The organism is Bacillus sp. 0909A, from assembly GCF_036765115.1.
GTDB lineage: Bacteria > Bacillota > Bacilli > Bacillales > Bacillaceae > Bacillus > Bacillus mojavensis.
The window spans coordinates 346,030-403,700 of sequence record NZ_JBAIZU010000001.1; the positions used below are offsets into that span (position 1 = coordinate 346,030).

At 42.8% G+C, this 57,671-nt stretch carries 56 protein-coding genes and 1 pseudogene (2 of these 57 only partly in view); 43 read left to right on the top strand and 14 right to left on the bottom strand.

Going from position 1 to position 57,671, the window contains the following annotated elements; all coding sequences use genetic code 11:
* From cymR to V6D42_RS01850, 21 genes are all read left to right on the top strand, one after another.
* On the top strand, positions 1–13 hold the 3' portion of the coding sequence (cymR, locus tag V6D42_RS01750) for a cysteine metabolism transcriptional regulator CymR (protein ID WP_003225879.1). 404 nt of this gene lie to the left of the window's left edge; the window shows 13 of its 417 coding nt (coding positions 405–417); the start codon falls outside the window, past its left edge; the stop codon is at positions 11–13.
* Positions 14–32: 19 nt separating this feature from the next.
* Positions 33–1,175 (top strand): cysteine desulfurase family protein, encoded by a 1,143-nt coding sequence (locus V6D42_RS01755; RefSeq protein WP_333512197.1) that lies wholly within the window; start codon positions 33–35, stop codon positions 1,173–1,175.
* Between the two features lie 28 nt (positions 1,176–1,203).
* Positions 1,204–2,319 carry a tRNA 2-thiouridine(34) synthase MnmA gene (mnmA, locus tag V6D42_RS01760; protein WP_010335113.1) on the top strand — a complete coding sequence of 372 codons (1,116 nt, stop codon included), beginning with the start codon at positions 1,204–1,206 and terminating at the stop codon, positions 2,317–2,319.
* An 83-nt stretch (positions 2,320–2,402) separates the two neighbouring features.
* Positions 2,403–3,023 (top strand): tetratricopeptide repeat protein, encoded by a 621-nt coding sequence (locus V6D42_RS01765; RefSeq protein ID WP_442893190.1) that lies wholly within the window; start codon positions 2,403–2,405, stop codon positions 3,021–3,023.
* Between the two features lie 24 nt (positions 3,024–3,047).
* Positions 3,048–5,444 (top strand): SF1B family DNA helicase RecD2, encoded by a 2,397-nt coding sequence (gene recD2 / locus V6D42_RS01770; RefSeq protein ID WP_333512199.1) that lies wholly within the window; start codon positions 3,048–3,050, stop codon positions 5,442–5,444.
* 118 nt (positions 5,445–5,562) lie between these two features.
* A complete protein-coding gene (locus tag V6D42_RS01775) occupies positions 5,563–6,027 on the top strand; it encodes a PRC-barrel domain-containing protein (protein ID WP_442893189.1) in 465 nt (154 codons plus the stop codon).
* A 10-nt stretch (positions 6,028–6,037) separates the two neighbouring features.
* The gene (locus V6D42_RS01780) at positions 6,038–6,229 is read left to right on the top strand and encodes a hypothetical protein (protein WP_010335110.1); all 192 of its coding nucleotides are present in this window, start codon (positions 6,038–6,040) and stop codon (positions 6,227–6,229) included.
* 21 nt (positions 6,230–6,250) lie between these two features.
* The gene (locus V6D42_RS01785) at positions 6,251–6,382 is read left to right on the top strand and encodes a YrzQ family protein (RefSeq protein ID WP_308398696.1); all 132 of its coding nucleotides are present in this window, start codon (positions 6,251–6,253) and stop codon (positions 6,380–6,382) included.
* Positions 6,383–6,496: 114 nt separating this feature from the next.
* A complete protein-coding gene (locus V6D42_RS01790; protein WP_326329151.1) occupies positions 6,497–7,558 on the top strand; it encodes an AI-2E family transporter in 1,062 nt (353 codons plus the stop codon).
* Between the two features lie 333 nt (positions 7,559–7,891).
* On the top strand, positions 7,892–10,528 hold the full coding sequence (alaS, locus tag V6D42_RS01795; RefSeq protein WP_333512201.1) for an alanine--tRNA ligase: 2,637 nt from the start codon (positions 7,892–7,894) through the stop codon (positions 10,526–10,528).
* Positions 10,529–10,612: 84 nt separating this feature from the next.
* Complete coding sequence (locus V6D42_RS01800; RefSeq protein WP_003225903.1) at positions 10,613–10,879, top strand: IreB family regulatory phosphoprotein; 267 nt, start codon at positions 10,613–10,615, stop codon at positions 10,877–10,879.
* Positions 10,880–10,886: 7 nt separating this feature from the next.
* Positions 10,887–11,303: a Holliday junction resolvase RuvX gene (gene ruvX, locus V6D42_RS01805; RefSeq protein WP_010335106.1), complete on the top strand. Its 417-nt coding sequence runs from the start codon at positions 10,887–10,889 to the stop codon at positions 11,301–11,303.
* Positions 11,304–11,320: 17 nt separating this feature from the next.
* Positions 11,321–11,602, top strand: a complete 282-nt coding sequence (locus V6D42_RS01810) for a DUF1292 domain-containing protein (protein ID WP_333512202.1) — start codon at positions 11,321–11,323, stop codon at positions 11,600–11,602.
* Positions 11,603–11,731: 129 nt separating this feature from the next.
* Positions 11,732–12,814: an endolytic transglycosylase MltG gene (mltG, locus tag V6D42_RS01815; RefSeq protein WP_010335104.1), complete on the top strand. Its 1,083-nt coding sequence runs from the start codon at positions 11,732–11,734 to the stop codon at positions 12,812–12,814.
* A 151-nt stretch (positions 12,815–12,965) separates the two neighbouring features.
* Positions 12,966–13,619 (top strand): O-methyltransferase, encoded by a 654-nt coding sequence (locus V6D42_RS01820; RefSeq protein ID WP_333512203.1) that lies wholly within the window; start codon positions 12,966–12,968, stop codon positions 13,617–13,619.
* Between the two features lie 5 nt (positions 13,620–13,624).
* On the top strand, positions 13,625–14,554 hold the full coding sequence (locus tag V6D42_RS01825) for a peptidase U32 family protein (RefSeq protein ID WP_333512204.1): 930 nt from the start codon (positions 13,625–13,627) through the stop codon (positions 14,552–14,554).
* Between the two features lie 18 nt (positions 14,555–14,572).
* Entirely contained in the window at positions 14,573–15,841 is a 1,269-nt protein-coding gene (locus V6D42_RS01830) for a peptidase U32 family protein (RefSeq protein ID WP_095714641.1), read from the top strand.
* A gap of 6 nt (positions 15,842–15,847) precedes the next feature.
* Positions 15,848–16,483 (top strand): uridine kinase, encoded by a 636-nt coding sequence (gene udk / locus V6D42_RS01835; protein WP_010335100.1) that lies wholly within the window; start codon positions 15,848–15,850, stop codon positions 16,481–16,483.
* 248 nt (positions 16,484–16,731) lie between these two features.
* Complete coding sequence (gene greA / locus V6D42_RS01840) at positions 16,732–17,205, top strand: transcription elongation factor GreA (protein WP_010335099.1); 474 nt, start codon at positions 16,732–16,734, stop codon at positions 17,203–17,205.
* A 53-nt stretch (positions 17,206–17,258) separates the two neighbouring features.
* Positions 17,259–19,013, top strand: a complete 1,755-nt coding sequence (locus tag V6D42_RS01845; RefSeq protein WP_333512205.1) for a peptidoglycan D,D-transpeptidase FtsI family protein — start codon at positions 17,259–17,261, stop codon at positions 19,011–19,013.
* Between the two features lie 64 nt (positions 19,014–19,077).
* A complete protein-coding gene (locus V6D42_RS01850; protein ID WP_333512206.1) occupies positions 19,078–19,788 on the top strand; it encodes a YrrS family protein in 711 nt (236 codons plus the stop codon).
* Positions 19,789–19,822: 34 nt separating this feature from the next.
* Here V6D42_RS01850 and V6D42_RS01855 read toward each other — a convergent pair whose 3' ends face one another.
* The gene (locus tag V6D42_RS01855) at positions 19,823–20,026 is read right to left on the bottom strand and encodes a YrzA family protein (protein WP_326130782.1); all 204 of its coding nucleotides are present in this window, start codon (positions 20,024–20,026) and stop codon (positions 19,823–19,825) included.
* Between the two features lie 192 nt (positions 20,027–20,218).
* On the opposite strand from V6D42_RS01855, the gene V6D42_RS01860 reads away from it, so the two are divergent.
* The 5 genes from V6D42_RS01860 (at position 20,219) to V6D42_RS01880 (ending at position 24,018) form a co-directional block, all read left to right on the top strand.
* Positions 20,219–20,860 (top strand): class I SAM-dependent methyltransferase, encoded by a 642-nt coding sequence (locus tag V6D42_RS01860; RefSeq protein ID WP_333512207.1) that lies wholly within the window; start codon positions 20,219–20,221, stop codon positions 20,858–20,860.
* A gap of 20 nt (positions 20,861–20,880) precedes the next feature.
* Positions 20,881–21,576: a 5'-methylthioadenosine/S-adenosylhomocysteine nucleosidase gene (gene mtnN, locus V6D42_RS01865; protein ID WP_333512208.1), complete on the top strand. Its 696-nt coding sequence runs from the start codon at positions 20,881–20,883 to the stop codon at positions 21,574–21,576.
* Positions 21,577–21,638: 62 nt separating this feature from the next.
* Positions 21,639–22,562 (top strand): O-acetylserine dependent cystathionine beta-synthase, encoded by a 924-nt coding sequence (locus tag V6D42_RS01870; RefSeq protein ID WP_333512209.1) that lies wholly within the window; start codon positions 21,639–21,641, stop codon positions 22,560–22,562.
* 1 nt (position 22,563) lies between these two features.
* Entirely contained in the window at positions 22,564–23,703 is a 1,140-nt protein-coding gene (locus V6D42_RS01875) for a bifunctional cystathionine gamma-lyase/homocysteine desulfhydrase (RefSeq protein WP_010335092.1), read from the top strand.
* A gap of 84 nt (positions 23,704–23,787) precedes the next feature.
* The gene (locus V6D42_RS01880; RefSeq protein ID WP_010335091.1) at positions 23,788–24,018 is read left to right on the top strand and encodes a YrhC family protein; all 231 of its coding nucleotides are present in this window, start codon (positions 23,788–23,790) and stop codon (positions 24,016–24,018) included.
* A 31-nt stretch (positions 24,019–24,049) separates the two neighbouring features.
* Here the strand turns inward: V6D42_RS01880 and V6D42_RS01885 are convergent, their stop codons facing one another.
* Positions 24,050–24,532, bottom strand: coding sequence for a DUF1641 domain-containing protein (locus V6D42_RS01885; protein WP_010335090.1), 483 nt, complete (start codon positions 24,530–24,532; stop codon positions 24,050–24,052).
* Between the two features lie 19 nt (positions 24,533–24,551).
* On the bottom strand, positions 24,552–27,494 hold the full coding sequence (fdhF, locus tag V6D42_RS01890; protein WP_333512210.1) for a formate dehydrogenase subunit alpha: 2,943 nt from the start codon (positions 27,492–27,494) through the stop codon (positions 24,552–24,554).
* A 317-nt stretch (positions 27,495–27,811) separates the two neighbouring features.
* Between fdhF and V6D42_RS01895 the strand changes: the two genes are divergently transcribed.
* From V6D42_RS01895 to cypB, 7 genes are all read left to right on the top strand, one after another.
* The gene (locus tag V6D42_RS01895) at positions 27,812–28,180 is read left to right on the top strand and encodes a DUF2294 domain-containing protein (protein ID WP_010335088.1); all 369 of its coding nucleotides are present in this window, start codon (positions 27,812–27,814) and stop codon (positions 28,178–28,180) included.
* Positions 28,181–28,443: 263 nt separating this feature from the next.
* A complete protein-coding gene (locus tag V6D42_RS01900; RefSeq protein ID WP_010335087.1) occupies positions 28,444–29,244 on the top strand; it encodes a formate/nitrite transporter family protein in 801 nt (266 codons plus the stop codon).
* Positions 29,245–29,639: 395 nt separating this feature from the next.
* Positions 29,640–29,789 carry a YrzI family small protein gene (locus V6D42_RS01905; RefSeq protein WP_333512211.1) on the top strand — a complete coding sequence of 50 codons (150 nt, stop codon included), beginning with the start codon at positions 29,640–29,642 and terminating at the stop codon, positions 29,787–29,789.
* Positions 29,790–29,955: 166 nt separating this feature from the next.
* Positions 29,956–30,114: a hypothetical protein gene (locus tag V6D42_RS01910; RefSeq protein WP_333512212.1), complete on the top strand. Its 159-nt coding sequence runs from the start codon at positions 29,956–29,958 to the stop codon at positions 30,112–30,114.
* Between the two features lie 178 nt (positions 30,115–30,292).
* Positions 30,293–30,850, top strand: a complete 558-nt coding sequence (locus tag V6D42_RS01915; protein ID WP_333512213.1) for a class I SAM-dependent methyltransferase — start codon at positions 30,293–30,295, stop codon at positions 30,848–30,850.
* Positions 30,851–31,072: 222 nt separating this feature from the next.
* Positions 31,073–31,663 (top strand): TetR/AcrR family transcriptional regulator, encoded by a 591-nt coding sequence (locus V6D42_RS01920; RefSeq protein ID WP_024122281.1) that lies wholly within the window; start codon positions 31,073–31,075, stop codon positions 31,661–31,663.
* A gap of 16 nt (positions 31,664–31,679) precedes the next feature.
* Positions 31,680–34,844, top strand: a complete 3,165-nt coding sequence (cypB, locus tag V6D42_RS01925; RefSeq protein WP_333512214.1) for a bifunctional cytochrome P450/NADPH--P450 reductase CypB — start codon at positions 31,680–31,682, stop codon at positions 34,842–34,844.
* Between the two features lie 325 nt (positions 34,845–35,169).
* On the opposite strand, the gene V6D42_RS01930 is transcribed toward cypB, so the two are convergent.
* The 5 genes from V6D42_RS01930 to V6D42_RS01950 form a co-directional block, all read right to left on the bottom strand.
* On the bottom strand, positions 35,170–35,433 hold the full coding sequence (locus tag V6D42_RS01930) for a YrhK family protein (RefSeq protein WP_442893191.1): 264 nt from the start codon (positions 35,431–35,433) through the stop codon (positions 35,170–35,172).
* A gap of 476 nt (positions 35,434–35,909) precedes the next feature.
* Positions 35,910–37,817: an acyltransferase family protein gene (locus V6D42_RS01935; protein ID WP_333512216.1), complete on the bottom strand. Its 1,908-nt coding sequence runs from the start codon at positions 37,815–37,817 to the stop codon at positions 35,910–35,912.
* Positions 37,818–37,948: 131 nt separating this feature from the next.
* Entirely contained in the window at positions 37,949–38,806 is an 858-nt protein-coding gene (gene rsiV / locus V6D42_RS01940) for an anti-sigma-V factor RsiV (RefSeq protein ID WP_333512217.1), read from the bottom strand.
* A complete protein-coding gene (gene sigV / locus V6D42_RS01945; RefSeq protein ID WP_010335079.1) occupies positions 38,806–39,306 on the bottom strand; it encodes an RNA polymerase sigma factor SigV in 501 nt (166 codons plus the stop codon). Before sigV ends, rsiV begins: the two co-directional genes overlap by 1 nt.
* A 247-nt stretch (positions 39,307–39,553) precedes the next feature.
* Complete coding sequence (locus V6D42_RS01950) at positions 39,554–40,381, bottom strand: TrmB family transcriptional regulator (protein ID WP_333512218.1); 828 nt, start codon at positions 40,379–40,381, stop codon at positions 39,554–39,556.
* A gap of 151 nt (positions 40,382–40,532) precedes the next feature.
* On the opposite strand from V6D42_RS01950, the gene V6D42_RS01955 reads away from it, so the two are divergent.
* The gene (locus V6D42_RS01955) at positions 40,533–41,165 is read left to right on the top strand and encodes a LysE family transporter (protein ID WP_333512219.1); all 633 of its coding nucleotides are present in this window, start codon (positions 40,533–40,535) and stop codon (positions 41,163–41,165) included.
* A 283-nt stretch (positions 41,166–41,448) separates the two neighbouring features.
* Here the strand turns inward: V6D42_RS01955 and V6D42_RS01960 are convergent, their stop codons facing one another.
* Positions 41,449–42,822 carry an amino acid permease gene (locus V6D42_RS01960; protein WP_333512220.1) on the bottom strand — a complete coding sequence of 458 codons (1,374 nt, stop codon included), beginning with the start codon at positions 42,820–42,822 and terminating at the stop codon, positions 41,449–41,451.
* A gap of 669 nt (positions 42,823–43,491) precedes the next feature.
* Between V6D42_RS01960 and V6D42_RS01965 the strand changes: the two genes are divergently transcribed.
* The 6 genes from V6D42_RS01965 (at position 43,492) to V6D42_RS01990 (ending at position 51,278) form a co-directional block, all read left to right on the top strand.
* The gene (locus tag V6D42_RS01965; protein WP_333512221.1) at positions 43,492–46,302 is read left to right on the top strand and encodes a sigma 54-interacting transcriptional regulator; all 2,811 of its coding nucleotides are present in this window, start codon (positions 43,492–43,494) and stop codon (positions 46,300–46,302) included.
* A gap of 191 nt (positions 46,303–46,493) precedes the next feature.
* Positions 46,494–46,934, top strand: coding sequence for a PTS fructose transporter subunit IIA (gene levD, locus V6D42_RS01970; protein WP_010335074.1), 441 nt, complete (start codon positions 46,494–46,496; stop codon positions 46,932–46,934).
* Complete coding sequence (locus V6D42_RS01975) at positions 46,934–47,434, top strand: mannose/fructose/sorbose PTS transporter subunit IIB (protein ID WP_214919383.1); 501 nt, start codon at positions 46,934–46,936, stop codon at positions 47,432–47,434. The genes levD and V6D42_RS01975 overlap by 1 nt, the downstream gene beginning before the upstream one ends.
* A 4-nt stretch (positions 47,435–47,438) precedes the next feature.
* Positions 47,439–48,242 (top strand): PTS fructose transporter subunit IIC, encoded by an 804-nt coding sequence (gene levF / locus V6D42_RS01980; RefSeq protein ID WP_214919384.1) that lies wholly within the window; start codon positions 47,439–47,441, stop codon positions 48,240–48,242.
* A 20-nt stretch (positions 48,243–48,262) separates the two neighbouring features.
* A complete protein-coding gene (levG, locus tag V6D42_RS01985) occupies positions 48,263–49,090 on the top strand; it encodes a PTS fructose transporter subunit IID (protein ID WP_214919385.1) in 828 nt (275 codons plus the stop codon).
* 139 nt (positions 49,091–49,229) lie between these two features.
* The gene (locus V6D42_RS01990) at positions 49,230–51,278 is read left to right on the top strand and encodes a glycoside hydrolase family 32 protein (protein ID WP_333512222.1); all 2,049 of its coding nucleotides are present in this window, start codon (positions 49,230–49,232) and stop codon (positions 51,276–51,278) included.
* A 127-nt stretch (positions 51,279–51,405) separates the two neighbouring features.
* Here V6D42_RS01990 and yraA read toward each other — a convergent pair whose 3' ends face one another.
* The 4 genes and pseudogenes from yraA to V6D42_RS02010 form a co-directional block, all read right to left on the bottom strand.
* Complete coding sequence (gene yraA / locus V6D42_RS01995) at positions 51,406–51,915, bottom strand: cysteine protease YraA (RefSeq protein ID WP_010335069.1); 510 nt, start codon at positions 51,913–51,915, stop codon at positions 51,406–51,408.
* Between the two features lie 306 nt (positions 51,916–52,221).
* Positions 52,222–53,271 (bottom strand): NAD(P)-dependent alcohol dehydrogenase, encoded by a 1,050-nt coding sequence (locus tag V6D42_RS02000; RefSeq protein ID WP_333512223.1) that lies wholly within the window; start codon positions 53,269–53,271, stop codon positions 52,222–52,224.
* Positions 53,272–53,524: 253 nt separating this feature from the next.
* Positions 53,525–53,920 (bottom strand): cupin domain-containing protein, encoded by a 396-nt coding sequence (locus V6D42_RS02005; protein WP_333512572.1) that lies wholly within the window; start codon positions 53,918–53,920, stop codon positions 53,525–53,527.
* Positions 53,921–53,965: 45 nt separating this feature from the next.
* A pseudogene (locus V6D42_RS02010) lies at positions 53,966–54,259 on the bottom strand (carboxymuconolactone decarboxylase family protein); the annotation flags it as partial.
* 178 nt (positions 54,260–54,437) lie between these two features.
* On the opposite strand from V6D42_RS02010, the gene V6D42_RS02015 reads away from it, so the two are divergent.
* Positions 54,438–54,842, top strand: coding sequence for a MerR family transcriptional regulator (locus V6D42_RS02015; RefSeq protein WP_333512224.1), 405 nt, complete (start codon positions 54,438–54,440; stop codon positions 54,840–54,842).
* Positions 54,843–55,077: 235 nt separating this feature from the next.
* Complete coding sequence (locus tag V6D42_RS02020; RefSeq protein WP_333512573.1) at positions 55,078–55,488, top strand: MerR family transcriptional regulator; 411 nt, start codon at positions 55,078–55,080, stop codon at positions 55,486–55,488.
* Positions 55,489–55,676: 188 nt separating this feature from the next.
* Here the strand turns inward: V6D42_RS02020 and V6D42_RS02025 are convergent, their stop codons facing one another.
* Positions 55,677–56,576: an AraC family transcriptional regulator gene (locus V6D42_RS02025; RefSeq protein WP_333512225.1), complete on the bottom strand. Its 900-nt coding sequence runs from the start codon at positions 56,574–56,576 to the stop codon at positions 55,677–55,679.
* A 173-nt stretch (positions 56,577–56,749) separates the two neighbouring features.
* Between V6D42_RS02025 and V6D42_RS02030 the strand changes: the two genes are divergently transcribed.
* Positions 56,750–57,671 carry the 5' portion of an aldo/keto reductase gene (locus tag V6D42_RS02030; RefSeq protein ID WP_333512226.1) on the top strand. The gene runs 59 nt beyond the window's last position, so 922 of the gene's 981 nt are visible here — the first part of the coding sequence; its start codon is at positions 56,750–56,752; its stop codon lies off the right edge, out of view.

Sequence of the window (57,671 nt, forward strand, 5' to 3'; positions counted from 1 at the left end):
GTTCTATATTTAAATCAGAGGTGTAAAACAAAATGGAACGGATTTATTTGGATCACGCCGCAACGTCTCCGATGGATGATCGCGTGCTGGAGAAAATGATACCGCATTTCTCCGGAAATTTCGGCAATCCATCAAGCATTCATTCATTTGGAAGGGAATCACGCAAATGGGTGGACGAAGCAAGAGCGCAGATTGCAGCTGAAATTGGTGCGGCAGAACAGGAAATTATATTCACTAGCGGGGGAACGGAAGCCGACAACTTAGCGATAATGGGAACTGCGCTTGCCAGAAAAGATCAGGGAAAACATATAATCACGACAAAAATTGAGCATCACGCCGTGCTTCACACATGTGAAAAACTGGAGGAAGACGGATTTGAAGTGACGTATCTGGATGTTGATGAAAACGGCAGAGTCAGTGCAAATCAGGTGAAAGAAGCACTACGTGATAATACAATCCTTGTGACAGTGATGTATGGAAATAACGAAGTCGGAACTGTGCAGCCGATCGATGAAATCGGCCAGCTGCTGAAGGAACACACGGCTTATTTTCATACCGATGCTGTTCAGGCATTCGGGTTTTTTCCAATTGATGTGAAAAGCAGCCATATTGACCTTCTGTCTGTTTCTGGGCACAAGCTCAACGGGCCAAAAGGGACTGGCTTTTTATATGCAAGTAAGGATGTAAAGCTTTCTCCGCTGTTATTCGGAGGAGAGCAAGAAAGAAAACGCCGTGCCGGAACAGAAAATGTTCCGGGAATTGTCGGGCTGAAAGAAGCGGTCAAGCTGTCGGGCGAAGAACGGGACGAAAAAAACGAGAAGTATCAATCGTTTAAAACAATTATAGCCGGCACGCTTAAGGATGCCGGTGTGGCATTCGAGATCAATGGAGATCAAGAGCATAGCCTTCCGCATGTCATGAACCTTTATTTTCCTGGTGTATCTGTGGAGGCACTGCTGGTAAATCTTGATATGGCGGGAGTCGCGGTTTCTAGCGGATCAGCGTGCACCGCTGGTTCAGTCCTGCCGTCACACGTTCTTACTGCCATGTTCGGTGAAGAGAGCGACCGGCTGACGTCCTCAATTCGAATCAGCTTTGGCCTCGGCAATACGGCTGAGCAAGTGAAAACCGCTGCCGAACATGTGGCTGCCGTTGTAAAGCGGCTGACACAATAAGGCGGACTTAATTATTGGAGTGAATGAAATGGAAAAACGGCCGGAGGATACAAGAGTCGTTGTCGGCATGTCCGGCGGAGTAGACTCATCTGTGGCGGCTCTGCTGTTAAAAGAACAGGGCTATGATGTGATCGGAATCTTTATGAAAAACTGGGATGATACGGACGAAAACGGTTTCTGCACGGCGACAGAGGATTATGAAGATGTGATCCGCGTCTGCAATCAAATTGGAATTCCGTACTATGCCGTTAATTTTGAAAAGCAATATTACGAGAAGGTATTTCAATACTTCCTCGATGAATATAAAGCAGGCAGAACACCAAACCCGGATGTGCTGTGCAACAAAGAAATTAAATTCAAGGCATTTTTGGAGCATGCACTGTCACTTGGCGCCGATTATTTAGCGACTGGCCACTATGCAAGGGTCGACAGAAGCGGCGGCAAAGTCAGAATGCTGCGCGGCATTGATGAAAACAAAGATCAAACGTACTTCTTGAATCAGCTGACAGAAGATACGCTAAGCAAAGTCATGTTCCCGATCGGCGAGCTTCAAAAAAGCCGTGTGCGTGAAATTGCCAAAGAAGCAGATCTGGCAACGGCGGCGAAAAAAGACAGTACAGGCATCTGTTTTATCGGCGAACGCAATTTCAAAACATTCCTCAGTCAATATCTCCCTGCGCAGCCGGGTGATATGATGACGATGGACGGTGAAGTAAAAGGACGCCACGACGGATTAATGTACTACACGATCGGTCAGCGTCACGGCCTTGGAATCGGCGGAAGCGGCGAGCCCTGGTTTGCGGTCGGTAAAGATCTTGAAAAGAACATCCTTTACGTCGACCAAGGGTTCCACAACCCGCTCCTCTACTCCGATAAAATCACAGCGACTAATATTAGCTGGGTTCGTTCGGATATAATGGATGGCAAAGAAATTTCCTGCACAGCCAAATTCCGTTACCGTCAAGAAGACCATAAAGTTACGGTTCGAATGACTGGGGAAGGCGAAGCGGAGGTTATTTTCGACGAGCAGGTTCGTGCTGTCACACCGGGACAAGCCGTTGTCTTCTATGATGGCGAAGAATGCCTTGGCGGCGGAACCATTGATGACGTATATAAAGACGGAACAAAACTGTGGTATGTATAAAATGAAAAAACCTCAACAGCGAGTTGGGGTTTTTTAATGAAAGGAAGATGACTGTGGATTACAATGAAGCCGGTATAGCGGCAATGCAGGAAGGCGATTACGAACAAGCGGCAGAGGCTTTTACAAAAGCGATTGAAGAAAACAAAGAAGACGCAATTCCGTATATTAACTTTGCGAACCTGCTTTCATCCGTAAATGAACTGGAACGAGCGCTTGCGTTTTATGAAAAAGCGCTTGACTTAGACAGCAGCGCCGCCACTGCTTATTATGGAGCAGGAAATGTCTATGTCGTAAAAGAAATGTACAAAGAAGCGAAAGACATGTTTGAAAAAGCGTTGCGTGCCGGAATGGAGAATGGCGATCTTTTCTACATGCTCGGAACGGTTCTCGTAAAGCTTGAGCAGCCTAAGCTCGCCCTGCCATATTTACAAAGAGCGGTCGAGCTGAATGAAGACGATACAGAAGCGCGTTTCCAATTCGGGATGTGCTTGGCGAACGAAGGCATGCTGGACGAAGCACTCAGCCAGTTCGAAGCTGTAACAGAGCAAGACCCGGGGCACGCGGATGCGTTTTATAATTCCGGTGTCGCTTATGCTTATAAAGAAAATCGTGAAAAAGCGCTTGAAATGCTGGACAAGGCAATCGAAATCCAGCCGGATCATATGCTGGCGCTTCATGCAAAAAAACTAATCGACCCATCATAAAAAGCTCAGGAGGAGGGACGGCTCGTGCAGCAGCACCCGGATCAGCTGAAAATGGAGGAGGAGCCCTTTTTAAAAGGGACAGTAAACACCGTCATTTATCATAATGACGCCAATTTATATACGGTTCTGAAAGTGAAAGTCACAGAGACCTCCGAAGCTATTGAAGATAAAGTCGTATCCGTGACGGGCTACTTCCCTGCGCTTCAAGAAGAAGAGACCTACACGTTTTACGGAAAAACCGTTACTCACCCAAAGTTCGGACTGCAATTTCAAGCTGAGCACTTCAAAAAGGAGATCCCGACAACAAAAGAAGGCGTCATTCAGTATTTGTCGAGCGATCTGTTTGAAGGAATCGGTAAAAAAACCGCTGAAGAGATTGTGAAAAAGCTGGGTGACAGAGCGATTAATAAAATTTTGGCTGATTCTTCAGTCCTTTATGATGTTCCGAGACTGTCAAAAAAGAAAGCTGACACCCTTGCCGGTGCCCTGCAGCGGCATCAGGGACTGGAGCAAATTATGATCTCGCTGAATCAATTTGGCTTCGGCCCTCAGCTGTCTATGAAAATCTATCAGGCCTATGAATCCGAGACGCTGGAAAAAATTCAGGAGAACCCCTATCAGCTTGTGAAAGACGTGGAAGGCATAGGGTTTGGAAAAGCAGATGAGCTCGGTGGAAGAATGGGGCTCTCAGGGAATCATCCTGAGCGGGTAAAAGCGGCTATTTTATACACGCTAGAAACGACATGCCTGTCAGAAGGGCATACGTACATAGAAACGAAACAGCTGATTATCGAAACCCAAACGCTGTTAAACCAGTCAGCGGCAGATGGGCAGCGCATTGCAGAAATGGATGCCGCTAACGCGATTATTGCGCTTGGGGAAAATAAGGATATTGTCATAGAAGATGAACGATGTTACTTTCCGTCGCTGTTTTTCGCTGAACAAAATGTGGCAAAGCGTGTGAAACAGATCGCAAGCCAAACTGAATATGACGACCAGTTTCCTGAATCAGAATTTCTGATGGCTTTGGGAGAATTGGAAGAGCGTATGAATGTTCAGTACGCGCCGAGTCAGAAGGAAGCGATACAAAAAGCGCTGTCGTCACCGATGCTTCTTTTAACGGGAGGACCGGGCACAGGAAAAACAACGGTCATCAGAGGCATTGTGGAATTGTATGGAGAACTTCACGGTGTTTCACTTGATCCGTCGGATTATAAAAAAGATGAAGTCTTTCCGATTGTGCTGGCCGCGCCCACAGGCAGAGCGGCGAAACGAATGAGTGAGTCAACTGGTCTTCCGGCTGTTACGATACACCGGCTGCTCGGCTGGAACGGTGCGGAAGGATTTACTCATACAGAGGACCAGCCGATTGAAGGGAAGCTTTTGATTATCGATGAAGCGAGTATGCTCGATATATGGCTTGCGAATCATTTGTTTAAAGCGATCCCTGATCATATTCAAATCATCATTGTCGGAGACGAAGACCAGCTGCCTTCCGTCGGCCCCGGTCAAGTGCTCAGAGACCTTTTGGCATCCCAGGTGATTCCGACTGTAAGGCTGACAGACATCTATCGACAAGCGGAAGGATCGTCCATTGTCGAGCTTGCCCACGAGATGAAAAACGGGCTGCTTCCAAACAACCTGACTGCCCCGACAAAGGATCGTTCCTTTATTCGCTGCGGTGGTTCGCAAATTAAAGAAGTGGTTGAGAAGGTTGTCGCGAATGCATTGAAAAAAGGATATACGGCAAAAGATATTCAGGTCCTCGCCCCGATGTACAGAGGCAAAGCCGGAATCAATGAGCTAAATGTGATGCTACAGGATATTTTAAACCCTCCAAAAGAAAAGCGGAGGGAAATTAAGTTCGGCGACGTTGTCTATAGAACCGGGGATAAAATTTTGCAGCTTGTCAATCAGCCGGAAAACAATGTGTTTAACGGCGACATTGGAGAAATCACTTCCATTTTCTATGCGAAGGAAAACACAGAAAAAGAAGACATGGCTGTTGTCTCTTTTGACGGCAATGAGATGACGTTTACGAAAAAAGACTTCAGTCAGTTTACTCATGCGTATTGCTGCTCTATTCATAAATCGCAGGGCAGTGAATTTCCGATCGTGGTTCTTCCTGTAGTGAAGGGCTACTATAGAATGCTCAGAAGGAACCTTCTATATACCGCTATCACGAGGGCGAAGAAATTTCTCATTTTATGCGGGGAAGAGGAAGCGCTGGAGTGGGGCGTGAAAAATAATGACGCGACTGTCAGACAGACCTCACTAAAAAACAGGCTGTCACAGCAGGCGGCTGAAATGGATGCTGAGCTTGCAGCTTTGCAAAAAGAGCTCCCGTTCAGCGTGCACGACGCAAATATCGGAATGGAAGGCATTACGCCATTCGATTTTATGAAAGAAGAACAGCTGTAAAAGGGGCTCCCGTATTTGCGGGAGCTTTTTTCATTGGGGGTGGAAGTGATTTCATCGTATGTGTCAAAGGTGAAAAGCAAAACCTAAGCCTGTTCAACAAAAGGTGGTTGATCACACTTTGAGAACATGCCATGAGGTAGAAGGATTTCCTGTATATTCAGAACAAACTTCTGTTTATCTTGGGACGATTTCTGATATTTGTTTTTCTCTTGAAGGAAATTGTCTCGGGTTTATTCTTGAACAAAAACGTCTTTTTCATAACCATCATGCGCTTTTACGTGCATGTGATATCAGTTGCATTCTTCATGACCGGATATTGGCTGCAGCCAATTCAGAGCAGCTTCTGCCTCTTCCGAAATCATGCTTCACATATGAGCAGATGAAAATGAAGCTCGTGAAATCGCAAGAGGGTGATATTTTGGGGATGCTGGAAGATGTATACTTTTGTTTGGACAGGGGCATAATCGTAGCATATGAACTCTCGGACGGTTTCTTTTCTGACTTGGCGGGATGTAAACGCCACATCCAAAGAGCAGATTCGCTTGTAGAGGTGCGGAAAGACGAGATCGTTCTGAACGGATAGAGGTGTGAGTATGCTTATATGCCCGAACTGCAAAAGTAAGGACATCGGGAAAATCGGCGTGAACCAATATTATTGCTGGGGCTGTTTCATTGAGCTGACAGTGGTCAAAGGGAAGATTGAAACTCATCAAGTGGAAGAAGACGGAACGCTAAGCAGCCTGGATGATTTGTTTTCTGAGGATGAACGCAGCATCAATTTTTAATATCGAAAGGAGATGCGCAGGATGAATCGGACAATGACTTCTCTTTTGGCGATGGGAGCCGGGGCTCTCGTGTACCGAATGGCGACTCAATCTGACATGCTGAATAATCGAAGCATGAAGCGGATGAGAAAAAGAATGATGAAAATGTTTTAAGGAATGAAGGATACTCTCTTTAGAGTATCCTTTTTATGTAAGCCATCAGTGAAGGGAAAACATAAAAGAATAATTCCTTATAATCCTCAAAAGATATAGGAGAGGTGAAAGCAGATGCTCCAGAAACCGGTGCAGCTTTTGTTATGGGTGGCCATTTGTTTATTGGTCCTGTTAACAGTCTATGTCTTTTGTATGCTTGATATGTTATGGTCTCCCCTATGGCTCGTCATAAAATCAATCTTTATTCCCTTGATCATTTCTATTTTTATTTCTTATTTATTACTTCCGGTCACTGAGTGGCTTCATGACAAAGGTCTGCCAAGGACATTAAGCATTTTGGTCATTTATGTTCTTTTTTTTGGCGGGCTGGGATGGGCATTATATAAGGGTGTGCCCGTTTTAATTGTGCAGCTGACGGATTTATCAGAAAATATACCTATGTTTGCCGAGACGTACAATGGGCTCCTTCTTCATGTGCATAATCATACAGATGACTGGCCGGACGGCATGCATCACCGCATAGACAAAATGATTAGGCAGACGGAGGCGTTTTTCGCTGGCACAATCGAAGGGGCAATCAGCGGAATTCGTAAAGTGCTCGACTATTTCTTAATCGCGGCAACGATTCCTTTTCTCGTGTTTTATATGGTTAAGGACATCGAATTAATGAAAAAAACGGTGTGGTATTTGACGCCGAAGTCGTGGAGGAAGCGGGGCAGCGCTTTTTTGCTAGATGTTGATGATTCTCTCGGTGATTACATTCGCGGCCAGCTGCTCGTCTGCTTAATTCTCGGAGCCGTAGCCGGTATCACATTTTGGATATTTGGCCTTCCGTATCCGCTGATACTGGGTCTTATCTCGGGTATTACGAATGTCATCCCGTACTTCGGCCCCTTTATCGGCGCTATTCCTGCGCTTTTGATAGCGATGACAATTTCTGTGAAGGCCGTCCTTGTCGTTGTCATTACGGTGTTCGTGCTTCAATTTTTGGAAGGAAATGTCCTCAGTCCGTTCATTGTCGGCAGAAGCCTCAAGATGCACCCTGTAGTGATTATGCTTGCGCTTCTTGCCGGAGGAGAGCTGGCGGGGATTGTCGGAATGATTCTGGCAGTGCCTGCTGCGGCTGTTTTAAAAGTGATGATGATCCATTTTCTGCGGATGCGGACGGAGCATTGACATTGGCGTGCCGCTTGTCTATAATTTCTCGTAGAATACATACGAATCTCGAGTGACGGATCTGAGTACGCCGAAGCCCTGTTAAAGAGAGAAGCTCCGTAAGCTGAAAGGAGCTTTATCAGAAGATCGGAGGAAGCTAATCCTGAGTGCAGTTAATCGCTGCCGCACATCCTGCGTTATGGGATGAAAGGTGACGGGCGAATTATAAGGCCCGTAATCAGGGTGGTACCGCGAGACAGCTCTCGTCCCTGTGTAAACGTGTGGTTTGCATAGGGGGAGGGCTTTTTTGCTGTCACTGAAGAGAATTTCGATTTTTATAGAGGAGGAAATACAATGAAACACTTAACTTCTGCTGAAGTGCGTCAAATGTTTTTGGATTTCTTTAAAGAAAAAGGACATGCTGTAGAGCCGAGCGCGTCATTAGTGCCGCATGAAGATCCTTCACTGCTTTGGATCAACAGCGGTGTTGCGACGCTGAAAAAATATTTTGACGGCCGCGTTGTGCCGGAAAATCCGAGAATCGTAAACGCTCAAAAAGCAATCAGAACAAACGATATTGAAAATGTGGGTAAAACCGCGCGCCATCACACATTTTTTGAAATGCTCGGAAACTTTTCCATCGGCGATTATTTTAAAGAAGAAGCGATCACATGGGCTTGGGAGTTTTTAACGAGTGACAAGTGGATTGGTTTTGATGAAGAGCTTCTTTCTGTTACGGTTCATCCGGAAGATGAAGAAGCATATGAGTTTTGGGCGAAAAAAATCGGTATTCCGGAAGAAAGAATTATTCGCCTGGAAGGGAACTTCTGGGACATCGGCGAAGGGCCGAGCGGACCGAACACAGAAATTTTCTACGACCGCGGTGAAGCGTATGGGAACGATCCAGATGATCCAGAGCTTTATCCAGGCGGAGAAAATGACCGTTACCTTGAAGTATGGAACCTTGTATTCTCTGAGTTCAACCATAACCCGGACGGCACATATACACCGCTTCCGAAGAAAAACATTGATACAGGCATGGGACTTGAAAGAATGGTATCTGTCATCCAGAATGTCCCGACAAACTTCGATACTGATTTGTTTGTCCCAATCATCAAAGCGACAGAAACGATTTCTGGTGAAGCATACGGCCAAGACAATGTAAAAGACACTGCATTTAAAGTCATCGCCGACCATATCAGAACGGTTGCTTTTGCTGTCAGTGACGGGGCCCTTCCGTCAAATGAAGGACGCGGCTATGTATTAAGACGTTTATTGCGCCGCGCTGTGCGTTATGCCAAAACGATCAACATCAACCGTCCGTTCATGTACGATCTTGTTCCGGTTGTTGCTGAGATCATGGCTGCTTTCTACCCTGAAGTCAAAGAGAAGGAAGAATTCATCTCAAAAGTCATTAAAACAGAGGAAGAACGCTTCCACGAAACACTGAATGAAGGGCTTGCCATCTTGTCAGAAATGATCAAAAAGGAAAAAGATAAGGGCAGCAGCGTCATTTCAGGTGCGGATGTGTTTAAACTTTACGACACGTACGGATTCCCAGTTGAACTGACTGAAGAATATGCGGAAGACGAGAACATGACAGTTGACCATAAAGGCTTTGAAGAAGAAATGAACCAGCAGCGCGAGCGGGCCAGAAATGCTCGTCAGGATGTTGGCAGCATGCAGGTGCAGGGCGGCGCATTACGCGACATCACAGAAGAAAGCACATTTGTCGGCTACTCCCAAACAAAGGCTGATGCCAATGTGATTGTGCTTCTGCGGGACGGCCAGTTAATTGACGAAGCGCATGAAGGCGAAACTGTACAGATCATTCTTGACGAAACACCTTTCTATGCGGAAAGCGGCGGTCAAATCGGCGACAAAGGCTTTTTACGCAGCGAGCAGGCAGTGGTAAAAGTGAAAGATGTGCAAAAAGCGCCGAACGGCCAGCATGTGCATGAAGGTGTTGTCGAGAGTGGAACCGTTCAAAAAGGCATGCATGTAATAGCTGAGGTTGAAGATCATATGAGAAGCGGCGTCATTAAAAACCATACGGCAACGCACTTATTGCACCAGGCATTGAAAGATGTTCTCGGAACGCATGTCAATCAGGCAGGCTCTCTTGTAACTGAAAACCGCCTTCGTTTCGACTTCTCACACTTCGGGCAAGTGACAAAAGAAGAGCTCGAACGAATTGAAGTTATTGTAAACGAAAAGATTTGGGCAAGCATCCCGGTCAGCATAGATTTGAAACCGATCGCTGAAGCAAAAGAAATGGGAGCTATGGCTCTGTTCGGAGAAAAATACGGTGATATTGTAAGGGTTGTTCAAGTCGGAGATTACAGCCTTGAGCTTTGCGGCGGATGCCATGTCAGCAACACAGCGGAAATCGGCTTATTTAAAATCGTATCTGAGTCTGGAATCGGAGCTGGCACTAGAAGGATTGAAGCTGTAACAGGACAAGGCGCTTACGTAGAAATGAACAGCCAGATCTCCGTTTTGAAGCAGACTGCCGACGAACTGAAAACAAATATCAAAGAAGTGCCGAAACGCGTTGCTGCGCTGCAGGCTGAGCTGAAGGAAGCGCAAAGAGAAAATGAATCTCTTCTGGCGAAACTCGGCAACGTTGAAGCAGGCGCCATACTATCAAAAGTAAAAGAAGTTGATGGTGTCAGCGTGCTTGCGGAAAAGGTAAACGCCAAAGATATGAACCATCTCCGTACAATGGTTGATGAACTGAAAGCAAAAATCGGCTCTGCGGTCATCGTGCTTGGCGCTGTGCAAAATGATAAAGTCAATATTTCTGCCGGTGTTACTAAGGATCTGATTGAGAAAGGCCTTCATGCCGGCAAGCTTGTTAAACAAGCCGCGGAAGTTTGCGGCGGAGGCGGCGGAGGCCGTCCGGACATGGCACAGGCAGGCGGAAAGCAGACGGAAAAATTAGAAGAAGCCTTGGCTTCTGTAGAAGATTGGGTGAAATCCGTTTTATAATTTGCCCATGTAGTGTAGAATGATGGTAAGATAAGGACCCCAGGCTGAACTTTGCCTGCGAATTTGGGAAAGAGGTGCAAAACGGTGAGCTCGTTTGATAAAACGATGAAATTTAATTTCTCCGATGATTCTGCCGAAACTAACGTAAATGAGGTGCTGATTACAGTGTATGACGCGCTTCAGGAAAAGGGCTACAATCCAATCAATCAGATTGTCGGATACTTGCTGTCAGGTGATCCCGCTTATATTCCTAGGCATCGTGACGCTCGCAATTTAATTCGCAAACTTGAAAGAGACGAATTAATCGAGGAATTGGTGAAGTCTTATTTAGAACAGCATAAAGAGGCGTAAATAAACAATGAGAATATTAGGGCTCGATTTAGGAACCAAAACACTCGGTGTTGCTCTGAGCGACGAAATGGGCTGGACTGCTCAAGGCATTGAGACCATAAAGATAAATGAAGCAGAGGGCGATTACGGATTACCTCGTTTATCTGAACTGACAAAAGACTATACTATAGATAAGATCGTGCTCGGCTTTCCTAAAAACATGAATGGAACTGTCGGCCCGAGAGGCGAAGCCAGCCAAGCATTTGCGAAAGTGCTTGAAACCACGTACAATGTACCTGTTGTGCTGTGGGACGAGCGTCTTACCACAATGGCGGCTGAAAAAATGCTGATTGCCGCTGATGTCAGTAGGCAGAAACGAAAAAAAGTCATTGATAAAATGGCGGCTGTTATGATTCTGCAAGGATATCTTGACAGTTTAAATTAAAGCCAGAGGTGAATATAATGGAACACGGCGAAAAAAATATTACAATTGTTGACGATCAAGGAAATGAACAGCTTTGCGAAGTGCTATTTACATTTGAAAACGAAGAGTTTGGCAAATCTTATGTTTTGTACTACCCAATTGAAACAAAGAATGAGGAAGAAGTAGAAATTCTTGCTTCCAGCTTTACGCCAAACGAAGATGGTGAAGACGGCGAACTATACCCGATCGAAACCGATGAAGAATGGGATATGATCGAAGAGACATTAAACACGTTTTTAGCGGAAGAAGACGAAGAGTAAAAACCGCGCCAAAAGCCGGAGCCTATACTGCTCCGGCTTTTTTTTCTGCTTATAAAGAGACGTTTTTTTGTAATAAATTGCCGAAACAGCATGAATCATGTAGTATAAAAGCTGATGGGAGGAGACCTTATGTATATTAATCAGCAAAAAAAATCCTTTCTAAATAAAAAAAGAATTGTACTGTCTTCCGTTATTGTGCTGCTTCTCATCATAGGCGGAGCATTTTTATATGGGAAATCACTGCTGGAACCTGTTGAAAAAAACAATAAAACGACAGTTAATATTAACATTCCGAGCGGATCATCTGTATCTGCGATCGCATCGATTTTGAAGGAAAACAATGTCATAAAAAGTGAAAAGGCATTTCAGTACTATGTGAAATATAAAAAAGCTTCGGGATTCCAAGCCGGGTACTATCATCTGAACAAAGGAATGGATCTTGATGCCATTATCAAGAAGCTGACAAACGGGGCTACAAGCTACGCCTTTCAAATTACGGTGCCTGAGGGGAAACAGCTGACACAAATCGCCACAGCCATTGCTGAGGAAACGAAATACTCAACAAAACAGGTCATGGCAAAGCTGGACGATAGAACGTTTATCAATCAGCTGAAAAAGGAATTTCCGGACACCGTTACAAACGATGTTTTTCAGAAAAATATAAAGCATCCGCTGGAAGGATACCTATTCCCGGCTACATATCCATTCCACGATCCTGATACGTCGCTTGAGGACATCATAACCGAGATGATGAAACAGACAGATTCTTATGTGAAGACATACAAAACAGAAATGAAGAAAGAAAAGCTTTCTGTGCATAAGCTGCTGACGATGGCTTCTTTGATTGAAGAGGAAGCGACTGAAAAAGCCGATCGCCATAAAATATCCAGCGTCTTTTATAACAGGCTGAAAAAGAAGATGCCGCTTCAGACAGATCCGACCGTCTTGTATGCGGCTGGCAAACATAAAGACCGGGTGCTTTATAAGGACCTTGAAATTGATTCGCCGTACAACACGTATAAAAACACCGGTCTGCCGCCAGGTCCGATTGCCAATGCCGGAATGTCGTCTTGGGAAGCGGCGCTTCATCCGGATAAAACGGACTATCTGTACTTTTTAGCAAAATCAAACGGTGAGGTCGTATTTACGAAAACATTAAAAGAACATAATAAAGCAAAAGAAAAATATATTTCGGCAAAAAATCAGAAATAAAAGGAGAGCAAAAGCTCTCCTTTTATTCGCATTTCGCAAGGTTTTATGATAAAATATATCGGGTTGTTTACTAACGTATACAAGTTGTGCTCAGAGAGTGTCCTGTGTCAAAGACTGGGGCACTCCTTTTTAGAACGGGAGGCTGTTTGTTGTGACAGACCGCTATGAACAAATAAATGACTATATAGAAGCATTATTGAAGCCTCAGCCGGATAACCTGAGGAAACTGGAAGCATATGCGGAAGAACATCATGTTCCGATTATGGAAAAAGCGGGCATAGAAGTGCTGCTCCAAATCTTGTCAGTCAAACAGGCGAAGAAAATACTGGAGATCGGAACGGCTATCGGTTACTCGGCCATTCGAATGGCGCTGGCACTGCCTTCTGCAGAAATATATACGATTGAACGCAATGAGACACGCCATGAGGAAGCTATTCACAACATAAAGGATTTTCAGCTTGATGACCGAATCCATGTGTTTTATGGGGACGCGCTCGAATTAGCAGAAGCCGTTCATGTCACAGCGCCATATGATGTGATTTTCATTGATGCTGCTAAAGGTCAATATCAAAACTTTTTTCACTTATATGAACCGATGCTTTCGCCAGACGGGGTGATTTTAACAGATAACGTGCTGTTTAAAGGTCTGGTGGCAGAGGATTACAGCAAAATAGAATCAAAAAGAAGACGCAGGCTGGTATCGAAAATTGATGAGTATAATCATTGGCTGATGAATCATCCGGATTATCAAACTGCGATTATCCCTGTTGGGGACGGGCTTGCGATTAGTAAAAAGAAGAGGTGAACGTCATGAAAAAACCAGAGCTCTTAGTCACACCGACGAGTACGGCAGACATTTTGCCGCTGATTCAGGCGGGGGCAACTGCGTTTTTAGTTGGGGAACAGAGATACGGTCTGAGATTAGCTGGGGAATTTTCCCGTGAAGAGGTAACGAAAGCCGTAGATATTGCCCATAACGAAGGAGCAAAAGTATACGTTGCCGTAAACGGAATTTTTCATAACGATAAAGTGGGAGAACTTGGCGATTACCTTGCTTTCTTAGCGGAAACGGGCGTTGATGCAGCTGTATTCGGTGATCCTGCCGTTCTTATGGCTGCGCGTGAATCAGCGCCGGAACTGAAGCTTCATTGGAGCACAGAAACGACAGGAACCAACTATTACACATGCAACTACTGGGGACGTAAAGGCGCGGCTCGATCTGTGCTTGCCAGAGAATTAAATATGGACAGCATTGTCGAGATCAAAGAAAACGCAGAAGTTGAAATTGAAGTTCAGGTGCATGGAATGACCTGCATGTTTCAATCGAAACGCTCCTTGATCGGAAACTATTTCGAATACCAAGGCAAAGTCATGGACATTGAAAGAAAGAAAAAAGAATCCGGCATGTTCCTGCATGATAAGGAACGCCATAACAAATATCCGATTTTCGAAGATGAGAACGGCACACATATCATGAGCCCGAACGATGTGTGTATCATTGATGAACTTGAAGATCTAATAGATGCGGGAGTCGATTCGTTCAAAATCGACGGTGTTCTGAAATCATCTGAATACTTAGTGGAAGTCACCAGCATGTACAGAGAAGCGATTGATCTGTGTGCGGAAAACCGTGACGAATATGAAGCGAAAAAAGAAGACTGGGTCGAACGCATTGAAAACATTCAGCCAGTAAACAGAAAAATAGATACCGGCTTCTTCTTTAAAGAAACGGTTTATTAATGAAAAGGAGGTTACGCTATGACTGCCGTAAATGATAAGATTTCTAAAATAGTTGATGGTAAACGTGTGATTACGAAAAAGCCAGAGCTTCTCGCGCCTGCGGGGAATCTTGAAAAACTGAAAATTGCTGTACATTACGGAGCGGACGCCGTCTTTATCGGAGGGCAGGAATACGGGCTTCGTTCGAATGCGGATAATTTTACGATTGAAGAAATCGCAGAGGGCGTGGAATTTGCGAAAAAATACGGCGCGAAAATTTACGTCACAACAAATATTTTTGCCCATAACGAGAATATTGATGGGCTTGAAGAATATTTAAAAGCTCTCGGCGACGCCAACGTTGCCGGCATCATTGTGGCCGATCCGCTTATTATCGAAACCTGCCGCAGAGTAGCGCCTCATGTCGAGGTTCATTTGAGCACGCAGCAATCTCTCTCCAACTGGAAGGCTGTTCAGTTCTGGAAGGAAGAAGGGCTTGACCGTGTGGTGTTGGCCCGTGAGACAAGCGCGCTCGAAATCAGAGAAATGAAAGAAAAAGTAGATATCGAAATTGAATCCTTTATCCACGGTGCGATGTGTATTGCATACTCCGGTCGCTGTGTCCTGAGCAATCACATGACAGCCCGCGATTCCAACCGCGGAGGCTGCTGCCAGTCATGCCGCTGGGATTATGATTTATATCAAACCGACGGGGCCAATGCCGTTGCTTTATACAGTGAAGAAGATGCTCCGTTTGCAATGAGTCCGAAAGATTTGAAGCTAATTGAGTCGATTCCGAAAATGATTGAAATGGGCATCGACAGCTTAAAGATTGAAGGACGGATGAAATCCATTCATTACGTAGCGACAGTTGTCAGCGTATATCGTAAAGTAATTGACGCTTATTGCGCTGATCCCGATAACTTTGTGATTCAAAAAGAATGGCTGGAAGAGCTTGATAAATGCGCCAACCGTGATACTGCGACAGCCTTCTTCGAAGGAACACCAGGCTATGAAGAGCAAATGTTCGGCGAGCACGGCAAAAAAACAACATTTGATTTTGTCGGCTTAGTGCTGAATTATGATGAAGATACACAAATGGTCACTCTTCAGCAGCGCAATTTCTTCAAAAAAGGTGACGAAGTGGAATTTTTCGGTCCGGAAATCGAAAACTTTACACATACGATTGAAACCATTTGGGACGAAGACGGAAATGAGCTAGACGCTGCCCGCCATCCCCTGCAAATTGTCAAATTCAAATTAGACAAAAAGATTTATCCGAGCAACATGATGAGAAAGGGGAAGTAATCACCCATGGGTAAGAGTCCAGTAGTCATTGGAATCGCAGGAGGTTCCGGTTCAGGAAAAACGAGTGTCACACGTTCAATTTATGAACAATTCAAAGGACACTCGATTTTAATGATCCAGCAAGACCTCTATTATAAAGATCAAAGCCATCTTCCATTTGAAGAAAGGCTGAATACAAACTATGATCATCCGCTTGCGTTTGATAATGACTATTTAATCGAGCATATTCAAGATCTATTGAATTACCGTCCGATTGAAAAGCCGATTTACGATTATAAGCTCCACACACGGTCGGAAGAAACGGTTCACGTAGAGCCGAAAGACGTGATTATTCTTGAAGGCATTCTTGTTCTTGAAGATAAAAGGCTGCGCGACCTGATGGATATCAAGCTTTATGTAGACACAGACGCTGACTTGCGCATTATCAGACGGATTATGAGAGATATTAATGAGCGCGGGCGCTCTATTGATTCTGTTATTGAACAATATGTGTCTGTTGTCCGCCCGATGCACAATCAATTCGTTGAGCCGACAAAGCGGTACGCTGATATTATTATCCCGGAAGGCGGACAAAATCACGTTGCAATTGATCTGATGGTCACAAAAATTCAAACCATTCTTGAACAAAACGCGATTTTGTAATACCATAGCATAGACATAAATAACTCTGACCATATTATGTATAGGCAGGAAGGGGATGTGAAATTCCCTTCTTTCCCTGTTTATAAACGCGAAATATTTGCAGAACCACAAGATTCAGTTTAAGATAAACAGTACCAATATGGGAGAGAAGAACGAGGACTGCCCTGTGTTCTCATTCTTGTATTTTTAGTTTATGCTCTCATACATAATCGAAGATGTTGAGGGACAACCAGAAGGAGTGAAGGGACATGGCACAAGAGAAAGTTTTTCCTATGACTGTAGAAGGAAAACAAAAACTTGAACAAGAATTAGAATATTTGAAAACGGTTAAACGAAAAGAAGTAGTAGAGCGCATCAAAATCGCGAGAAGTTTCGGGGATCTTTCCGAAAACTCTGAATACGACTCAGCGAAAGAAGAGCAGGCATTCGTAGAGGGCCGTGTAACGACTCTTGAGAATATGATCCGCAATGCGAAAATCATTGAAGATGACGGCGGCTCTAACGTTGTCGGTTTAGGGAAAACCGTCACTTTCGTCGAACTGCCTGATGGCGATGAAGAATCTTATACAATCGTCGGAAGCGCTGAAGCTGATCCGTTTGAAGGGAAAATTTCGAACGATTCGCCGATTGCTAAAAGCCTGCTTGGCAAAAAAGTAGATGATGAAGTCACAGTTCAGACACCGGGCGGAGAAATGCTCGTGAAAATTGTGAAAATTTCATAATATCCGTTTAGCAAAGAAACACCTCGTCCACAATGTGGGTGAGGTGTTTTTTTATGAAGATATCGAAACGAATGAAGCTGGCTGTTCTGGCTTTTTTAATTGTGTTTTTTCTGCTTCTGCTGAGGCTGGCGGAAATTCAGCTGTTTTTCACAGAATCATTTTCTAAAAAGAAAATTAATTTAATACAGGAAAGTGTCAATCAGCGAACGGAGGAAGTGCTCATTTCTGACGGCAGAGGATCGTTTTTAGATCGAAACGGCCAGGCACTGACTGGCACAAGCGAGCCTGCGGTTGTCTTGTTCCCTTTTCTGTTAACACAGGATTGGCCGATTAAAAAAGTCGCAGAGATTCTCGGCATGTCTGAAGATGATTTGCATCAGACTCTTGCAAAATCGAAAAAACCAGTCATTTTACATCAAAAGAAAATCAAAACACTTTCGAAGGAATCTATTACAAAAATCAATTCTTTGAAATATCCTGGCATTTACGGCGTATATATGGAGAATGAAGACAAGCCCAGTCTTGCCTCGCATACGATAGGCACAACCAATCAAGATCCGGCGCTTCTCCGCAGTAAGTATCCTGATAAGGAAAACCTGCCGATTAAAACGAAAATCGGCACAACTGGTTTAGAGCGGACATTTGATGAGTTTTTGCTTCCGGAACAGGACACGAAGCTTTTGTATCATGTGGACGGAAAAGGAAACCCTTTGTTCGGCATGGACGTTAAATATACTGCTGAGGCCAACTCATTTTATCCGCTGCAAGTCAAAACAACAATTGATCACAGCATTCAAAAAGCGATAGAAGGCATACTAGATGATCAGGGGCTGAAAAAAGGAGGAGCGGTGCTGCTGGACATCGAAAAGAGCAGTGTATTGGGCATCGTAAGCAAACCGGATGCCGATGTGTCCAGGCAAAACACGCTTCAAAATTACATGCTGACGCCAATCTATCCCGGCTCCGTTTTTAAAACTGTGATAGCGGCAGCTGCGATTGAGCATAACGCGGTAAAGCCGAGTCAAACCTTTAATTGCAATTTAAACCTGTACGGCGAACCGGGAGACGATAAAGGAACCCTGTCCTTTGAAGAAAGTTTCGCGCAAAGCTGCAATTACACGTTTACAAGTCTTGCCGAACAATTAATGAAGAAAGACCATTCCGTCATTGAAGACATGTCAGAAAAACTGTCCCTTACAGATCGGGCAGGCTGGGAAGGAAAACTGTACCACGAGTCAGATTTCCGCCAATTCTATAATGAAAAAAGCGGCGTGATTTGGGGGGATGAAAAAGACAAATCAGTCAAAAAAGCAATTGCGCAAACAGCAATCGGGCAGAAAAATGTAAAGGTAACGCCACTCGAGGTAGCCAATATGATGGCGACAATCGCCCGCGGCGGAGAAAAGCGGCAGATCAAAATCGCAGAGCAGATTGAATACAAAAATGGTACAACGCTTGTGAAGTTTAAAGATCAGAAGCTCAAAGGAGAAACGATAGACAAATATACGGCGCAGCAGCTTCAAAAAATGCTGCGGCGGGTGGTGGAATCTCCTTCCGGAACGGGCAGAAGGTTTCAGGATCTTTCGTATACTGTAGCAGGGAAGTCAGGCACCGCCCAGACAGGCAAGCTTTCTAAAGAGAAAGAAACGCTTTATGAAAAATGGTTTGCCGGGTATTTTCCCACGGATAAGCCGAAATACGCGCTTGTCGTTTTACACATGGATACGCCGGGGGATAAGGCTCTGACAAATTCGGTGTTTTATGATATTGTTAAAAAAGTACACGAAATTGAAATCAATCAGAAATAGAACAACTTCTCAGCACATGATAAAATATATGCTGAGCCAAGAGGGATAAAGGAGTGCAGAATTATTGAGCAATAATCAATCTCGTTATGAAAACCGTGATAAGCGCAGGAAAGCTAATTTAGTGCTTAACATCTTAATCGCAATCGTATCTATTCTAATTGTTGTAGTAGCAGCCAATCTGTTCATTAACAGTCCTTCTAGCAAAGATGTCAGCAAGGATTCTGAAACGGCGCAAAAACAGGAATCTCCGGCTTCAGGAAAGACGGAAAAGAAATCGGATGAGGATATAAAAGACAGTAAGAAAGATACATCTGACAAAAGCGAAAAGGATTCTGAGAAATCTTCCGAGTCTGATTCAGATTCCAAAAAAGATGACTCTTCTAAAAGTGATGACTCTGATTCAGATTCAGACTCAAGCTCAGATTCAGATGACCCGCTTAAAGACGCAAAAGTCACAGAAGGCGGCTCATCAAGTGATGTGGAAAAAACGTATGAAAATCCTGACTGGAAAGCAGTCGGAACTGAGCAAAAGGGTGAGCATGCCGCCACTTATGATTCAAGCTCACAAGACTGGGCCGAAATGCTGAAAGCTATATCATATGCAACCGGTGTTTCAACAGATAACATGACCGTACTCTGGCTCGGAAATAACGGCAGCCCTCAGGATGCCAAAGGTAAGATTTTAGATAAAACGAGCGGAGAGAAATACCAGGTAACGATTACATGGGTTGACGGAAAAGGCTGGAAGCCCACGAAAGTAGAAAAATTAAAATAAACAAAAGCAGCCGAATCTTTCGGCTGCTTTTGTTTTACACCTCAGCTGCGAAATGAACAACGGCGCTGTAAAATATTTTTCCGTCTGCCACAGCAGTTTGATGCGAGACAGATTTCACACGCAGCATGATTGCTTTATTGTTTTCAATCTGTGTGTTGATTTTCTTTTCAAGCTCCTGCAGTGATGCCGCTTCGAAAAATTCTACTTTGTCTTTAATCAGTTCCAATTGAAAATTCATCTTTTGACCCCTCCGCCTTTACAAGTCATATGAAGTATAAGCCTTTTTATGCTATACACGCAATATATGACTGGATAAAAAACACAAGGTGTTTTAGTACCTACTTTCAAAAAGATGTGGTAAGATAGGAACTGTTCCATCATTAATTCATAGTATACTTATAGGAATTATAAAATATGGAGTGTGACAACTATGGGGCGTGAATTTATCCCTCTCTTTGAGGACTGGGCCGCGACTTACGATCAAACAGTTCAAGGTTTTGATATTCAGTATAAAGAGGCGTTCAGAGGCTATGATGACATTTTGGATGCCATTGTCAGCCGGTCAGGGATGCGTGTGTTAGAATTTGGACCAGGGACCGGCAACTTGACAGCGAAACTGCTTGAAGCGGAAAAATCTGTATTTGGTGTCGAGCCGTCTCCGGCGATGCGCAAGTTAGCATCTGACAAGCTCCGCGGCAGGGCAGAAATTGTCGACGGAGACTTCCTGACATTCCCTGAACCGCCATTTCAGGCTGACACGATTGTCAGTTCATATGCTTTTCATCATTTAACTGACGAAGAAAAACGAGCCGCAATAAAGCGATATGGCAAATACCTTCACATGCATGATAAAATAGTGTTTGCCGATACTGTCTTTGAACATGAGGAAGCGTATAATCAAGCTATTGATAAAGCACGTTCTCAGGGCTTTTATCAGCTGGCGAATGATTTAAAGACGGAGCATTATCCCACATTGGAAACGATGAAAGAGATGTTTACAGCTGAAGGTTTTGCAGTCCAATTCATTCAGCAAAACGATTTCGTGTGGATAATGGAGGCGATCAAACGGTAAAGTGAAGGGAATGTGTATAGATGAAACTAGCAGTCATCGGAGCAATGGAAGAAGAAGTAACCATCCTAAGAAACAAACTGGAAAATGCCAAAACAGAAACGATCGCGCACTGTGAATTTACGACAGGCCAATATGAAGGAACTGAAGTCATTCTTTTAAAATCAGGAATCGGAAAAGTGAATGCTGCGATCAGCACGACACTTCTGCTTGATCGCTACAAGCCTGATTATGTGATTAACACAGGCTCAGCTGGCGGATTTCATCATACACTGAATGTAGGAGACGTCGTCATTTCTACTGACGTTCGCCATCATGATGTAGATGTAACGGCCTTTGATTATGAATACGGACAGGTGCCAGGCCTTCCGGCTGCTTACGCCGCAGATGAAAAGCTGATCAGTATTACTGAAGAAGCGATTTCTGAGATTAATGACATTCAAGTTGCAAAGGGAACAATCGCAACAGGCGATTCCTTTATGAATGATCCGAAGCGGGTCGAAGAGGTGCGTGCGAGATTTTCTGATCTGTATGCGGTTGAAATGGAGGCAGCGGCAGTCGCTCAAGTGTGCTACCAGTTTAAAACGCCGTTTGTTGTGATCAGAGCATTATCTGATATCGCAGGAAAAGAATCACATGTTTCATTTGACCAATTTTTAGAGCAGGCCGCTGTTAACTCAACAGAGCTTGTGTTAAAAGTGATCAAACGAATTCATTAAAACGGGGGGAGTGTTCTCCTCCGTTTTCTCTAAAACAACCTCTATCAAGGAGGAGGACATATATGACAGTTATTACGGACATTACTGAGCTGATTGGGAATACACCGCTTCTCCGCTTGAAGAATTTTGATATTCCTGAAGGAGTGGCTGTATATGCCAAGCTGGAAATGATGAACCCTGGCGGAAGCATAAAAGACAGACTGGGAGACATGCTGATCCGTGACGCCCTGGAATCAGGCAAAGTAAAGCCCGGGGGAGTTATTATAGAGGCAACGGCCGGCAATACAGGTATCGGACTTGCCCTTAACGCCAGGAAACATGGCTTAAAGGCCATTTTCTGTGTCCCAGAACATTTCAGCAAAGAAAAGCAGCAGATTATGCAGGCGCTGGGAGCGTCAATCGTCCATACGCCACGTAAAGACGGAATGCAGGGAGCTATTCAAAAAGCGATACAGCTGGAGACAGAAATTAAAAATTCCTATTGTGTTTTGCAATTTAAAAACCAAGTAAATCCATCGACTTACTATAAGACTCTTGGTCCTGAAATATGGAAAGCGCTTGACGGCAATATTCATACGTTTGTCGCTGGTGCAGGATCAGGAGGCACATTCGCGGGAACAGCATCCTTTTTAAAAGAAAAACATCCCGCAGTCAAAACAGTGATTGTCGAACCGGAAGGCTCCATATTAAACGGCGGAGAGCCTCATGCTCATAAAACAGAAGGGATCGGCATGGAGTTTATCCCTGACTATATGGATGAGAGCCATTTTGATGCAATATATACGGTATCAGATAAGAATGCCTTTAGGCTTGTAAAAGAAGCGGCTGAAAAAGAAGGCCTGCTGATTGGAAGCTCTTCAGGTGCAGCGCTTTATGCGGCATTGGAGGAAGCGAAAAAATCGTCTGCCGGAACAAATATTGTCACAGTATTCCCAGACAGCAGTGATCGGTATATCAGCAAACATATATATGAAGGAGGCATCTGATATGAAGAAAAAAACATTGATGGTACATGGCGGGATTACAGGTGATGAGAAAACAGGAGCTGTTTCCGTACCGATATATCAAGTGAGCACGTACAAGCAGCCAAAAGCAGGCCAGCATACGGGCTATGAATATTCAAGAACGGCCAACCCGACAAGAACTGCGCTGGAAACGCTTGTGACAGAGCTCGAAGCCGGGGAGGCAGGTTATGCGTTCAGTTCTGGAATGGCTGCAATCACAGCTGTTATGATGCTGTTTAACAGCGGAGACCATGTTGTATTGACTGATGACGTGTACGGCGGGACATATCGTGTAATGACAAAGGTGCTTAACCGTCTCGGCATTGAATCAACTTTTGTGGATACAAGCAGCAGAGAAGAAGTGGAAAAAGCGATTCGTCCCAACACAAAGGCCATTTATATTGAGACACCGACAAATCCGCTTCTCAAAATCACCGATTTATCACTGATGGCAGATATTGCGAAAAAAGCGGGCGTTCTTCTAATCGTAGACAACACCTTTAACACCCCGTATTTTCAGCAGCCGCTTACTTTAGGCGCTGATATCGTGCTTCACAGTGCGACTAAATACCTCGGCGGGCACAGTGATGTTGTCGGCGGTTTAGTTATTACAGCTTCGAAAGAGCTTGGAGAAGAGCTGCATTTTGTGCAAAATTCAACAGGCGGCGTGCTTGGCCCTCAGGATTCTTGGCTGTTAATGAGAGGAATCAAAACACTGGGGCTCAGAATGGAAGCAATCGATCAAAATGCGCGGAAAATCGCTAGCTTTCTTGAGCAACATCCTGCTGTTCAAACGTTATATTACCCTGGTTCTCCAAACCATCCGGGGCATGAGCTTGCGACATCTCAAGGATCAGGCTTTGGAGGCATGATCTCCTTTGATATTGGCAGTGAAGAGCGAGTGGATGCCTTTTTAGGCAAACTTAAGCTGTTTACCATTGCGGAAAGCCTGGGCGCTGTAGAAAGCTTAATTTCTGTTCCGGCTAGAATGACACATGCCTCTATTCCGAGAGAGCGCCGGCTTGAGCTAGGCATTACGGACGGCTTGATCAGAATCTCTGTGGGAATAGAAGATGGAGAGGATTTGCTGGAAGATATCGAGCAGGCTCTTAACATTTTATAACAAATGGATAGATTTACTTTCTCTGTAAGCTGCCAGATTATATTATAATAGTTGTATACTATGAATCTGGCAGGTGATTCTTTTATGAAGAAGAATAGAATGAAATCATTAAAAGAAGACTACAAGCATTTTGCTTTTACCTTGCTTGCAGTCAGCACTTTTTTATATATAGGCGCGGTTCTTCCTGATCAGGGCTTAACGTTAGGCCAGAAATCGGTTATGTTTATGACGGATTGCGTGTTTTTAGCTGGCGCTTTCTTTTGCGCCGACCGTTCACTCGTATATAAGAAGCGCTTGGAAGAAGCCGATGAATAAAAAACAGCCATCAGTTGATGGCTGTTTTTTGTTATTCTTCCCGCAGCTCTTTTCCCATGCCTTTTAAAAACTGAAGACCGAAGCCGACTGCTCTGTTGATATCAGGGTCGTTCATCGCTTTTAAGAGATCGAGAATGCCGACCTTCTTGTCTTCTTTTAAAAAGCTTTGCGCCTGTTCGGTTCCCGCCATCACGCTTTCTAATAGCTTGCCTGTAAACGCAGGATCAGCCTTTGTCAAAGCGCCTCCAGCCGCCATCATCGTGTTGATGAGGTTTGTGACCGGCTCGCGAGATACCTGGCCAAGCGCGATTTTGGCGATGTCTTCTTTCGCCCTCAGCATGCTTGCCGCTGCATCAAAGATACCAAGCTCATTAAGTTCACTCATTAACGTCATTGTTTTCGAGACGGCATCCTCATTTTCCGTCAACAGCTCCTTCAGCTCCTCAATTTTCTCAAGCTTGATTTGCTCCGCTGTTTTTGTTTCTTTTTTGATTGTTGTAATCGGAGTGGCCATTTTCGTTTCCCCCTTTCAATTAATCAGTCAAATGGACATAACCAGGTCGATTCCATTTTCTTTCTGCCTCGACGCCGTTTTGCGGATTCCGTTTCTTGTTACGCGGGTTTGTTTTAGGAAGCGGTGCGCTTTCACAGCCTCCAAGCACCTCCATGCGAACCTTCGTCTGTTTGTAAGCAGGTGTGTTCGTGCGTTTATCAGCCGCAGGCCCTGTCAGGAAGTTAATCGCTGAATCCTTGTCTGTCGAGTTCATCGGCAGGTAGAGTTCATTTTTTCGCACACGGTCAGTAATGAGCGCATTTAATTTAACAGCTCCGAACGGAGAAACAAGGCGAACCAGTGAACCGTCACAAATGCCGCGCTCCTGTGCAAGCTCTGGCGATACTTCGACGAATACATTCGGCACTTTGGATTGAATGCCTTTCGATTTATTTGTCATATTTCCTTCATGGAAATGCTCAAGCATCCGGCCGTTATTGATATGAAGATCATATTCTTCAGGGAAAGCGGCAGGTTCAGTCCAATCAGACAGTGCAAAACGGGCTTTTTTGTCTGGGAAATTAAATCCGTCTTCATACAGAAGCGGCGTGCTTTCACCTGTGAAGCTGCCCCATAGGAAGCTGTTCCAGCCTTCAAGCACCTCATAGCTGGCTTTTCCAAACAGAGGAGAAAGGCTGGCCATTTCAGAGAAAATGTCGCTTGGATGGCTGTAGTTCCAGCCGGCTCCTAAGCGGTTTGCCACTTCTTGAATAATCCACCAGTCCGGTTTCGCGTCTCCAAGTGTCGGAAGCGCTTGATACAATCGCTGCACACGGCGCTCTGTATTGGTAAACGTTCCATCTTTCTCTAGAGATGGAGCGGCAGGCAAGACGACATCGGCATATTGAGCGGTTCTCGACAGGAAAATATCCTGAACCACGAAGAAATCAAGGCTTGATAAAATATCATGCACATGGTTCGCATTCGAATCAACCAGTGCCATATCTTCACCAACAAGGTACATGGCCTTCATCTTACCTTCTTCAATGGAATGAAGCATTTGGATATTGTCTAAACCTGGTTTTCCGTCAATCGCCACACCATAAGCCTTCTCAAATTTGGCACGAGCTTCGTCATCCGTAATATGCTGATATCCCGGAAGCCAGCCTGGCAGTGTTCCCATGTCGCAAGCGCCTTGTACATTATTGTGGCCGCGCAGAGGATAAGCGCCGGCACCCGGACGGCGGTAGTTGCCTGTTGCCAGAAGCAGGTTCGAAATCGCTGCTGACGTATCGGAGCCGCCTGTATTTTGTGTAACACCCATTCCCCAAAGAACACAAGTGCCGTCAGCATCACGAATCATCTCAGCAATTTGAATGATGTTTTCTTTTGAGAGGCCTGTGATGCGTTCTGCATAATCAAGGGTATAGGTTTTAAGTGTTTCTTTATAGTCTTCAAAGTAGTTCACGTTCTCATCAATAAACGCTTGATCATGCCAGCCTTGGTCAATCATATATTTTGTAACGGCCATCAGCCATACTTGGTCTGTACCTTGTTTAGGGCTAATAAACAGATCTGACCGCTCAGCCATCTCATTTTTCCGCAGGTCGGCAACGATCAATTTTTGTCCGTGGAGTTTGTGCGCCCGTTTAACGCGTGTTGCGAGCACCGGATGTCCTTCAGCCGGATTGGCGCCGACAATGATGACGAGACCGGCCTTGGCAATGTCTTTAATCGTGCCTGCGTCACCGCCCATACCGACAGTACGGAACAACCCGTCTGTTGCAGGAGACTGACAGTAGCGAGAGCAGTTATCGACGTTATTTGTTTCAAATACCTGACGCGCTAATTTTTGGATGACATAGTTTTCTTCATTCGTAATTTTAGAAGAAGAAATGAATCCGACAGAGCCTTTGCCGTATGTCTCTTTAATTGCACCTAATCTGCTAGCGACTAAATCGAGGGCTTCTTCCCAAGATGATTCAACAAAAGCCCCGTTTTTACGGATTAAAGGCTTTGTAATCCGTTCTTCAGAATTGACGAAATCCCAGCCGAATTTTCCTTTGACACATGTAGAAATCGCGTTAACCGGAGCGTCGGAAACAGGCTGGATCTTTAAGATATCCCGTCCTTTTGTCCATACTTCAAAGGAGCAGCCGACGCCGCAGAATGTACATACCGTTTTTGTTTTTTTCGTTCTTGTTTCACGCATAGCCGCTTCAACTTCAGAAATAGCGAAAATGCTGCCGTACCCCGGTTCAACATTTTTGACAAGGTCAATCATTGGTTCCATGACATCCTGTTTGATACCTGTCATAAAGCCAGCCTGGCCAAGCATTGATTTTTCCATCAGTGCATTACACGGACAAACCGTGACACATTGGCCGCAGCTGACACAAGAGGATTCATTGATGGGAACTCCTTCATCCCAAATAACCCGCGGCCGATCGCGTTCCCAGTCGATAGAGAGCGTTTCATTGACTTGAAGGTTCTGACATACCTCAACACACTGGCCGCAGGCGATGCATTGGTTTGGATCATAGCGGTAAAACGGGTGAGACATATCAACCGCACAAGACGGATCTTCTTTTGGCGTATAAGGGTATTTTTGATGCTCGATCCCCATCATTTCCGCTGTATTATGCAGCGTACAGTTCCCATTGTTATTATCGCAAACCGTACAATAAAGCAGGTGATTTTCAAGCAGCCGGTCCATTGCTTCGGTTTGCGCCTCTTTCACGCGATTTCCCGAAAGATCAATTGACATTCCGTTTTCAGCGACCGTAGAGCATGAACGAACCAGCTTGCCGTCTGCCTCTACAATGCATGTATCGCATGTTTGAATTGGGTCAACCTCTGGGACATGGCAGATTTGCGGATACTCAATCCCATTTTCATTTAAAATATCTAAAATTGTGGCCCCTGCTCGTGCTTGAATTTCTGTTCCGTCAACGCGGACACTGATCGACTTATCGTCCATCATATTCATATTCCCCTCCATCTTTCTATCAAGAAGTCAAAAAAAGCCATGTATAGATACACCTGTCTTTCATTCACAGAAGGTGTAAACACACATGGCGGAATAGTTCACTAGCAAGTCTTACTAACAGACCAATCCTTGATTTTTATAAACCGATAGACTCATAACAAGATCCTATTACAAATCCATCAACACTGCTTTTATTATAAAGTGATATTTATTATAATACAATATGACAGGAAAATTTTAACCAAGTGAAATGTCCTGAGGGGAACCGGGAACGGCCTTTTATGAAGGCAAAATCGGAAGGGGTAATGAGCATGTCAAAGAAAATTCATGAGTTCAATGATATTATTCGAAAACTTCGCAAAGAATTGTTCGGAAAAGGGCCTGAACGGATTCACACGGTATTTGTAGATAATATGGCTGTGTCAACGCTCTACGGCAACCTAAGCGCGAGCGAGCAGTTTATCGCCCGCACGCCTGAGGGAAGAGAGATGGTGCATGCGGCCCGTACAAGCCTGATTCAAGACCTTTACTCTAAAAAAACGCCGGAAGGAATGGAGGAACTGATCGGGGCTAAGCTTGTTCATTTGTTTTCTGACATCAAAATTGAAGAAAATATCGCCGTATCTGTATTTGTCTTTGATCGAAAAATTGATGACCAAAAAGAAGTCCTTTATAACTAGCATATTTGCCGTTGACACAAAATTGTCACATTTGTTATGATGTATTTACTGCAGTTATAGAAGGACAAAAGCAATGGAATATATGCACGAACTGTATATATTCTCTACCAATATCTTAATTCTGCTTGATGTTGTTGTATGGGTATGCAACAAGTTAGGCAGCATTCAAACACCTGATGGATACAGGTTATTTGAGTGCTGCCTTTTTTGTTGCTTTTCTTTTATAACTGTAAAAATGAAGAAACAATGGAGGCGTATGTAGTATGGGTTTTCGGAAACCGGATGAAATAGCAGAAGCAGCAATTGAAGCAGGGATGAAAAAGGTAAAGCTTCCGCTGCTGTCTCTCTTGGTGCTTGGGTTTTTAGGCGGTGCCTTTATCGCATTCGGCTATTTGCTTGATATCAGGGTGATCGGCGATCTTCCAAAAGAATGGGGAAGCCTGTCCAGTTTTATCGGTGCTGCGGTATTTCCTGTAGGACTGATACTTGTGGTTCTTGCAGGGGCTGAACTGATTACAGGAAATATGATGTCAGTGGCAATGGCGTTATTTTCTAGAAAAATATCACTAAAGGATTTGGCGGTTAATTGGGTGATCGTCACCATTATGAATCTAATCGGCGCTTTGTTTGTTGCTTACTTTTTCGGTCATCTTGTCGGCTTAACCGAAACGGGGCCATATTTGGAAAAGACGATTGCTGTCGCGCAAGGAAAGCTTGATATGAGCTTTGGCAAGGTTCTCGTTTCCGGCATCGGCTGTAACTGGCTGGTCTGTCTTGCAGTTTGGCTTTCCTTCGGTGCTCAAGATGGAGCAGGGAAAATTTTTGGCATCTGGTTCCCTGTCATGGCCTTTGTGGCAATCGGATTTCAGCACGTTGTCGCCAACATGTTTGTGATTCCGGCTGCCATTTTTGCAGGCTCGTTTACGTGGGGGCAGTTTATCGGAAACCTCATACCGGCTTTTATCGGCAATGTTATTGGAGGAGCCGTGTTTGTCGGATTCATCTATTTTATTGCATATCACAAGAAAGACCGCTTAAGAAAAGAAATGAAGCAGGTCTCATAAACAAGGGACAAAGACAATCGATAAATCACACAATTTACGTCCATTTTTAGAAAAAGATGTTTACAAAATGGAATTTGGTGGATATACTTACAAAGTAAGAAAAAAAGCAAAGGAGGCTGAATCAAATGACAATGCGACAACGACGCAGACCAGTTAGTGGCTCACGTAATGTACAAGGAATTTATAATGGTTTATTCAGCCTGTGGAAGAGTTCGTGTCCTTCCTTAACCGATGCTTATCGCACGCATTAAAATCGGAATCGTCGGACATACGCAACTCCCCGCAGGCAGTAGAGGATGGGTGTCTTCTTTTGTCTGCGGTTTTTTATGTGCCCGCAGCAGGGAGATGCCGCGGGTTATTTCGCTTGGAGCGGACTTTGAAAGGGGGTGAGCGATATGACGATTAACCTATTCTTTTTGACTTTAACGATCAACAAACGGTTTAAAAGCCCGGAAGAGTTCGAACGAGAACAGCAGAACGAGCAGATTTATGACGAAATGAAAGAATCTCAGCTGAAACATCTTTATTTGACAAACTGGCGCTAAGAGCAAATAAAAAACAGGAAGGGAGAGATGACATATGCTTAAAATGGAACTATTGATGCATTATACGATGGAGAAGGATCAAGTGTAGCGAATGAAGCTGTCAAGGAAATGCCGTCCTGCATATCATAAAAAAGCAGCAGCACTTTATGTAAGGGCAGGTGATGGCATGATGAACTTTCAACAAAAAAGGCTGCCGTCGATAGGCCATGGTTATGCATCCATGCCGCATTCCTTCAAACACGGCTATGGCAATCCATTCCGTCAGCAGAGACTGGCTGCGATCCAGCAGCAAAGGCTGTATATGTTCCCATATCATTGGCATTAAAAAGCGGGCAGAAAACATTTTGTTTTCTGCCTTTTTTGCGGGAAAAAATGAAAATGTTCAGTTCTGTTGAAACATTTCTAAACACATTGCCGTCTAGTTGATATCTTCATTCTGTATAAGAAATGAAGCGATGTTTATTTTTTCAATATAATAAATAAACACAGGAAACCAAAAGCAGGTGTTTAAGATGCTAGAAAACAAACTTTATAAACGATCCAACCTATTGAAATTATTTTCTAGGAAATATAAGCAAACTAAAACAATTGAGCATATGATGATTGATTCTATAGACATACAAGAAAATGACAGAATTTTAGAAATTGGAACCGGAAACGGCTCTGTTTTTAAGAAAATAACGGAAAAACTTGAAAAGGGAAGCATCAAAAGCATCGACTCTTCTAAGCGAAAAGTAAGACAGGTGTCCCGTGCAATCCGAAAGCAAAAGAAAACAGAACAGGGGGATATTCTCTATGGCCATCCGGAAAGGATTCCCTTTGAAGACCGTACCTTCAATAAAGTGTTTTCGTTACATACGGTTCAGACTTGTACTGATGTCAGGCTCGCATTAAGAGAGATTTATCGAGTGCTTCAAATTGACGGCCGATTTTACATCAGTATTGATAACAATGCAAAAAATAGCGAGAAAAAATATATTCAATTGCTGCAAGATCAGCATTTTAGAGACATTTCTGTCATCGAACGCGATTCGTGTCTTTGTATAGTTGCTGTTAAATAAAAAATTTCTCGGGAAATATATCCAGACTTCTGACATCTAGGGAATTGGGTATATTTTCTTAATTTTATATATTTTGCATAGCATTTATATTAAAAAAAGTTATTTTCATATAAACTATAAACATAAGTATGGGTAAGAGGTGATTCGTGGCAGAGTGGATATCATTTATGAACAAGCGGAATGAACATTCATTCCTAAAAGAATCGGAGGTTTTAAGTTTACATGGCATCCGCACTTATCAGTAAATACGATTTGATCATGAAGGCATCGCTTTCGCTTTTTACGGAAAGAGGATTTGATGCCACTACCATCCCGATGATAGCAAAAAGAGCTGAAGTTGGTACAGGCACGATTTATCGCTACTTTGACAGCAAAGAAACACTCGTCAATGTTTTGTTTCAAGAAAGCATTCAGCGCTTTTCAGAAAAGGTAAAGCGAAATTATTCAGAAATGCCTGTCAGAGAAGGCTTTCGCCACATATTTTGCTGTCTCGTTCAATTTACGAAGGAGAGCGACTACGCGCTTTTTTTCCTTGAGACGAAAAAGGATGCTCACTATTTGAATGAAACAAGCAAAAAAATGATAGAAAACCTGACTCAAATGCTTGACGATTTCTTTAACAAGGGAAAAACAGAAGGAGTGATCCGCTCCTTGCCCTCCAATGTATTAATTGCGATTGTATTAGGCGCATTTCTCAAGTTGTATCAGCTAGTGCAACAAGGTGATATAGAGATGAATGCTGACTTGATTTCTGAATTGGAGCAGTGCTGCTGGGACGCGATTAAACTTCATTCATTGACTTCAGAAGAATAAAGAAAGGAAGATGTTTATGAAACAGGCAAGTGCAATACCTCAGCCGAAAACATACGGACCTTTAAAAAACCTTCCGCATTTGGAAAAGGAACAGCTTTCCCAATCCTTATGGCGGATTGCTGATGAGTTAGGGCCAATTTTCCGTTTTGATTTTCCTGGTGTATCCGGTGTTTTCGTATCAGGCCATGAACTCGTTGCTGAAGTGTGTGACGAGAGCCGCTTTGATAAAAACCTTGGAAAAGGCTTGCTGAAAGTGCGTGAGTTTGGAGGAGACGGATTGTTTACAAGCTGGACGCACGAGCCGAATTGGCAGAAAGCCCATCGTATTCTGCTGCCGAGCTTCAGTCAAAAAGCAATGAAAGGCTATCATTCTATGATGCTGGATATCGCGACACAGCTGATTCAAAAATGGAGCCGGCTGAATCCGAATGAAGAAATTGACGTGGCGGACGATATGACCCGCCTGACGCTTGATACCATCGGGTTATGCGGATTTAATTATCGGTTTAACAGCTTTTACCGTGATACGCAGCATCCGTTTATCACCAGCATGCTCCGGGCTTTAAAAGAGGGAATGGATCAAACAAAAAGGCTGGGTCTGCAGGATAAGATGATGGTCAAAACGAGACAGCAGTTCCAAAAGGATATCGAAGTGATGAATTCGCTGGTCGACAGAATAATAGCAGAGCGAAAAGCACATCCGGATCAAAATATTAAGGATCTGTTATCGCTCATGCTTTATGCAAAAGATCCTGTAACGGGTGAGACACTGGATGATGAAAACATCAGATATCAAATCATCACATTTTTAATTGCAGGCCATGAAACAACGAGCGGCTTGCTCTCCTTTGCGATTTACTGCCTGCTTAAACACCCGGAAAAACTTAAAAAAGCTCAGGAGGAAGCCGATCGCGTGTTAACGGAAGACACGCCAGAATATAAACACATTCAGCAGCTGAAATATGTCCGGATGGTACTCAATGAAACCCTTAGGCTGTATCCGACAGCGCCCGCTTTTTCTCTTTATGCCAAGGAGGATACAGTTTTAGGTGGTGAATATCCTATCAGTAAAGGACAGCCCGTCTCCGTCTTGATTCCAAAACTTCACAGAGATCAAAACGCTTGGGGGGAAGATGCAGAAGATTTTCGTCCGGAACGGTTTGAGAACCCTGAGAATATTCCTCACCATGCGTATAAACCGTTTGGAAACGGCCAGCGCGCGTGCATCGGGATGCAGTTTGCGCTTCAAGAAGCGACAATGGTTCTCGGCCTTGTGTTAAAGCACTTTGAATTGATAAATCACACCGGTTACGAGCTCAAAATCAAAGAGGCATTAACAATTAAACCGGATAATTTTAAAATTACAGTGAAACCAAGGAAAACGGTCCAAATGAATGTTCAGAAAAAAGAACAGACTGGCACCGCGCACGAAACGAAGGAAAACGAGACAAAACCTAAACACGGCACACCTTTACTCGTTCTTTACGGTTCAAATCTCGGCACCGCAGAAGGCATGGCAGGTGAATTGGCAGCTTACGGGCGTCGGCTCGGCTTTACAGCGGAAACTGCACCTCTTGATGATTACATCGGAAAACTCCCTGACCAAGGTGCTGTTGTCATTGTGACTGCCTCATATAATGGAGCACCGCCTGATAATGCTGCTGGCTTTGTCGAGTGGTTGGGAGAGCTGGACGAAGGTCAATTAAAGGATGTTTCCTATGCGGTATTCGGCTGCGGAAACCGGAACTGGGCCAGCACGTATCAGCGAATTCCTCGCCTTATCGATGACATGATGGCATCAAAAGGAGCATCACGTTTGACATCCATTGGGGAAGGAGATGCGGCTGACGACTTTGAAAGCCATCGCGAGTCTTGGGAGAACCGCTTTTGGAAGGAAACAATGGAAGCCTTTCATGTGAACGAAATAACCGAGAAAGAAGCGAAGCCTTCACTATCCATTACGTTTCTCAGTGAAGCAACAGAGACACCGCTTGCTAAAGCGTATGGCGCGTTTGAAGGTATCGTTCTTGAAAACCGTGAGCTTCAGGCAGAGAGTAGTTTGCGTTCAACTCGTCATATAGAATTGGAGCTTCCTGACTCAAAAACGTATAAAGAAGGCGACCACATCGGAATATTGCCGAAAAACAGCCAAGAGCTGGTTCAACGGGTTCTCAATCGATTCGATTTGCAGCCGCACGCTGTGATAAAAATGAACGGAAGCCCGCATATGGCTCACCTTCCGCTGGATCGGCCAATCAGAGTGACGGAGTTATTATCATCCTACGTAGAGCTGCAGGATTCTGCTTCAAGGCTTCAGCTTCGTGAGCTGGCTTCATATACAGTATGCCCGCCTCATAAAAAAGAGCTGGAATTGCTTGTATCAAGTGATGAAATGTACAAGGAACAGGTTCTGACCAAACGTGTGACAATGCTGGATCTGTTAGAGGACTATCCGGCCTGTGAAATGCCGTTTGAACGGTTTTTAGAGCTTTTGCCATCACTAAAGCCGAGATATTATTCAATTTCAAGCTCACCGAAGGTCAAAGCAAATAAGGTCAGTATGACGGTAGGAGTTGTAAAGGCGACAGCTTGGAGTGGACGCGGAGAATACAAGGGCGTTGCATCCAATTATTTAGCCGGACTCCGTCAAGGTGATACGGTTGCCTGTTTCATTCGGACGCCGCAATCTGGATTCCAGCTGCCTGATGATCCCGAAACCCCTCTTATTATGGTGGGACCGGGCACAGGAATTGCGCCATTCAGAGGTTTCATCCAGGCCAGGTCCGTTCTGAAGAAGGAAGGAAGTGCGCTTGGCGAAGCTCATTTATACTTTGGGTGCCGGCATCCTGATCATGACGATCTTTATAAAGAAGAGCTTGACCAGGCGGAAAACGACGGTTTGGTAACAGTCCATCGATGCTATTCACGAATGGAAGACGAGCCAAAAGTATATGTTCAGCACTTGCTAAAACAAGATGCACAGAAAATAATTTCACTGATCGAAAAAGGTGCGCACGTTTATGTATGCGGCGATGGTGCGCATATGGCTCCTGAAGTAGAGAACACTCTGCGTGCGGCTTATGAAGGTGACAAAGGAGCAAGTCAGGAAGCGTCAGCAGAATGGCTAAAGACGCTGCAAGATCAAAAACGTTATGTAAAAGATGTATGGACAGGAATGTAGGTGAAAATAAATCCCGCCAGAGATGGCGGGATTGCTTTAGCATGTGAAAAAAACCGGCACGATATTGAAATCTACTGAAAAGGATGTTATAGGGAGTATCGCGCCGGCCTTATTATTATTATCGTCCGAAAGATATAAAACTTTAGGTTTTTTTCTATTATTTTATATATAAATAGTTATAAAGTTATATATTTGTGTATTGGAGTTCGATTTTTTATTGACTTAATCAAGCGTTTTGCCATCATCCTGCCGTTTGAGTTAGACTGTCCGATTGAGACCCGGCACTTGAATGCCCCGCAGGTTTCAGACTGTTCGCTTCTTCAAACTAGTCAGAGGACACTCCTTGTTGATATTGACGCTCGAGATGTTTTCTGTAATGAAAATCATGAACCAGTCGAATCGTCGGTTTGATTAAAAGCAGAAAGCTGCCAACTGCAAACAGCCATATTCCTGCAGACATTAATTCATCGTAAAAGAAGAAAAAGCTGCCGATGAAAAATAAAGCGCCAATGATAAAATCGTTTACTGTATAGAGAACTTTATATCGTTTTTTGAAAAATGGCTCATACCGATTTATTTGCTTTTTCATTTCATTTTCTGCATTAGCTGCCACTATGATCCCCCCCCATTCTATATTTGCTTACCCTCACGGAAACGATAGGTAAACATAAGGTCTTCACAGCTAGAAATAAAGATTATTAGGACCATAAATAAGTCAGCCATTTCTCAAGTTAGGAAGGGAGATTGCGAGGTTCTTTAGAGCTAATTATTTACATAAAGTGAAAAATATTGTAATATTAAAGAATTATAAACGAAAGGGGTGACAGTATGACTAACGGATCGAATATTATTATCGTATTAAGTGAAATTGAGAACGAAACGGAAGGAATAATTTTAGAATGCAGAATATAAATGTCCAATAGATTAGGTTTTATGCCTGGTTCATGTCATCAATGTGACAGGCAATCCTTTTTTAAAAGCAATTTGTGCATGCGATGGGCCTGTAACTGGAATTGATCTATCGCAAAAAAAAGAGGTCCTCAGCAGGACCTCTTTTTTGCTAATCTATTTTATTGCCTGAACGATAAGAGCGGTTAAAGCTTTAGCCCCCTGAGGAACCAAGTGTACGCCGTCAGGGGTGAAATACTCCGGATGCTGGAGAGCTTCTGCATGCCAGTCAACCAACGTAATATTGTCATGCGCGTCAGCCTGCCGCCGTAAAGATTCATTCACTTTGCTTTCCCATTGCCGGGGCACACGTGTATTGACAAGGTAGATATGAGCTTTTGAGAAAGATGTAAGCAATTGATCGATTTGGCTGTTTGTAAAGTAGCCGTTGGTTCCCAGCTCAATGATGACAGCTTTATTCGGCTGATTAAAAGACTTGTATTCCCGTGTCAATTCTAAAGCCTGAGACATTTGTCTTCCCACCTTCCCATCAATTGTGACATGTGAAAGTGACTGGCGAAGGCTGGAGGCGATATCAAGCATGACGGAATCCCCTATAGCTAATACTTCTTTATCAGTAGCTGCCGGCTCTTTCTGCTGCTGAGATTGCTTGTGTTTATTTTTACTAGTCTCTTGTTCATTATCTTTGTTTTCCTTTTGATCTTGATTGGAGTCTGTTGTCTTTTGTTTGGGAATGTTTTGACTGTCTTCATTGGCTTCAGCTTTCTTTCTATCCTCAGAAGCCTGGCTGGTATCACCGTTTGTTTCTTGTGAGCTATACGTCCATTTGGTGGGATGCTTTTGCTCCCCGGCTAGCCCAGACAGCGCTCCCGCAAAAATAAGTGTAGCGAGAATGAGGAAACCAATTGACATTTTGCTGACGACAGATGTCGTTTTCCATTCTCTGATTCTATGGATAAAAATACGGCGAAAAAATGATCTAAATCCCTGTGTCCGTATCGGCTTCTCGATAAAATGATAGGAAAGCTCGGCGAGTATAAATGTAGCGATGATCTTTAGCATGATATGCCATAAAACAGGGTTTCCGATTTCTCGAACTGGCGTGCTTAACACAATAACAGGGTAGTGCCAAAGGTAAATACCGTAAGACCTTGTTCCAAGCCAACGAAGAGGCCTCCATGAAAGCAGAATGCCCAAAAAGCTGCTCGGGTGGGATACACATGCAATAAGGACTGCTGCGGTAGTGCTTATTAAAACCATTCCGCCTCTGTAAAGAAAAGGTTCGTATTCATCTGTAAAATAGACACACAATACTAAAACACAAAACGCCGAAAGTTCTGTGACATGCAAAAGGCGCTTCAGTTTGTTTGACAGCCTGTTTGAAGACAGTCTTTTCATCGGCCATATTAGAGCCATAGCACACCCTATGAGAAGTTCAAACGAACGAGTATCTGTGCCGTAGTACACGCGACTCGGATCTCCGCCGGGTTCATACAATACGCTCATCATCACGGCTGAACAGAGCGCAAGCAATGACACCGCCGCCGCCAGTTTAGCACGGTTTTTAAATATGTACATCCCAGCAACCAAGAACATCGGCCATACCATATAAAATTGCTCTTCAATGGCCAACGACCAAAGATTTTTAAGCGGTGACGGGGAGCCGAAGCTATCAAAATACGAGAGTTTATGAAAAATAAACCACCAATTACTCATGTAAAAGAGAGAAGAGATGGCATCTCCGCGTACAGTGTGCAATAGTTCCCGGTTGCACACGACGACCCAAATAACAGCAGAAATGATCATAAAATATGCCGCTGGCAGAAGCCGCCGCATTCGGCGCACCCAAAAGTCCCGAAAATCAAGGCTGATATCATTTCCATGTGCCGGTAATATGATAGAAGTAATTAAATAGCCTGATAATACAAAAAAGATATCAACTCCAATGAAGCCTCCGTTAGCCCAATTGAAGTTTAGATGATAAGCGATAACTGCCAGGACGGCAAAGGCCCGAAGGCCATCGAGTCCAGTGATGTAGCGGTGATGTTGTGTCTTGTGATACATGGTATTCCTCCAATAATGTGCAGATATTCTTGTTGCTTTGGCTGCGAGATTACGCCTTCTTGATAGTTGTCAGGTCCCTTTGCGAAAAGGGGAAAACTCCCATGCCAGAGGATGACATGGATGTTTTTCTGTTATCGAACATAACGTTCCCCCATGAGCAGATTTGAGATGACACTGGTCGGAATTTTAAACTCTGTAACGCCCATATAGCCGGGTGCAACTTCATATTCATCAAATGAAATCACAAGTTTATGGTCTTCTGTAATATAAAACGTTTGATCAGGCTGAATGTGTTTGAATGGTTCTGCAATCTCGTCAGTGACCCAATAGATTTTATTTGGATCTTCCTTCATTTGCTGTTTCATTTGTTCTTTTATGTTTTGGCTGATGACTTTGATATAGCGGTCATCTTTAAATAAGCTTTTTAATGTAAGTAAGATATCATTCTTTTTGTCAATTGTGATATAACGGCTTTGTGTGTAAGATGATGCTTGTGTTTTTTCAATATCACGCCGAATAGAAATTAAATCTGGCGTATCTGTTACTGTCTCGTAATCACTATAGATGCTGAGATGTCCTTTTTTGTTTTTGGATGTGGACTGTATAAATTCTTTGTATAGCTTCTTGCTTTCTTTCAAATATTTCTGGTTGATGCTGTTTTCAAGCTCTTGATTAGAAAGTCCCGACAGAGCAGGCGTTTTGACATCGATGCTTGATTCATCTTTCTCTTCTTTGATCTCAATAAAAGTGATGGCTTTGACGATCTTGCCGATGACAGGGATTTTTGACATAGCTTGAGCTGCATCTGGGTTGATGTTGACAAGTGCAGTGAATAAAATAGCTGCCGCAACAGCTGCTGATGTCGGCCACATGACGATTCTTTTCCTTTTTGGCTTTTGCTGAAGGGCTTTTTCGACAATGATATCCAGTTCTTTAGGAATCTGAACATTTTTATATTCTTCTTTTAATTGCTGTAATCTCTTATCCATTAAGAAAGATCCTCCTTCGTCAACTGAATGCGCATCAGCTTCAATGCTCTGTAAAGGCGCGTTTTGACGGTATTCAAGTTTTCTCCTGTAATTTCCGCAATTTCTTCTAGTTTGAGGTCTTCAAAAAAACGCAAAATAATAATTGTTTTATAGTGGGACGGCAATTCGTCGAGCGCTTCATGAAGATCAGTGTCCTTATAGTGATCCTTCTTTCCTGAGCTTAAAAACTCTATCGTTTCGTCATCCATCACCTTTACCTTTTTTTGTTTTCGCAAAAAATCAATCGCTGTACGAACTAAAATTTTATAAAACCAGCTTTTTATCGTCTCAGGGTTTCTGACCGTTTCAACTGAGCTGAGTGCTTTTTTTATAGATTCCTGAATAATATCTAACGCGTCATCTTGATTTTTCACATAACTGAAGGCTAACCTGTAGAAATCTTGCTTATGGTCAGTTATACACGTGACAAGCAACGCTTTTGTTGTTTGTTTTTTCTTCATTGCAATAAAGGGCTCCTTTTCGAATATACGTATATCGTTGGATGTTACCTAGGATAGACGAGGCAGTTTAAAAAATAGTTTGCGCAGATATCATTTTTTTAAAAAGTGATCAGGAGCGGGAGGGGAGGATTAAATGCTTAAGAATAAACGGAAAAGATCAATTTAATTGGGGAGTGCATAAAAAAACATGACTTGTGGGTACAAGCCATGTTTTTTGGTTACATAATATACAGGAAGCACATGTGTTCTATTCCAAGTAATGTTTTTTAAAATCTGAGTGGATTGAAAATTTGCGGCGTAACTGGATGAGGTTTTTTCCAAAACTATCCTCTAAAAGCCCTCTATGCTTCTTCATAATTTCCATGAGATACAGATCATGAATGATCACTTCTGTAATAGGCATGACTAACCCTACATGCATCGTCCATGCAGCACGGCTATCGTTGCCAAGAGAGACAATACCTGCTACAACTTCTGAATCATCTCCGCTATAAACAAGCCACCGTCCGTCATACTCTTCTGTAATTTCACTGCTCATATCATGAAGATAAACGTTAGCAAAATCAGATGCGATCTCTCCGTACGCAATAATGGTGACGATGACACCTTTATTTGCCGCCTGTTTAAGCTCTGATTCCACTTCTTTGAAATCCTCTTTCCATATTTCTAAGAGGATTCTTTTTTTTGCTGATAATATACAAGCCTTCACCTTTTCAAGAATTTCCTTGCGGCCGGTGATATTCCAGATATTTTCCCGGTCATTTGCGGTCTGCTCAAATTTTTCAAAGTATTTTTCAGCCTGGTCAAAATTCTCTTCCGCTTTAAGCCGGCGGTTTTTAACCAGTTCTTTAGCGGGTACGGGGACATACTGGGGCGTATTTCCGTGACTTACAAAAATATCTCCCCTTAAGACAAGGCTTTCCAAGACTTCATATATTTTTGAACGAGGCACGCCGGAATTTTTGGCTACCGCATAGCCTGTTAAAGGCGATTCTTGCAATAAGGCCAGATAAGCTTTTGATTCATATTCGGTAAAATTGAGGTTTTTTAAAATGTCTAATATATTCTCCTTCATACATCCTCCAATATAAAAGCAGTCGCTGCCTTTGTAATCGCTATTTTAACAAACCATATTGATTTTTTCCAAACGTATTGATACACTTTTTATAAGGAGTTACTTTTGTAGTCACTATATATTAGGGGATTCATTTAAAGGGGGAAAGAACATGCACAGCTTACTCGCATACATACCGATAGCTGCTATGATGGTTATCATTCCAGGAGCAGATACGATGCTTGTTATGAAAAATACCCTTAGGTATGGCGCAAAGGCTGGCCGTTATAATATTCTCGGATTGGCAACGGGACTTTCTTTTTGGACGGTTATTGCCATTCTAGGTTTATCAATGGTTATAGCCAAGTCGGTGATTCTTTTCACAATGATCAAATATTTGGGGGCAGCATACTTAATTTATTTAGGGATAAAAAGTTTTTTTGCAAAGAATATGTTCTCTTTAGACGACATGCAAGCCCAAGCAAAAACCGCAGCAATTTCTCCGAAACGATACTATAAATCTTCCTTTATGCAAGGGTCTCTTAGTAACATTCTTAATCCCAAAACGGTTTTGGTCTATGTCACGATCATGCCCCAGTTCATCAATCTGAAGGGAAATGTAAACCAGCAGCTTATTATATTAGCTTCGATTCTCACCCTATTAGCGGTGTTATGGTTCCTCTTTCTCGTTTATATAATTGATTACGCAAAAAAATGGATGAAAAACCCCAAGTTCCAGAAAGCTTTTCAAAAAATAACGGGGATCATGCTAGTGGGGTTTGGTATCAAAACTGGTTTGAGTTGATGAGCGGCCATTTATACGGAGTCTATGGATAAATAAGGATTAAATGATGAAGGTAAGTATTTTATTTTCCTCATAAGCGATTGGTAGATATTCGTATGGAAAAACATCATGTCACTAACTGAGCGGGATCATAAAACAAGCAATATCTAATTGTTAGCAGAACCTTTAGTTTCTGCAGTTTACCTGATACCATTGATTTCTATAAGGACAATAAGCTTTATTAGTGCCTCGCAGCACACAAAAAAGACAAGGGATCACAACTCCCTTGTCTTTTTTTTGATTTTCACTTGGTATTACGAACTTTATACGCAATCATCAATAAGAGAAACCAAACTGGAGTGACAAATAGAGAAACACGCGTATCTTTCGCGAGTGCCAGCACCACCAGTATGAACACTAGAAAAGCCAGTGTTACGTAATTGGATAATGGAAAAAGCGGCATTTTAAATGTATTCACCTTTGCAACATCTGGTCTTGTTTTCCGGTATTTCAAATGGCAAATCACAATAATGCCCCAAATAAAGATGAAGCAGATAGTAGAAACACTTGTGATAAGCGTAAAAACCTGCTCTGGCATGATATAGTTCAGAATAACACCAATCAGAATGGCAATGGCTGAAAAGAACAAGGCATTGCTTGGTACATTTGAGGCAGTCAGCTTTTGCAATGGTTCAGGTGCATGATGATCCTTGGCAAGCGAGTATACCATCCGGCTTGTACTAAATAACGCACTATTGCCAGCTGAAGCAGCAGATGTCAGCACAACAAAATTAATGATGCTGGCGGCTGCTATGATACCGACCGCTGAGAATACTTGAACAAATGGGCTTTCAGCAGGATTGATGATATTCCATGGATAAATACTCATAATTACAAGAAGAGCACCAATATAAAAAAGTAAAATCCGAATAGGGATATTGTTAATGGCTTTAGGGATTACTTTTTCTGGGTTTTCTGCTTCGCCTGCGGTAAGCCCCACAAGTTCAATGCCAGTAAACGCAAACACGACCATCTGGAATGAGAGAATAAATCCATGTAAACCATTTGGAAACATGCCGCCGTGACTCCAAAGATTCGTGAAGGCCGCTGTGCTTGATTGTGTGGAAAATCCTTTTATGATCAAGACAATACCGATAACAATCAGTGCCAGTATTGCGATGATTTTGATTAACGCGAACCAGAACTCCATTTCTCCAAAAAGTTTGACAGTCGCGAGATTCATAATGAGCAACATCACAAGCGCAATGAACCCTGGCATCCATTGGGGTACATCAGGAAACCAATATTGGGTATAAAGTCCGACAGCTGTTAAATCAGCCATAGCAAGTGAGATCCAGCAAAACCAGTATGTCCAGCCAGTAACAAATGCTGCCATATTTCCTAAATAATCTCTTACAAAATCAACAAAAGAGTGATATCCCGCGTTAGATAGGAGCAGCTCTCCCAGTGAACGCATTATGAAAAAGAGAAATACACCCGTGATCATGTAAGCAAATAAAATAGAGGGGCCTGAAAAATGTATTGATTTCCCTGATCCTAGGAATAAACCAGTTCCGATTGCCCCCCCAATCGCTATGAGTTGTATGTGCCTGTTTTTAAGGCCTCTGGACAATTTTCGTTTGTGCAGAGAATGGTCCATTGTGGAATCGTCCGTCACTTTATGTTTTCCTCCAATAAAAAATATAAGTTATCTTGGTTGTTTAGGTACATAGCTTCCTAAATTTTTTATCTATTATTATAACAGGAAACTTAAATTATATTAAATTTTATTGATTTTTTTAATTAAATGTAACTAATATATTATCTTTCTTTTCTATTTTATAAGGTGTCATATCCATCAGGATGTGTAAAGGGTTTCTTTTCTACCGCTCTCAAATATATCCCACTATTTTTTATTAAAATAATAATGTGAGAAGAAGATAACTAGTTAACATTCAGTCATGATAAGAGATTGAGTTTTTGGGCTGTTTATCCTGATCTTTAAGATGCATTTTCCGCAGTACCGGAACTTTGTCATCAATATGTTCCCGAAGAGTGATAAACTGTTTACGAATTATTACTTTTGAAGGGGGACAACCTGAGTAAATCATAGATCAAAAACACCAAAAATAAAAAGGGCGTCTGTTCATAATTATTTTTAATCGGTGCAATCTGGTGAGATAGGATGCTGATTGTTTCCTGCATATAAAAACATTTAACGGAATATTCAAAAAGAAAGGATCCATGTGAATGCAAGGTTTTAAATGAGATAAGATCCTCAGTACAAGGCATAAAAACTGATGTTCGTTTTTTCAATTTTGACTAATAAGGACAAAGGATGATATAGATGAAAAGGATTGATAAAATATACCGCCAGCTGCTGCAAAATTTTCATAAGACTAACGTACATCATCTTCTAAACGTGCAGGGAAATTCAGCAAAGGAAATTGCTCAGCAATTAAAGATAGACCGGTCCAATGTCAGTTTTGAATTAAACAATCTCGTGCGGTCCAAAAAGGTGATAAAGATTAAAACGTTTCCCGTGCGCTACATTCCGGTGGAAGTAGTGGAAAAAGCATTCAACAAAAAATGGGATACAGAGATAATGGAAGTTAAAGAGCTGAAGCAGTTTTCTGAAAACCCAAAAAAGATACATCAAAACATTTCTATGAACCCTTTAGAACTTATGATTGGAGCAAAAGGGAGTTTGAAGAAAGCAATTTCTCAAGCAAAAGCAGCTGTTTTTTATCCTCCACACGGTCTGCACATGCTCCTCTTAGGGCCAACAGGCTCCGGTAAATCCCTTTTTGCGAACCGAATTTATCAGTTTGCGACTTATTCTGACATTTTGAAGCCTGGTTCTCCGTTCATCACATTTAATTGTGCAGATTACTATAACAATCCTCAATTATTACTCTCTCAATTATTTGGTCATAAGAAAGGAGCATATACTGGCGCGAACGAAGATAAAGCCGGTTTAGTTGAGCAGGCCGACGGGGGTATTCTGTTTATGGATGAAATCCATCGTCTTCCGCCTGAGGGACAAGAAATGCTGTTTTATTTCATTGACAGCGGATCTTATAACCGCCTTGGAGAAACTGAGCATAAACGAACATCGAAAGTATTATTTATTTGCGCAACTACCGAAAATCCTAATTCTGCCTTATTAAAAACATTTTTGCGAAGAATTCCAATGACGATTCATATTCCATCGCTGGAAGAACGATCTCTTAAAGAAAGAGTTGATCTGACAACGTTTTTATTGGGAAAAGAAGCAGAGCGTATTAAGAAGAATCTAAGTGTGCATATCGATGTATATAATGCATTGATTCATTCTGCGAAATTTGGGAATGTGGGACAGCTGAAATCAAATGTACAATTAGTTTGTGCACATGGATTTTTACATAATCTTGACAGAGATGAAGTTGTGGAACTAACCGTTCGGGATCTCCCGGATGAAATCAAGCAAGATTGGATGTCAAGCAGCAAAAACATGAAAAGAAGCAGAACGATTTCTGAATATGTCAATATCACTACCATCATATCCCCGATAGTAGAAGATGAAACAACAAAAATTGATGATGATCTATCATTTAATTTGTATCATTTGATAGAAAAAAAGGTCGAAGTGTTAAACAAAGAAGGTTTGTCCAAAAAGGAAATAAACCAATATATTTTAACGGATATTCATTTGCATGTCAGAAGCTTTTTTAACCAAAGGGCTTTTCGAAATGACAACCTGCTGACATTTGTTGAGGACGACGTGATTCAAATGACGAAGCAATTAAAAGAAGTAGCTGAAGATGAATTGAATTGCACATTTGACCGTAAATTTATTTATTTCTTAAGTATGCATATCGATTCATTTTTAAAACGCGGTAAGCAAATTGATGTTTTAAATGCGCAGGAAACAGATGAAATTCGTGATACACATGTGAAAGAGTATCAGGTGGCGCTCATATTTAAAGACAAAATTCAAGAACACTTCAGAGTAACCGTCCCGGAAATAGAAGTCATCTACTTAACGATGCTGATTCATTCCATCAAAACGTTAAAAGAAAACAAAAGAGTGGGAATTGTGGTTGCCGCACATGGAAATAGCATGGCGAGTTCAATGGTTGAAGTAGCGACGGAGCTTTTAGGGAGCACCCCAATTGCGGCCGTCGATATGCCCCTTTCTGTTTCACCTGCGGAAATCATGGAACGCTTAGCGGAGAAAATGAAGCAGGTAGATGAAGGTGAAGGTGTTTTAATGCTTGTTGACATGGGGTCACTTGCAATGCTGGAAAGCAAGCTTGAAGAAAAAACAGGCATCAAAATCAAAACAATCAGCAATGTCACGACCGCAATGGTGCTGGATGCCGTCAGAAAGGTGAACTATCTGAATTTACATTTACATGCCATATATGACTCGGTCACTAAGGATTTTATTGAGTTATGGGATCGGCAGCCTGCCGCCTCACCAGGCAAAAAGAGGGCGTTGGTTTCGATCTGTACAACAGGCAGCGGAACGGCGAAAAAGCTGGAAGACATCTTAACAACAATCGTAAACAAGGCCTCTGATGCTCCTATCCACATATTGACCGTATCATCGATTAAATTGGCAAACAGGATCAAAGAAATCGAGAAAGAGTATGAGATCCTTGCGACAGTAGGAACAAAGGATCCTAAAATCAATGCTCCTCATGTATCCTTGGAGGTCTTAATTGAAGGTGAAGGAGAGAAGATGATCCAACAGGCGATCACAAAAGGCAGCATCCCGATGAGTAATGGATTATCGGGCACAAACATCATTGTACGGGAGCTTTGCGAGGATAGTTTGAAAAAGTATCTGGTTTTTTTGAACCCCCATCACATTATAGATATCTTATTAGAGTGGCTTCAAACCATTCAAGACGAGTTAGGCATCATTTTTAATAACACAGTGATGATCAAAGTGATTATGCATACGGCTTTTGCCTTTGAAAGGGTGATTAAACAGAATCCGATTGCCTTTTCCGAAGAAGATGAAATAACCGATCAGCTGAAAGAGATTTTTGAGGTGACAGAGCGAACTTTAATCCCTTATGAAGAAAAATTAGGGCTGAACATAAGCGATGATGAAAAATTATATATCGCCGCCATTTTTGCTGAAGAAGTATATGGCCACATGTGTTAAAAGCGGTTTTTTTACGTAAACCTGTATTAAATGGAACGTCATTTTAATACAGGTTTATTTTTATATCCACATGTGTTTCAATCAGCTTTCTTCATGTGCTGCAAAACAAATGAAAACGCTTAACACAGCTTCTTTGGCACGATACTTGCATTATAAATAGGTGTATGTAAAAGGAAAGGAGCAAACGTGTTATGATTTCAGTCATTATTAGCGGTCATGGGGACTTTCCCATAGCATTAAAAGAATCTTCAGGCATGATATTCGGTGAAGAAAATCATCTAATAGCGGTGCCGTTTTTTAAAGGAGAGGGCATCCAAACGCTGCAAGAAAAATATCATCAGACGCTTCAGGATATTCCGAAAGAAAATGAGGTGCTTTTTTTAGTTGATATTTTTGGAGGTACACCGTACAACGCAGCAGCTTCCTTTATCGCTAAGGATCAAAGGATGGATATGGCTGCCGGTATAAACCTGCCGATCGTACTGGAGGTATTAAGCCTAAGAGAACACATGAAGCTCAAAGAATTGCTGAATCACTTAAAAAAAATGAGCCAGCAAAGCTTTCAAGTTTGCAGTGAACATTTAGAAAAAGTGAAAACAGTTAGCGAAGAAAAAAGAGAGGATGAACTATGATGAACATTACATTGGCAAGAATAGATGACCGCTTTATTCACGGACAAATCCTGACAAGATGGATTAAAGTCCATGCAGCAGACCGAATCATCGTGGTGTCAGATGACGTTGCGCAGGATGAAATGAGAAAAACCCTGATCCTATCGGTTGCTCCTTCTAATGTAAAGGCGAGTGCCGTATCAGTTTCTAAAATGGCAAAGGCGTTTCATAGTCCGCGCTACGAAGGGGTAACGGCGATGCTCTTGTTTGAAAACCCATCCGATATTGTATCTCTCATAGAAGCAGGCGTTCCTATCAAAACCGTAAATGTCGGAGGTATGCGTTTTGAGAATAATCGCCGGCAAATCACCAAATCAGTCAGCGTAACTGAAAAGGATATAGAGGCGTTTGAATTATTAAATGAATTAGGCGTCACACTGGAATTGAGGCAGCTGCCTTCTGATGCCAGCGAAGACTTTTTGGAGATTTTAAGAAATGTAACAAAATCATCAAGGGGATGAGATGATGACGTCAATACAAATTATTTTGTTGTTAATCATTGCAGCCATTACAGGTATAGCAAGTGTATTGGATGAAGGTCAAACACACCGTCCACTGGTTGCCTGCACTTTGGTTGGCCTGGTGCTTGGTGATCTGAAAACAGGAATTATCTTAGGAGGAACACTGGAGCTGATGGCGCTGGGCTGGATGAATGTCGGCCTTGCCATGGCACCGGATACAGCTATTGCCTCTGTGATTTCAACCATTTTGGTGATTACCGCTGATCAAGGCATTGGTGAAGGCATTGCCGTCGCTGTTGCTTTGGCAGCTGCAGGTCAAGCGCTTACTATTTTTGTCCGAACGATTACTGTCTTTTTCATTCACCGAGCTGATAAATATGCGAGGGAGGGGAATATCAAAGGAATTGAAATTATGCATATTACCGCTATGGTGTTTCAAGCGCTGCGTGTCATGATACCGACTTTGATTGTGGCCTTAATCAGTGTGAGCGCTGTTCAGGCGTTCTTGGGAAATATTCCGGAAGTCATTACCAAAGGGTTGCAAATAGGCGGAGGCATCATTGTTGTTGTGGGTTATGCCATGGTGATTAATATGATGAATATCCCTTATCTGAAGCCGTTTTTCTATATTGGTTTTTTGTTGGCAGCGTTTACCGATTTCAATTTAGTAGGGTTTGGCGCTCTCGGCCTTTGTCTGGCGCTTTTATATCAGCAGGTTATGCAAAAACATAGCGCACACGGAGCAGTCGCCGCAGCTGCAGACGGCAGCAATGCCGCTGTCTATGATGATGATGATCTTGATGCATAAAGAACGAGGGGGGATGAAAAATGGAGAAAGAAAAAAGATTAACGAAAAAAGACATTTTCAGTATGTTTATCCGTTCGAATTTCTTGCTCGGCTCATTTAACTTTGAACGTGTGCAGGCAATGGGATATTGCTATGTGATGATACCGGCGATCAAAAAATTGTACGGTCCGGGAGCGAAAAGAAACGCAGCATTGCAACGGCACTTGGAATGGTTTAATACACATCCGTGGCTGTCCGCACCCATATTTGGGGTGACAGCTGCCATGGAAGAAGAAATGGCGAACAATAAAGGAATTGACGAGAAAGCAATAAGCGGGATGAAAATCGGTTTAATGGGTCCGATAGCGGGTGTGGGTGACCCTATTTTCTGGGGAACCGTACGTCCCGTATTGGCTGCTTTAGGGGCTTCTCTTGCTTTAGGCGGAAACATTGCCGGTCCTCTGCTGTTCTTTTTCCTGCTGAATGCCATCAGATTAACCACAAAATATTACGGTTTAAAGTACGGCTATGTAAAAGGGATGGAGATTTTGCAGGATTTAGCAGGGAATCGTATTCAAAAACTGACAGAAGGTGCATCCATCCTCGGGTTATTTGTAATGGGGGCTTTGGTCTCCAAGTGGACCACTATCAACATCCCAATCGTTGTTTCAAGAATTAAAGATGATAACGGAAAAGTTGACGTTCAAACTGTGCAAAATATTTTAGACAGCATTATGCCGGGGGTGCTGCCTTTAGGATTGACTTTACTAGTGGCATGGATGCTGCGAAAAGGAGTAAATCCGCTCCTTATTATAGTTGGCATATTTGTGATCGGTATTCTTGGCTATTGGGCTGGATTTCTGGCATAAGCGCTAACAGGTAAAAAGGGGAGAACCTGCAGAAGTCTTTCTCATAACCTCTTCATCATTCGATACAGCTTTTTTCACGGATCCACTCGTGCAGATGTCTCTCTTGAATGTGTTCAAATGTAGAGAGGAGAGAATCAGAATGAAAAAGAAGTTTATTCAAGTCGTGATCCTGTTCATCATGCTGTTTACTATGGCACTACCAGTAGGTGCAGCCGATTCAAGCTACTATGATGAGGATTACCGTCCTCAATATCACTTTACACCAGAGGCAAACTGGATGAATGATCCAAACGGAATGGTTTATTATGCAGGGGAGTATCATTTGTTTTATCAGCATCATCCATATGGTCTGCAATGGGGGCCGATGCATTGGGGCCATGCAGTAAGCAAGGATTTAGTTCATTGGAAGCATCTCCCTATAGCACTGTCACCGGATGAAAAAGGCACGATTTTTTCCGGAAGCGCAGTGGTCGATTGGAATAATACAAGCGGTTTTCAAACCGGAAAGGAGAAGCCGCTTGTCTCTATATATACGCAGGATCACGAAGACGGCCAAGTGCAAAGCATTGCCTATAGTAATGATAAAGGCAGAACGTGGACGAAATACTCAGGTAATCCGGTCATTCCTAACCCGGGAAAAAAAGACTTTCGCGATCCGAAAGTGTTTTGGTACGAAAAAGATAAAAAGTGGGTGATGGTACTGGCAGCTGGTGACCGAATTCTCATTTATACATCGAAAAACTTGAAGCAGTGGACATATGCAAGTGAGTTTGGGCAAGGACAAGGTAGTCATGGAGGCGTATGGGAATGCCCGGATTTATTTGAGCTTCCTGTAGACGGCAATCCGAAACAAAAGAAATGGGTGATGCAAGTCAGTGTCGGAAACGGTGCGGTTTCAGGAGGATCAGGCATGCAATATTTTGTAGGGAGTTTCGATGGAACAACTTTTAAGAACGAAAACCCGCCAGACAAAGTATTATGGACCGACTACGGTAAAGACTTTTATGCAGCTGTTTCTTGGTCTGATACACCATCTTCAGACGGACGGCGGCTTTGGCTAGGGTGGATGAGCAATTGGCAATATGCCAACGATGTTCCTACATCTCCATGGAGAAGTGCAATGACTATTCCAAGAGAAGTAAAATTGAAAGCGTTTTCTAAAGGGGTTAGAGTCATTCAAACACCAGTAACAGAGCTGCAATCCATCCGCGGGGCCTCACATAAGTGGAAAAATAAGAGCATATCGCCAGAGAGCAGTAATGTATTGGCGGGCCTATCTGGAGATGCTTATGAAATGAATGCAGAGTTTCAAGTGAACCCAGGTTCTGCTTCTGAATTTGGTTTTAAGGTTCGAACAGGGAGACATCAATATACAAAAGTCGGCTACCATCAAAAGAGCGGCAAACTGTTCGTTGACCGAAGCCAATCCGGAAACGTCACCTTCAATCCAACCTTTAACACTGGGAAACAAGCAGCTCCGCTGAAGCCGGTAAATGGAAAGATAAAAATGCGTATTTTTGTTGACCGCTCTTCAGTCGAAGTATTTGGCAATGACGGGCAGCAGGTGTTGACTGACATCATTCTTCCGGATCGATCAAGCAAAGGTCTTGAATTATATGCTGTTAATGGCCGTGTTAAGGTAAACTCCCTAACGATTCATCCTTTAAATAAAGTATGGGGAGCGTCACCGTTTATATCCAATTTGACTGGCTGGACAACTGTAAACGGTACGTGGGCCGATACAATTGATGGAAAACAAGGACGATCAGACGGCGATTCCTTCATTATGTCTTCAGCATCCGGAGCTGATTCCACCTATGAATCTGACATTACAATTAAAGATGGGAACGGAAAAGGGGCAGGAGCTCTTGTGTTTCGTTCTGATAAAGACGCACAAAACGGTTATGTAGCCAATGTGGATGCGAAACATGATCTTGTGAAATTTTTTAAATTTGAGGACGGTATTGCCACTGTTATTGCTGAATACAAAACACCGATAGATATAAATAAAAAGTATCATTTGAAAACTGTGGCTCAAGGCACTCACTTTAAAATATATTTGGATGACCGTCTGGTGATAGATGCTGAGGATTCTGCATTCTCAGAAGGCCAATTTGGCTTGAACGTTTGGGATGCAACAGCAGCCTTCCAGAATGTCAACGCGGGAAGCTTGGATGTCAGAAGATAAAGAATTGAAAAGATGATACTTGAATCAAAGGACGAATGATTAGAAAAGTCCTAAGAGGTCATTTGTGAATAGATGTTACATCTTCTCTATAAAAAAGGCACAGACTCAAACCGTCTGTGCCTTTGTGTTATTTCAACAGTTTCAATGATTCGCGGTTAAATGCTTCCAAATCATCAGGTGTTCTGCTTGTTACAATGTTGTGGCTAACGACTACTTCTTCGTCTTTGTAGTTTGCACCAGCATTGATTAAGTCTTTGCGAATGCTGCGGTAGCCAGTGATGTCTTTGCCTTTCAGAAGATCCGTATCAATGAGTACCTGCGGGCCGTGGCAAATAGCGAAAACAGGTTTCTCATTTTCTACGAATGCTTTCGCAAACTCACCTGGGCGGTCATCTCCGCGAAGCAAATCTGGGGAAAATCCTCCAGGAATCAATAAGGCATCGAATTCACTTGCATCTACATCGGAGATCGCTTTGTCGATCTTCACTCTCTCGCCATGTTTACCGGTAACTTCCTTGCCCGCTTCCAAATCAATGGCTACGACGCTATGCCCAGCTTCTTCGTATGCCTTGACCGGACTTGTATATTCAATATCTTCGAATTGGTCTGTAACAAGAACAGCGATTTTTTTGCTCATATTTATACCTCCTATGAAATCCTATATACCATAGAATAACAGGCAGGTACATCTTCCTTCAAAATATTTGCTTGTCAGATGTTCTTCGCAGGAGTCCTGCGAAGGCGTTGCTTTATAGGATTTGGTTTTTCTATCATTTATCACAATTTGGTAAAATCGCCGCCAAAGCGAGGCAGAGAGAAAGTACTCTTTTCAACCTGCCCCTTTTTTTGGAAATATACTTTTTAAATGATTTTCATGTCCTGTGGAGGGAGGCAGTAAACAAAAAATAGTATGGCTACCCCCACCTTTTACAACTATTCCGACTTATAATGTAGACATATCAATAACGAATCGATAACGTACATCACTGCGAAGAACACGCTCATAAGCTTCATCCACTTGATCGGCACGAATTACTTCAATTTTTGGTGCAATGCCATGCTGAGCAGCGAAATCAAGCATCTCTTGTGTTTCTGGAATTCCGCCGACAAGAGAACCTGCAAGGCTGCGGCGGCCCATGATTAAGGAAAATACACTATATTTGTCCGGCTCGGCCGGTGCCCCTACATTTACGAGTGTTCCGTCTATTCGAAGCAATGATAAATAGGCATCTACATCAAGATTCGCCGATACCGTATTTAAGATTACGTCAAAACGCCCGGCCAATTCAGTAAATGTAGCTTGATTACTGGTTGCATAATAATGGTCTGCCCCTAGTTCAAGAGCTTCCTCTTTCTTATTCATAGAGCGGCTCAGGACGGTTACCTCTGCACCCAAAGCATGCGCAAATTGAATCGCCAAATGACCAAGCCCGCCGACTCCTACAATCGCAACCTTTTTGCCTGGGCCGACGTTCCAGTGTTTTAGAGGGGAGTATGTGGTAATCCCTGCACACAATAGAGGGCTGGCGACATCCAGCTCCAAACTGTCCGGTATACGAACAACGAACCTGTCAGTGACAACGATTTTTTGGCTGTACCCGCCATACGTCGGATTTCCATCATAGTCCAGTGAATTATAAGTTTGGACAACACCTTTAGTACAGAACTGTTCCTCACCGCTGAGGCAGTATTCGCATTCTCCGCAGGAATCAACAAAACAGCCGACGCCAACGCGATCTCCGACAGCGAATGTTGTGACTTCTGCTCCCACAGCCACCACAACTCCGGCGATTTCGTGACCGGGAACCATCGGGAAAATTCCTCCGCCCCATTCATCGAACGCACTGTGGATATCGGAATGGCAAATACCGCTGAACTTAATGTCGATTAAGACGTCGTGCGCCCGTAATTCTCTTCTTTCAATTGTAGTCTGTTCAAATTTCGCTTTAGCATTTGGTACGCTTAATACACGAGTTTTATGATGATTACACATACAGACCTTCCTTTCATATAGTCAGATTCCAGATAAGAACATGTCACTTGATGTTTGTCAGGTGTGTTCAACATCACTTTAAACCTTAAAGTCCACTTTAAGGCAAGAGTTTTTTTAAGAAACATATTTTTATAAAAGAATAAGAGTAACAAATATTGAAGAAATTCTGCTTTTTTAACAATTAAATATTAAATTCTGTACGACCGCTCATAAAAAACGAACGCATCGAATCAATTGACTCGATGCGTTCGTTTTATAATGTATCATACCATTCATCATGAACAGGCTCTAACCAGTCCGTTTCTCCAGGAGTAATGGCTACATGCACAAACCAACTGTCTTTTGTTGAGCCATGCCAATGTTTTACGTGCGGCGGAATATTCACGACATCTCCTGTTTTGAGTAAGCGAGCTGCTTTTCCCTCTTCTTGATACCAGCCCTCACCACCTGTAACAAGTAAAACTTGACCGATTTTATGAGAGTGCCAATTATTGCGGGCTCCCGGTGCAAAGGTTACATTCCCGATTGATGCATTGAGCGGCGTTGAGTCGGTAAATACCATGTGTAAATATGCATCTCCGATAAAGTTTGCTTCAACTTTTTCTCCCAATGGAAAGATTGTACTGTTGTTTAATCGTTCATTTGGCATATGATGGCTTGCTTTCTTTTCATTTGTAAAGATTTCTTTTGCAATATAAAATGCTGACCAAGCTTTGGGCCATCCGGCATAGAACGAAAGGTGTGTGATGATTTCCGCAATTTCCTCTTTTGTTAATCCGTTTTCCTTTGCTTTTTGAAGGTGCATCGTTAATTGGTCGAAGTTTCCTCCGGCGATTAATGCAGAAACCGTAATCATGCTGCGTTCACGTGAAGAGAGTTCTCTCTCTCTTGACCAAACTTCGCCGAATAAGACATCATCGTTAAGTTCAGCAAATTTTGGCGCGAAGTCTCCTAATATATCTCGTCCAGCAGTTTGTTTCTTTGCCATTAAGTATTCCCTCCATCTAAACTGTATTTGTTACATGTAGCAGTATAGGGGTTAAAGTGTACTTTAAAGCAAGAATGAGATTGAGAAATAGGTTCAGCAGTTTAAATTTGTTTCTTCTTGACTTAAAGTGAACTTTAAGTGTTATCTTCAAAAACAGCAGGATAAAGAGGTGAAAAATATGAATATTACGCAAGTGGCAAAGCAGTTTGGCCTAACAGCCGCAACGCTCCGATATTATGAACGTGTTGGATTGATCCCGCCGGTAAAACGAAAAGAAAGCGGCATCCGCGATTATGATGAAGAAGATATCAAATGGGTTGAATTCATCAAATGCATGCGAAATGCTGGACTAACGATAGACGCGTTAATTGAATATACAACGTTATTTACTGAAGGAGACCGAACACTAGAAGCCCGCAAAAATATCCTGGCTGACGAAAAACAGCGATTGATAGAAAAGCGGAAAGAAATTGATGAAACAATAAAAAGATTAAATCAAAAAATTGAGGATTATGATGGGAAATTGCGCGAAAATGAGGACAAACTCAAAAGCAGACCTAGAACGGAAAGTCTTCATGGATAAGTACCAGTAAGGTTAGAAGGAGTTAAACATTCTATCTTTGTTTAACATTCTTTGCATCCTAAAAGGGCAGGTTAAAACTAAGGACAAAAGAAAAATTCAGATTTGTTTGGGGGGATTACCTTTCTCAAACATCGCTTGGTAAAAGGTTCTATATTGTAAAATAAAATATTGGCTTAACAGTCTCTTTATATGTATCTTAGCAGAAGAAAATCATACACAAGACGGGGTGGATACGATTACTTATTCGATTGGTGAATTTGCAAAAATAACCGGCATGACTACGAGCACACTCAGGTATTATGAAAAGGAAGGTCTGCTTATTCCTCATCGAAATGAGAATAATATAAGAGAATTTACCGATCAAGATATAGGCTGGGTTCAATTTTTGCTCCACTTGAAAGATTCAGGAATGTCGATGACTGAGTTAAAACAATATACAAAATGGCGTGCAATGGGGGATGAGACGATTCATGAGAGGATGAACTTACTTGAAAAGCGTAAGCGTCTGGTGGAATTAGAAATTCAAGCTTTGCAGCAGAATCTAGTTATATTAGACCGTAAGATTACATTTTATAGAGATCAGCTAAAAGGGGATAAATATGAGTTTGTCCTTTATCCAAATGAAGATGAAAAGTCATCGTTTTAAGGCGGAAGGGGAACTCTTTTAAAAGAGAAATTTCCTTCAGCCTTTCTTTATTGGAATGAAATAGCAGTTGAAAAGGAAAGCTGATTTTTCGATGTGAAAAACAGCTTTCATTACTTTATCAACGATTTGAGCTAAAAAAATTTCACGCTACTTATCATGAAAAACTTTAGTTGAAATGAGTTTATTAGTCAGATTTTCTCTCGAAGCCGTTTTATATCTTCTCTAGGCGCAAAACCAAACATTCGGGAATATTCACGGCTGAATTGTGATGGGCTTTCATAGCCGACTCGGAATGCAGCGTCTGCAGCATCTGTTGAATTAGTTAACAATAGGCGTCTAGCTTCCTGGAGTCTCAACTGTTTTTGGAACTGAATCGGACTCATAGCTGTTATGGATTTAAAGTGCCTGTGCAGGGAAGAAACACTCATATTTGCAATATCTGCAAGCTCCTCGACACGAAAAGTCCGATTATAGTTTTTCATGATGTGTTCGATTACATCTTTGATTCGATAGGTATAGCTCCCCTCAATCGCTATTTGTTCCAAGACGCCTCCATGCGGCCCTTGCAGAACCCTATAAAGGATCTCCTTTGTGAAAATAGGTGCAAGTACCGGGATGTCTCGCGGATTGTCTAACAGAGAGGCTAATCTGACTACAGCATCCAGCAAAGATGGCTCTATTTTACTGACAAACATAGCTCGTTTCGCACTTTTTTCCGGCCTTGCTTGTATGTCAGAATCACTTAAAACCTCTAAGACTTGGCTCGGAGTAAATTCTAGTTTAAGAGCTAAATACGGAGCAGCAGTTGAGGCATTGATAACTTGCCCGGTGACTGGCAAGTTAACAGAAGCCACAAGGTAATCGGCAGAGCTGTACCTAAAGCGCTCTTTTGACAGCAGTACCTCCTTCTCACCTTGAATGATAACGCAAAAAGACGGCTTGTAAACGCCATAAACCGGTTGGGCAACATGAGATTCTCTGACGAAAAACAAAGACGGTATATCCGTCTCGTGAACACCGTCCTGCCTTGAATAACGCTTCATGAGTTCGGCAAGTTCTGTTTGCTGTTGGGATATTTGCACAGACATATCTGATTTCTCCTTATTATGAGCTTGATATGTTTTATTATAGTGCTTATTTGTAAATTGTGTAATTGGTGTGAGAGGATTAGGCAATCTTTTGATACGAATGGGATAACGATTGCTTTTTCATTCATTGCATAATGAGTAGTACATCATAAAGGAAAGAGAGGGTTCATCAAATGGAATATGTAAAACTCGGAAACACAGGCTTAGACGTTTCAAGGCTATGTCTTGGCTGTATGAGCTTTGGTTCAGCAGAAAAGTGGGTGCATCAATGGGTACTCGATGAAAATAATAGCCGCCCTATTATAAAAAAAGCGCTGGAACTGGGCATCAATTTCTTTGATACGGCAAATGTATATTCGATGGGAGCAAGCGAGGAAATCCTTGGACGGGCACTAAAGGATTATGCCAAACGTGATGAAATTGTACTTGCGACGAAGGTTCATCAGCGAATGCATGAAGGTCCGAATGGAGCCGGGCTTTCACGGAAGGCAATCTTGAGTGAAATAGACAAAAGTCTCAAGAGGCTGGGAACCGATTATGTCGATCTTTATATCATTCACCGCTGGGATGAAAGTACACCTATTGAAGAAACGATGGAAGCATTACATGATGTTGTAAAGGCGGGGAAGGCAAGATATATCGGTGCTTCTGCAATGTATGCATGGCAATTTCAAAAGGCATTACATGTAGCAGAAAAATATGGATGGACAAAGTTTGTATCGATGCAGAACCACTTAAACCTTATATACCGTGAAGAGGAGAGGGAGATGCTGCCACTTTGTAAAGAGGAGAAAATCGGAGTGACTCCATACAGTCCTCTCGCATCCGGAAGATTGACTCGTGACTGGTCTGAAACTACGCATCGTTCTGAAACCGATCAAATTCAAAAATCCAAATACGATCCGACTGCAGATGCAGATCGGCTAGTCGTGAAGCGGGTTGCAGAAATTGCTGAAAAACGCGGTGTTCCCCGTATTCATATCGCGCTTGCCTGGCTGCTGCAGAAAGAGCCCGTAACAGCTCCTATTATCGGTGCTACGAAAATGTCACACCTTCAAGATGCCGTAGGTGCCCTTGCAGTTAAATTAACGCCTG

Bases quoted from the DNA above. Each gene is read 5' to 3' on its own strand.
- V6D42_RS02025 (WP_333512225.1), bottom strand. From the start codon at position 56,576: ATGTCTGTGCAAATATCCCAACAGCAAACAGAACTTGCCGAACTCATG.
- V6D42_RS01780 (WP_010335110.1), top strand. From the start codon at position 6,038: ATGCTTATATGCCCGAACTGCAAAAGTAAGGACATCGGGAAAATCGGC.
- V6D42_RS02015 (WP_333512224.1), top strand. From the start codon at position 54,438: ATGAATATTACGCAAGTGGCAAAGCAGTTTGGCCTAACAGCCGCAACG.
- rsiV (WP_333512217.1), bottom strand. From the start codon at position 38,806: ATGGATAAGAGATTACAGCAATTAAAAGAAGAATATAAAAATGTTCAG.
- mnmA (WP_010335113.1), top strand. From the start codon at position 1,204: ATGGAAAAACGGCCGGAGGATACAAGAGTCGTTGTCGGCATGTCCGGC.
- V6D42_RS01870 (WP_333512209.1), top strand. From the start codon at position 21,639: ATGACAGTTATTACGGACATTACTGAGCTGATTGGGAATACACCGCTT.
- V6D42_RS02000 (WP_333512223.1), bottom strand. From the start codon at position 53,271: ATGTGTAATCATCATAAAACTCGTGTATTAAGCGTACCAAATGCTAAA.
- V6D42_RS01990 (WP_333512222.1), top strand. From the start codon at position 49,230: ATGAAAAAGAAGTTTATTCAAGTCGTGATCCTGTTCATCATGCTGTTT.
- udk (WP_010335100.1), top strand. From the start codon at position 15,848: ATGGGTAAGAGTCCAGTAGTCATTGGAATCGCAGGAGGTTCCGGTTCA.
- levF (WP_214919384.1), top strand. From the start codon at position 47,439: ATGACGTCAATACAAATTATTTTGTTGTTAATCATTGCAGCCATTACA.
- V6D42_RS01765 (WP_442893190.1), top strand. From the start codon at position 2,403: ATGCAGGAAGGCGATTACGAACAAGCGGCAGAGGCTTTTACAAAAGCG.
- V6D42_RS01845 (WP_333512205.1), top strand. From the start codon at position 17,259: ATGAAGATATCGAAACGAATGAAGCTGGCTGTTCTGGCTTTTTTAATT.
- V6D42_RS01920 (WP_024122281.1), top strand. From the start codon at position 31,073: ATGGCATCCGCACTTATCAGTAAATACGATTTGATCATGAAGGCATCG.
- V6D42_RS01855 (WP_326130782.1), bottom strand. From the start codon at position 20,026: ATGAATTTTCAATTGGAACTGATTAAAGACAAAGTAGAATTTTTCGAA.
- levD (WP_010335074.1), top strand. From the start codon at position 46,494: ATGATTTCAGTCATTATTAGCGGTCATGGGGACTTTCCCATAGCATTA.
- V6D42_RS01875 (WP_010335092.1), top strand. From the start codon at position 22,564: ATGAAGAAAAAAACATTGATGGTACATGGCGGGATTACAGGTGATGAG.
- V6D42_RS01880 (WP_010335091.1), top strand. From the start codon at position 23,788: ATGAAGAAGAATAGAATGAAATCATTAAAAGAAGACTACAAGCATTTT.
- V6D42_RS01935 (WP_333512216.1), bottom strand. From the start codon at position 37,817: ATGTATCACAAGACACAACATCACCGCTACATCACTGGACTCGATGGC.
- ruvX (WP_010335106.1), top strand. From the start codon at position 10,887: ATGAGAATATTAGGGCTCGATTTAGGAACCAAAACACTCGGTGTTGCT.
- V6D42_RS01950 (WP_333512218.1), bottom strand. From the start codon at position 40,381: ATGAAGGAGAATATATTAGACATTTTAAAAAACCTCAATTTTACCGAA.
- mtnN (WP_333512208.1), top strand. From the start codon at position 20,881: ATGAAACTAGCAGTCATCGGAGCAATGGAAGAAGAAGTAACCATCCTA.
- sigV (WP_010335079.1), bottom strand. From the start codon at position 39,306: ATGAAGAAAAAACAAACAACAAAAGCGTTGCTTGTCACGTGTATAACT.
- V6D42_RS01755 (WP_333512197.1), top strand. From the start codon at position 33: ATGGAACGGATTTATTTGGATCACGCCGCAACGTCTCCGATGGATGAT.
- V6D42_RS01955 (WP_333512219.1), top strand. From the start codon at position 40,533: ATGCACAGCTTACTCGCATACATACCGATAGCTGCTATGATGGTTATC.
- V6D42_RS01830 (WP_095714641.1), top strand. From the start codon at position 14,573: ATGACTGCCGTAAATGATAAGATTTCTAAAATAGTTGATGGTAAACGT.
- levG (WP_214919385.1), top strand. From the start codon at position 48,263: ATGGAGAAAGAAAAAAGATTAACGAAAAAAGACATTTTCAGTATGTTT.
- V6D42_RS01905 (WP_333512211.1), top strand. From the start codon at position 29,640: ATGACGATTAACCTATTCTTTTTGACTTTAACGATCAACAAACGGTTT.
- V6D42_RS01895 (WP_010335088.1), top strand. From the start codon at position 27,812: ATGTCAAAGAAAATTCATGAGTTCAATGATATTATTCGAAAACTTCGC.
- V6D42_RS01975 (WP_214919383.1), top strand. From the start codon at position 46,934: ATGAACATTACATTGGCAAGAATAGATGACCGCTTTATTCACGGACAA.
- V6D42_RS01910 (WP_333512212.1), top strand. From the start codon at position 29,956: ATGATGAACTTTCAACAAAAAAGGCTGCCGTCGATAGGCCATGGTTAT.
- greA (WP_010335099.1), top strand. From the start codon at position 16,732: ATGGCACAAGAGAAAGTTTTTCCTATGACTGTAGAAGGAAAACAAAAA.
- V6D42_RS02005 (WP_333512572.1), bottom strand. From the start codon at position 53,920: ATGCCAAATGAACGATTAAACAACAGTACAATCTTTCCATTGGGAGAA.
- mltG (WP_010335104.1), top strand. From the start codon at position 11,732: ATGTATATTAATCAGCAAAAAAAATCCTTTCTAAATAAAAAAAGAATT.
- cypB (WP_333512214.1), top strand. From the start codon at position 31,680: ATGAAACAGGCAAGTGCAATACCTCAGCCGAAAACATACGGACCTTTA.
- V6D42_RS01825 (WP_333512204.1), top strand. From the start codon at position 13,625: ATGAAAAAACCAGAGCTCTTAGTCACACCGACGAGTACGGCAGACATT.
- V6D42_RS01810 (WP_333512202.1), top strand. From the start codon at position 11,321: ATGGAACACGGCGAAAAAAATATTACAATTGTTGACGATCAAGGAAAT.
- V6D42_RS01785 (WP_308398696.1), top strand. From the start codon at position 6,251: ATGAATCGGACAATGACTTCTCTTTTGGCGATGGGAGCCGGGGCTCTC.
- V6D42_RS01930 (WP_442893191.1), bottom strand. From the start codon at position 35,433: ATGAAAAAGCAAATAAATCGGTATGAGCCATTTTTCAAAAAACGATAT.
- V6D42_RS01885 (WP_010335090.1), bottom strand. From the start codon at position 24,532: ATGGCCACTCCGATTACAACAATCAAAAAAGAAACAAAAACAGCGGAG.
- V6D42_RS01790 (WP_326329151.1), top strand. From the start codon at position 6,497: ATGCTCCAGAAACCGGTGCAGCTTTTGTTATGGGTGGCCATTTGTTTA.
- fdhF (WP_333512210.1), bottom strand. From the start codon at position 27,494: ATGATGGACGATAAGTCGATCAGTGTCCGCGTTGACGGAACAGAAATT.
- V6D42_RS01965 (WP_333512221.1), top strand. From the start codon at position 43,492: ATGAAAAGGATTGATAAAATATACCGCCAGCTGCTGCAAAATTTTCAT.
- alaS (WP_333512201.1), top strand. From the start codon at position 7,892: ATGAAACACTTAACTTCTGCTGAAGTGCGTCAAATGTTTTTGGATTTC.
- V6D42_RS01860 (WP_333512207.1), top strand. From the start codon at position 20,219: ATGGGGCGTGAATTTATCCCTCTCTTTGAGGACTGGGCCGCGACTTAC.
- V6D42_RS01900 (WP_010335087.1), top strand. From the start codon at position 28,444: ATGGGTTTTCGGAAACCGGATGAAATAGCAGAAGCAGCAATTGAAGCA.
- yraA (WP_010335069.1), bottom strand. From the start codon at position 51,915: ATGAGCAAAAAAATCGCTGTTCTTGTTACAGACCAATTCGAAGATATT.